The organism is Stenotrophomonas sp. FW305-C-20-S1 (assembly GCF_058783335.1).
In genome coordinates this window covers 15,220-65,325 of sequence record NZ_JBYTEK010000023.1, presented here as the reverse complement: position 1 = coordinate 65,325, position 50,106 = coordinate 15,220, and the positions used below count along the sequence as shown (strand labels likewise).

Annotated in this window: 49 protein-coding genes, 1 other RNA gene and 1 riboswitch; of the genes, 29 read left to right on the top strand and 21 right to left on the bottom strand. The window is 66.5% G+C overall.

Annotated elements, in window-relative coordinates; all coding sequences use genetic code 11:
* Positions 1 to 160 precede the first annotated feature (160 nt).
* Positions 161 to 1,738, bottom strand: coding sequence for a BCCT family transporter (locus tag AC3WTC_RS13605; protein ID WP_080149882.1), 1,578 nt, complete (start codon positions 1,736 to 1,738; stop codon positions 161 to 163).
* 247 nt (positions 1,739 to 1,985) lie between these two features.
* Positions 1,986 to 2,087: riboswitch (TPP riboswitch) on the top strand.
* A gap of 93 nt (positions 2,088 to 2,180) precedes the next feature.
* On the opposite strand from AC3WTC_RS13605, the gene thiC reads away from it, so the two are divergent.
* The 5 genes from thiC to AC3WTC_RS13580 all read left to right on the top strand — a co-directional run bounded on the left by thiC (position 2,181) and on the right by AC3WTC_RS13580 (position 11,335).
* Entirely contained in the window at positions 2,181 to 4,025 is a 1,845-nt protein-coding gene (gene thiC, locus AC3WTC_RS13600; RefSeq protein ID WP_025874155.1) for a phosphomethylpyrimidine synthase ThiC, read from the top strand.
* Positions 4,026 to 4,126: 101 nt separating this feature from the next.
* Positions 4,127 to 4,798 (top strand): ion channel, encoded by a 672-nt coding sequence (locus tag AC3WTC_RS13595; protein WP_032976761.1) that lies wholly within the window; start codon positions 4,127 to 4,129, stop codon positions 4,796 to 4,798.
* A gap of 259 nt (positions 4,799 to 5,057) precedes the next feature.
* Positions 5,058 to 7,382, top strand: coding sequence for a winged helix-turn-helix domain-containing protein (locus tag AC3WTC_RS13590; protein ID WP_025874157.1), 2,325 nt, complete (start codon positions 5,058 to 5,060; stop codon positions 7,380 to 7,382).
* 115 nt (positions 7,383 to 7,497) lie between these two features.
* Entirely contained in the window at positions 7,498 to 8,397 is a 900-nt protein-coding gene (locus AC3WTC_RS13585; RefSeq protein ID WP_025874158.1) for a helix-turn-helix transcriptional regulator, read from the top strand.
* 49 nt (positions 8,398 to 8,446) lie between these two features.
* Positions 8,447 to 11,335 (top strand): TonB-dependent receptor domain-containing protein, encoded by a 2,889-nt coding sequence (locus tag AC3WTC_RS13580; RefSeq protein WP_059065027.1) that lies wholly within the window; start codon positions 8,447 to 8,449, stop codon positions 11,333 to 11,335.
* Positions 11,336 to 11,570: 235 nt separating this feature from the next.
* Here AC3WTC_RS13580 and AC3WTC_RS13575 read toward each other — a convergent pair whose 3' ends face one another.
* On the bottom strand, positions 11,571 to 12,692 hold the full coding sequence (locus AC3WTC_RS13575) for an HDOD domain-containing protein (protein ID WP_025874160.1): 1,122 nt from the start codon (positions 12,690 to 12,692) through the stop codon (positions 11,571 to 11,573).
* Positions 12,693 to 12,843: 151 nt separating this feature from the next.
* Positions 12,844 to 13,380, bottom strand: a complete 537-nt coding sequence (gene ppa, locus AC3WTC_RS13570; protein WP_005410935.1) for an inorganic diphosphatase — start codon at positions 13,378 to 13,380, stop codon at positions 12,844 to 12,846.
* 182 nt (positions 13,381 to 13,562) lie between these two features.
* Here ppa and AC3WTC_RS13565 point away from each other — a divergent pair, with 182 nt between their 5' ends.
* From AC3WTC_RS13565 to AC3WTC_RS13545, 5 genes are all read left to right on the top strand, one after another.
* Entirely contained in the window at positions 13,563 to 14,054 is a 492-nt protein-coding gene (locus AC3WTC_RS13565; protein ID WP_025874162.1) for a hypothetical protein, read from the top strand.
* The gene (locus AC3WTC_RS13560) at positions 14,054 to 14,530 is read left to right on the top strand and encodes a hypothetical protein (RefSeq protein WP_080149884.1); all 477 of its coding nucleotides are present in this window, start codon (positions 14,054 to 14,056) and stop codon (positions 14,528 to 14,530) included. Before AC3WTC_RS13565 ends, AC3WTC_RS13560 begins: the two co-directional genes overlap by 1 nt.
* 86 nt (positions 14,531 to 14,616) lie before the next feature.
* On the top strand, positions 14,617 to 15,117 hold the full coding sequence (locus AC3WTC_RS13555; protein ID WP_025874164.1) for an RNA polymerase sigma factor: 501 nt from the start codon (positions 14,617 to 14,619) through the stop codon (positions 15,115 to 15,117).
* A gap of 103 nt (positions 15,118 to 15,220) precedes the next feature.
* Entirely contained in the window at positions 15,221 to 16,162 is a 942-nt protein-coding gene (locus AC3WTC_RS13550) for a FecR family protein (protein WP_080149885.1), read from the top strand.
* A 168-nt stretch (positions 16,163 to 16,330) separates the two neighbouring features.
* On the top strand, positions 16,331 to 19,246 hold the full coding sequence (locus AC3WTC_RS13545) for a TonB-dependent receptor (RefSeq protein ID WP_080149886.1): 2,916 nt from the start codon (positions 16,331 to 16,333) through the stop codon (positions 19,244 to 19,246).
* A gap of 142 nt (positions 19,247 to 19,388) precedes the next feature.
* On the opposite strand, the gene AC3WTC_RS13540 is transcribed toward AC3WTC_RS13545, so the two are convergent.
* On the bottom strand, positions 19,389 to 19,646 hold the full coding sequence (locus tag AC3WTC_RS13540; protein WP_032976752.1) for a DUF2789 domain-containing protein: 258 nt from the start codon (positions 19,644 to 19,646) through the stop codon (positions 19,389 to 19,391).
* Positions 19,647 to 19,753: 107 nt separating this feature from the next.
* Here AC3WTC_RS13540 and AC3WTC_RS13535 point away from each other — a divergent pair, with 107 nt between their 5' ends.
* The 5 genes from AC3WTC_RS13535 to AC3WTC_RS13515 are packed head-to-tail and all read left to right on the top strand — an operon-like array spanning position 19,754 to position 22,705.
* Positions 19,754 to 20,341 (top strand): biliverdin-producing heme oxygenase, encoded by a 588-nt coding sequence (locus tag AC3WTC_RS13535; RefSeq protein WP_025874168.1) that lies wholly within the window; start codon positions 19,754 to 19,756, stop codon positions 20,339 to 20,341.
* Positions 20,342 to 20,372: 31 nt separating this feature from the next.
* Positions 20,373 to 20,840: a YbaN family protein gene (locus AC3WTC_RS13530; RefSeq protein ID WP_080149887.1), complete on the top strand. Its 468-nt coding sequence runs from the start codon at positions 20,373 to 20,375 to the stop codon at positions 20,838 to 20,840.
* Positions 20,827 to 21,555 (top strand): tonB-system energizer ExbB, encoded by a 729-nt coding sequence (exbB, locus tag AC3WTC_RS13525; RefSeq protein ID WP_032976748.1) that lies wholly within the window; start codon positions 20,827 to 20,829, stop codon positions 21,553 to 21,555. The genes AC3WTC_RS13530 and exbB overlap by 14 nt, the downstream gene beginning before the upstream one ends.
* An 8-nt stretch (positions 21,556 to 21,563) precedes the next feature.
* The gene (exbD, locus tag AC3WTC_RS13520) at positions 21,564 to 21,989 is read left to right on the top strand and encodes a TonB system transport protein ExbD (protein WP_032976747.1); all 426 of its coding nucleotides are present in this window, start codon (positions 21,564 to 21,566) and stop codon (positions 21,987 to 21,989) included.
* Positions 21,986 to 22,705 carry an energy transducer TonB gene (locus tag AC3WTC_RS13515; RefSeq protein WP_080149888.1) on the top strand — a complete coding sequence of 240 codons (720 nt, stop codon included), beginning with the start codon at positions 21,986 to 21,988 and terminating at the stop codon, positions 22,703 to 22,705. Before exbD ends, AC3WTC_RS13515 begins: the two co-directional genes overlap by 4 nt.
* 93 nt (positions 22,706 to 22,798) lie before the next feature.
* On the opposite strand, the gene AC3WTC_RS13510 is transcribed toward AC3WTC_RS13515, so the two are convergent.
* The gene (locus tag AC3WTC_RS13510) at positions 22,799 to 24,826 is read right to left on the bottom strand and encodes a sodium-translocating pyrophosphatase (protein ID WP_080149889.1); all 2,028 of its coding nucleotides are present in this window, start codon (positions 24,824 to 24,826) and stop codon (positions 22,799 to 22,801) included.
* A 306-nt stretch (positions 24,827 to 25,132) separates the two neighbouring features.
* Here AC3WTC_RS13510 and AC3WTC_RS13505 point away from each other — a divergent pair, with 306 nt between their 5' ends.
* The gene (locus tag AC3WTC_RS13505; RefSeq protein ID WP_080149890.1) at positions 25,133 to 25,636 is read left to right on the top strand and encodes a hypothetical protein; all 504 of its coding nucleotides are present in this window, start codon (positions 25,133 to 25,135) and stop codon (positions 25,634 to 25,636) included.
* A gap of 207 nt (positions 25,637 to 25,843) precedes the next feature.
* Here the strand turns inward: AC3WTC_RS13505 and AC3WTC_RS13500 are convergent, their stop codons facing one another.
* Positions 25,844 to 26,233: a DUF488 domain-containing protein gene (locus AC3WTC_RS13500; RefSeq protein ID WP_492711641.1), complete on the bottom strand. Its 390-nt coding sequence runs from the start codon at positions 26,231 to 26,233 to the stop codon at positions 25,844 to 25,846.
* A gap of 31 nt (positions 26,234 to 26,264) precedes the next feature.
* Positions 26,265 to 27,521 carry a 6-phosphofructokinase gene (locus tag AC3WTC_RS13495; protein WP_025874176.1) on the bottom strand — a complete coding sequence of 419 codons (1,257 nt, stop codon included), beginning with the start codon at positions 27,519 to 27,521 and terminating at the stop codon, positions 26,265 to 26,267.
* 136 nt (positions 27,522 to 27,657) lie between these two features.
* On the opposite strand from AC3WTC_RS13495, the gene AC3WTC_RS13490 reads away from it, so the two are divergent.
* The 3 genes from AC3WTC_RS13490 to AC3WTC_RS13480 all read left to right on the top strand — a co-directional run bounded on the left by AC3WTC_RS13490 (position 27,658) and on the right by AC3WTC_RS13480 (position 30,488).
* The gene (locus AC3WTC_RS13490; RefSeq protein ID WP_025874177.1) at positions 27,658 to 28,221 is read left to right on the top strand and encodes an adenylate kinase; all 564 of its coding nucleotides are present in this window, start codon (positions 27,658 to 27,660) and stop codon (positions 28,219 to 28,221) included.
* 327 nt (positions 28,222 to 28,548) lie between these two features.
* Complete coding sequence (mpl, locus tag AC3WTC_RS13485) at positions 28,549 to 29,913, top strand: UDP-N-acetylmuramate:L-alanyl-gamma-D-glutamyl-meso-diaminopimelate ligase (protein ID WP_059065014.1); 1,365 nt, start codon at positions 28,549 to 28,551, stop codon at positions 29,911 to 29,913.
* Complete coding sequence (locus tag AC3WTC_RS13480) at positions 29,910 to 30,488, top strand: LON peptidase substrate-binding domain-containing protein (RefSeq protein WP_032976742.1); 579 nt, start codon at positions 29,910 to 29,912, stop codon at positions 30,486 to 30,488. The genes mpl and AC3WTC_RS13480 overlap by 4 nt, the downstream gene beginning before the upstream one ends.
* A gap of 144 nt (positions 30,489 to 30,632) precedes the next feature.
* Here AC3WTC_RS13480 and AC3WTC_RS13475 read toward each other — a convergent pair whose 3' ends face one another.
* Complete coding sequence (locus tag AC3WTC_RS13475) at positions 30,633 to 32,630, bottom strand: bifunctional DedA family/phosphatase PAP2 family protein (RefSeq protein WP_033831936.1); 1,998 nt, start codon at positions 32,628 to 32,630, stop codon at positions 30,633 to 30,635.
* A gap of 85 nt (positions 32,631 to 32,715) precedes the next feature.
* Here AC3WTC_RS13475 and AC3WTC_RS13470 point away from each other — a divergent pair, with 85 nt between their 5' ends.
* Positions 32,716 to 33,378: a serine/threonine-protein kinase gene (locus tag AC3WTC_RS13470; protein ID WP_025874181.1), complete on the top strand. Its 663-nt coding sequence runs from the start codon at positions 32,716 to 32,718 to the stop codon at positions 33,376 to 33,378.
* Positions 33,375 to 33,863, top strand: coding sequence for a DUF2867 domain-containing protein (locus AC3WTC_RS13465; protein ID WP_223496426.1), 489 nt, complete (start codon positions 33,375 to 33,377; stop codon positions 33,861 to 33,863). Before AC3WTC_RS13470 ends, AC3WTC_RS13465 begins: the two co-directional genes overlap by 4 nt.
* Before the next feature lie 47 nt (positions 33,864 to 33,910).
* Here AC3WTC_RS13465 and AC3WTC_RS13460 read toward each other — a convergent pair whose 3' ends face one another.
* Entirely contained in the window at positions 33,911 to 34,594 is a 684-nt protein-coding gene (locus AC3WTC_RS13460) for a hypothetical protein (RefSeq protein ID WP_025874183.1), read from the bottom strand.
* Between the two features lie 107 nt (positions 34,595 to 34,701).
* On the opposite strand from AC3WTC_RS13460, the gene AC3WTC_RS13455 reads away from it, so the two are divergent.
* The 3 genes from AC3WTC_RS13455 (at position 34,702) to AC3WTC_RS13445 (ending at position 37,710) form a co-directional block, all read left to right on the top strand.
* Entirely contained in the window at positions 34,702 to 35,520 is an 819-nt protein-coding gene (locus AC3WTC_RS13455; protein ID WP_492711639.1) for an SDR family oxidoreductase, read from the top strand.
* A gap of 92 nt (positions 35,521 to 35,612) precedes the next feature.
* Entirely contained in the window at positions 35,613 to 36,605 is a 993-nt protein-coding gene (locus AC3WTC_RS13450; RefSeq protein WP_140227633.1) for a YiiG family protein, read from the top strand.
* 190 nt (positions 36,606 to 36,795) lie between these two features.
* Complete coding sequence (locus AC3WTC_RS13445) at positions 36,796 to 37,710, top strand: YiiG family protein (protein WP_492711645.1); 915 nt, start codon at positions 36,796 to 36,798, stop codon at positions 37,708 to 37,710.
* A gap of 187 nt (positions 37,711 to 37,897) precedes the next feature.
* Here AC3WTC_RS13445 and AC3WTC_RS13440 read toward each other — a convergent pair whose 3' ends face one another.
* Positions 37,898 to 38,770 carry an ion transporter gene (locus AC3WTC_RS13440; RefSeq protein WP_025874187.1) on the bottom strand — a complete coding sequence of 291 codons (873 nt, stop codon included), beginning with the start codon at positions 38,768 to 38,770 and terminating at the stop codon, positions 37,898 to 37,900.
* 63 nt (positions 38,771 to 38,833) lie between these two features.
* On the opposite strand from AC3WTC_RS13440, the gene AC3WTC_RS13435 reads away from it, so the two are divergent.
* Positions 38,834 to 40,060 carry an acetylornithine transaminase gene (locus tag AC3WTC_RS13435; protein WP_025874188.1) on the top strand — a complete coding sequence of 409 codons (1,227 nt, stop codon included), beginning with the start codon at positions 38,834 to 38,836 and terminating at the stop codon, positions 40,058 to 40,060.
* 72 nt (positions 40,061 to 40,132) lie between these two features.
* Here the strand turns inward: AC3WTC_RS13435 and AC3WTC_RS13430 are convergent, their stop codons facing one another.
* Entirely contained in the window at positions 40,133 to 40,735 is a 603-nt protein-coding gene (locus AC3WTC_RS13430) for an HAD-IA family hydrolase (RefSeq protein WP_492711637.1), read from the bottom strand.
* Between the two features lie 122 nt (positions 40,736 to 40,857).
* On the opposite strand from AC3WTC_RS13430, the gene azu reads away from it, so the two are divergent.
* The gene (gene azu / locus AC3WTC_RS13425; RefSeq protein WP_033831930.1) at positions 40,858 to 41,307 is read left to right on the top strand and encodes an azurin; all 450 of its coding nucleotides are present in this window, start codon (positions 40,858 to 40,860) and stop codon (positions 41,305 to 41,307) included.
* A 157-nt stretch (positions 41,308 to 41,464) separates the two neighbouring features.
* Here azu and hemL read toward each other — a convergent pair whose 3' ends face one another.
* Together hemL and thiE are read right to left on the bottom strand one after the other, a co-directional pair.
* The gene (gene hemL, locus AC3WTC_RS13420; RefSeq protein WP_025874191.1) at positions 41,465 to 42,754 is read right to left on the bottom strand and encodes a glutamate-1-semialdehyde 2,1-aminomutase; all 1,290 of its coding nucleotides are present in this window, start codon (positions 42,752 to 42,754) and stop codon (positions 41,465 to 41,467) included.
* A 15-nt stretch (positions 42,755 to 42,769) separates the two neighbouring features.
* Positions 42,770 to 43,405 (bottom strand): thiamine phosphate synthase, encoded by a 636-nt coding sequence (gene thiE, locus AC3WTC_RS13415; protein WP_223483240.1) that lies wholly within the window; start codon positions 43,403 to 43,405, stop codon positions 42,770 to 42,772.
* A 34-nt stretch (positions 43,406 to 43,439) separates the two neighbouring features.
* On the opposite strand from thiE, the gene AC3WTC_RS13410 reads away from it, so the two are divergent.
* Positions 43,440 to 43,664, top strand: a complete 225-nt coding sequence (locus AC3WTC_RS13410; RefSeq protein ID WP_025874193.1) for a rubredoxin — start codon at positions 43,440 to 43,442, stop codon at positions 43,662 to 43,664.
* A 91-nt stretch (positions 43,665 to 43,755) separates the two neighbouring features.
* Here the strand turns inward: AC3WTC_RS13410 and AC3WTC_RS13405 are convergent, their stop codons facing one another.
* The 8 genes from AC3WTC_RS13405 to AC3WTC_RS13370 form a co-directional block, all read right to left on the bottom strand.
* Positions 43,756 to 44,601, bottom strand: a complete 846-nt coding sequence (locus AC3WTC_RS13405) for a SirB1 family protein (RefSeq protein WP_025874194.1) — start codon at positions 44,599 to 44,601, stop codon at positions 43,756 to 43,758.
* Positions 44,602 to 44,918: 317 nt separating this feature from the next.
* Positions 44,919 to 45,365, bottom strand: coding sequence for a DUF192 domain-containing protein (locus tag AC3WTC_RS13400; protein WP_025874195.1), 447 nt, complete (start codon positions 45,363 to 45,365; stop codon positions 44,919 to 44,921).
* A 21-nt stretch (positions 45,366 to 45,386) separates the two neighbouring features.
* Entirely contained in the window at positions 45,387 to 46,034 is a 648-nt protein-coding gene (gene rpiA, locus AC3WTC_RS13395; RefSeq protein WP_032976728.1) for a ribose-5-phosphate isomerase RpiA, read from the bottom strand.
* Between the two features lie 24 nt (positions 46,035 to 46,058).
* Entirely contained in the window at positions 46,059 to 46,538 is a 480-nt protein-coding gene (locus AC3WTC_RS13390; protein WP_025874197.1) for an EVE domain-containing protein, read from the bottom strand.
* Positions 46,535 to 47,128, bottom strand: a complete 594-nt coding sequence (locus AC3WTC_RS13385) for a 5-formyltetrahydrofolate cyclo-ligase (RefSeq protein WP_492711636.1) — start codon at positions 47,126 to 47,128, stop codon at positions 46,535 to 46,537. Before AC3WTC_RS13385 ends, AC3WTC_RS13390 begins: the two co-directional genes overlap by 4 nt.
* Positions 47,129 to 47,211: 83 nt before the next feature.
* A non-coding RNA gene (ssrS, locus tag AC3WTC_RS13380) (6S RNA) lies at positions 47,212 to 47,397 on the bottom strand.
* A 97-nt stretch (positions 47,398 to 47,494) separates the two neighbouring features.
* On the bottom strand, positions 47,495 to 47,791 hold the full coding sequence (locus AC3WTC_RS13375; protein ID WP_025874199.1) for a cell division protein ZapA: 297 nt from the start codon (positions 47,789 to 47,791) through the stop codon (positions 47,495 to 47,497).
* Positions 47,788 to 48,009: a TIGR02449 family protein gene (locus AC3WTC_RS13370; RefSeq protein ID WP_025874200.1), complete on the bottom strand. Its 222-nt coding sequence runs from the start codon at positions 48,007 to 48,009 to the stop codon at positions 47,788 to 47,790. The genes AC3WTC_RS13375 and AC3WTC_RS13370 overlap by 4 nt, the downstream gene beginning before the upstream one ends.
* Positions 48,010 to 48,162: 153 nt before the next feature.
* On the opposite strand from AC3WTC_RS13370, the gene AC3WTC_RS13365 reads away from it, so the two are divergent.
* Together AC3WTC_RS13365 and AC3WTC_RS13360 are read left to right on the top strand one after the other, a co-directional pair.
* The gene (locus AC3WTC_RS13365) at positions 48,163 to 48,711 is read left to right on the top strand and encodes a UPF0149 family protein (protein WP_025874201.1); all 549 of its coding nucleotides are present in this window, start codon (positions 48,163 to 48,165) and stop codon (positions 48,709 to 48,711) included.
* A 5-nt stretch (positions 48,712 to 48,716) separates the two neighbouring features.
* Positions 48,717 to 50,039, top strand: coding sequence for an aminopeptidase P N-terminal domain-containing protein (locus AC3WTC_RS13360; RefSeq protein WP_088101068.1), 1,323 nt, complete (start codon positions 48,717 to 48,719; stop codon positions 50,037 to 50,039).
* Positions 50,040 to 50,106: the final 67 nt, after the last annotated feature.

Sequence of the window (50,106 nt, the reverse complement as noted above, 5' to 3'; positions counted from 1 at the left end):
TGGCGCCATGGATGGCGCCATCGAGCCCCCAGGGATGGGTTTACGGCGTGTCCTGCCCACCCACACCGCCCCGCCAACCAAGCAACAACCCAGAGCCGCCTTGGCTTCGGCCGTTGCCTTTGCCTGAAAAAAGCGGTGCAGCCGCAGGCTGCAAAACACCTCAATCCTGATCCTGCGCGCGTGCCGCCTCCGCCTGGGTCTCTTCCTGCGCCGCCATCTCGCGTGCGATCCACGCATCAATCATGCGTCGCTGGCGCTGCGCCTGCCGCCGCTCCCGCGTGTACTCCTGGTCCAGCACCCGGTACAGCGACACCATCACCAGCACCATCAGCAGCGCGAATGGCAACGCCGCAATCGTGATCATGCCCTGCAACGCCTCCAGACCACCCGCCAGCAGCAATGCGCCCGCGATCAGTGCGATGCCCACACCCCACGCAATCTTGTGCCTGCGCGATGGCTCACCCGCATCGTCGGTGGACATCGTGGCCAGTACCAGTACCGCCGAATCGGCCGAGGTCACGAAGAAGATCATCAACAATACCAGTGCGATGCTCGACAGCAGCAACGGCAGTGGCAGGCTGTCGAACAGGGTGAACAGCACCGTCTCATAGCCGTTGCCCAGTGCCTGCACCAGGTCGGCGTGGCCGAAGATCTGCGACCAGATTGCGGTGCCACCGAAGACCGAGAACCAGAAGAAGCCCAACAGGGTTGGCGCAAGCACCACACCCACCACGAACTCGCGCACGCTGCGCCCGCGCGAGATGCGCGCGATGAAGGAACCGACAAACGGTGCCCAGGAAATCCACCACGCCCAGTAGAAGATCGTCCAGTCCGCCACCCAGGTGCTGGACGAGAACGGCGACATGCGCAGGCTCATGGTCACCAGCTGGTTGAGGTAGGAGCCCAGCGTGGTGGTGAAGGTGTTGAAGATGGCGCCGGTCGGGCCGAGCACCAGCACCAGTGCCAGCAGCAATGCCGCCAACGCCAGATTGACGTTGGACAACCACTTCATGCCGCGGCCCACGCCACTCAGCGAGGAGGCCATGTACAGCACGAACGCCACTGCGATGATGGTCAGCTGCAGCGGTATGCCTGCGTGCAACCCGAACACCCGTTCTACGCCGGCGGCGATCTGCACCGTACCGAAACCCAGTGCCGTGGCTACGCCGACCGCGGTGGCGACCACGGCGGAGATGTTGACCACCTTTCCGATCCAACCGCGATGGTGGCGGCCGATGATCGGCTGCAGCATGTCGCTGATCTGGCCACCGCCGTTGCGGTTGAACTGGAACCAGGCCATCGCCAGACCGATCAGCGCATAGATCGCCCACGGATGCAGGCCCCAGTGGAAGAACACGTAGCGCATGGCGGCACGCGCGGCATCCATGCTCTGTGGCGCAATGCCTTCCGGTGGCTTGGTGAAGTGTGAGATCGGCTCGGCCGCGCCCCAGAACACCAGGCCGATGCCCATGCCGGCGGCGAACAGCATCGACATCCAGCTGGCGCGCGAAAATTCGGGTTCGGCGTCTTCGCCACCGATGCGCAGGTTGCCGAAGCGGCCGAAGGCCAGGTACATCAGGAACACCAGCGCCAGGAACACCACCAGCAGGTACAGCCAACCGACGCTGCGGATGACATCAGCCAGCGCCGCCTGCACGACGGTATTGAAGGGGCCGGGCGCGAGGCCGGCCAGCAGCACCAGGACAAGCACCAGTGCGATGGAAATGCGAAACACCATGAAGGAGCTTCTCCGATCAAGGGAATGAGGGGAGCGAGCGAAAGCTTGCAGGGAGTAGGCCGGCGACAGTGTGCGCGCACCGGACAGGCACCGCGATGGCGGCAGGGAAAGCGCCACGTGCAACGGTGCGGCGCGCGTGCACGTTACTGAATGCGACGTCACGGTTCTGTTAACGCGGGTGCGGCAGATCTGCGCCCTGCGTGGATGAACGGGCAGAAGGTCGAGTGGTTTCTATGCTCTAATGCCCACCAAGAAGCGGGGGTACCGCGGCCTTGTGGCCACGGTTGAGATAGTCCCTTGGAACCTGATCCGGCTCATACCGGCGTAGGGAAGCTTTGCAATGCAGCCGTACCCGGAACCTGCCCAAGGAGCGCCTTGGTGCCGTCCGTGCGCGGGTGCAGTGCGCCGCCGCTTCGTCCCTGACCTTCCTGGACGATGCCCGATGAACGCACAGCTCTCCGCCCTGCAGCAACAGGCCCAGCAACTCTCAGAATCCGTGACCCGGCCGATACCCGGCTCGCGCAAGATCCACGTGCCTGGCTCGCGCCCGGACCTGCAGGTGCCGATGCGCGAGATCGCGCTGACCCGCACGCCGACCGTGTTCGGTGGCGAAGAGAACGCACCGGTCACCGTCTACGACACCTCCGGCCCGTACACCGATCCGGACGTGCGCATCGATCTGTCTGCGGGCCTGCCGGCACTGCGCCGTGGCTGGGTGGAGGAGCGCAACGACACCGAACAGCTCGACGGCCTCAGCTCCTCGTTCGGCCGCGCGCGCGAGCATGATCCGAAGCTGGACCCGGTGCGTTTTCCCGCGCGCAGCCTGCCACGTCGCGCGCGGGCCGGCGCCAACGTCACCCAGATGCACTATGCGCGCCGCGGCATCATCACCCCGGAAATGGAATTCGTGGCAATCCGCGAGAACCAGCGGCTGGAAGCCATCCGCGATGCCGCACTGCTGCAGCAGCATCCTGGCGAGGCATTCGGTGCGTCGATCCAGCAGATCATCACCCCGGAATTCGTGCGCGAGGAAATCGCCCGCGGCCGTGCGGTGCTGCCCAACAACATCAATCACCCGGAAAGCGAGCCGATGATCATCGGCCGCAACTTCCTGACCAAGATCAACGCCAACATCGGCAACAGCGCGGTGTCCTCGGGCATTGCCGAGGAAGTGGAAAAGCTGGTGTGGGCGATCCGCTGGGGCGGCGACACGGTGATGGACCTGTCCACCGGCAAGCACATCCATGAAACGCGCGAATGGATCATCCGCAATTCGCCGGTGGCGATCGGTACGGTGCCGATCTACCAGGCGCTGGAGAAGGTCGACGGCCGCGCCGAAGCGCTGACCTGGGAGATTTTCCGCGACACCCTGATCGAACAGGCAGAGCAGGGCGTGGACTACTTCACCATCCATGCCGGGGTACTGCTGCGCTATGTGCCACTCACCGCCAGGCGTGTTACCGGCATCGTCAGCCGCGGCGGTTCGATCATGGCCAAGTGGTGCCTGGCCCACCACAAGGAAAACTTCCTCTACACGCATTTCGAAGACATCTGCGAAATCATGAAGGCCTACGACGTAACCTTCTCGCTGGGTGATGGCCTGCGTCCTGGCTGCATCGCCGATGCCAACGATGCGGCGCAGTTCGGCGAGCTGGAGACGCTGGGCGAGTTGACGAAGATTGCATGGAAGCACGACGTGCAGACCATGATCGAAGGCCCCGGCCATGTGCCGATGCAGCTGATCAAGGAGAACATGGACAAGCAGCTGCGCGAGTGTGGCGAGGCACCGTTCTACACGCTCGGTCCGCTGACCACCGACATCGCACCGGGCTACGACCACATCACCAGCGCGATCGGTGCGGCGATGATCGGCTGGTTCGGCACTGCCATGCTCTGCTACGTCACGCCGAAGGAGCATCTGGGCCTGCCCAACCGGCAGGACGTGCGCGACGGCATCATGGCCTATCGCATCGCCGCCCATGCTGCTGACCTGGCCAAGGGGCATCCGGGGGCGCAGGTGCGTGACAACGCGCTGAGCAAGGCACGTTTCGAATTCCGCTGGGAAGACCAGTTCCACCTCGGCCTGGACCCGGAGAAGGCCAAGGAATTCCACGACGAGACCCTGCCCAAGGACGCGCACAAGCTGGCCCACTTCTGTTCGATGTGCGGCCCGCATTTCTGTTCGATGAAGATCACCCAGGACGTGCGCGAGTACGCCGAGAAGGGCATGCAGGAAAAGTCCGAGCAGTTCCGGGCGGCCGGCGCCGAGGTGTACCAGCAGGGCTGATCGCAGATGGGCAGTGCCGGGTCATGCCCGGCACCGTCCAGTCACCCAACTCACCGACATGCCGCTATCCTCGCCCCATCGTTCCCCGGGGACACGGAACCATGCCCATTGCCGTCACCACCCGCTGGCTGGCCATCGCCCGCCGTCATCCCTCTGCCTGGCTGCTCGGCGCACAGCTGCTGTCGGTACTGCTGTACCCGGCATTGGACGAAACCGCTGCCGGGCGCGCGGCAGTAGGCGTATTCGGCATGGCCGTGCTCGGCCTGGCACTGTGGGTGGTGCAGCGCAGCCCGCTGGGGACATGGCTGGCGTTGGTGCTGGCCATCCCGGCGGTGGTGTTTTCCCTTTCGGCGGCCCTGCTCGACCGGCCTGCACTGGGCATCACCGCGCAGCTGCTGGAAAGCCTGCTGTATTTCTACACCGCCGGTGCGCTGATCGCTTACATGCTGCAGGACCACAAAGTGACGCGCGACGAGCTGTTCGCCGCCGGTGCCACGTTCACTCTGCTGGCATGGGCATTCGCTTTTACCTTTGCCGTATGTCAGCAGTGGTATCCGGGCAGTTTCCAGGGCGCCAGTGGCGGCGCGCAGCGCACATGGATGGAGCTGCTTTATCTGAGCTTCAGCTTATTGTCGGGGGTAGGTCTCAGCGACGTCGTGCCACTGCATCCGCAGGCCCGCGCGCTGGTAATGCTGGAGCAGTTTTCCGGCGTCATGTACGTAGCGCTGGTGGTTTCGCGGCTGGTTGGCCTGACCATGCTGAAACGCTTCTGAAAATGAACGCCAGATAAAAATATCGCGCCCAAAAGGGCGCGAATGATGATGCGTATTATGTGAATGCGTCGGCGAGAGAGAGCCTGATGTCGACCACGCGATAGGCGAGGTAACTCGCATAGGCTAATATCCGGAGGCTTCGTTTTTTTTGCGGTATGCGCCGATGCTTTGTGCGGAATCTGGCTTCTTGCTGTGCCAAGGATGGGAAGGGATCGATGGTGAACAGTGTTTGCGGCCTGTTTCAGCCCCATAGCAACGAATGATCAACAGCGAAATCCAGTCGCCTGAATCCGACCGCGTCCGCGTCGGTGAGTGCATCGTTACTTTGTCCTCGCGTGAGGTCGAAGTCGCCGGTGCCCGCCGTACACGCCGTTTGACGCCCAAGTCGCTGGGCGTGCTGCGCATGTTGATGCGGCAGCCGGGGCGGGTGGTGACCCGTGACGAGCTGTTCGCCGAAGTGTGGCCGGACACGCTGCCGACCAACGATGTGCTGACCCAGGCCGTGACCCAGCTGCGCAAGGCGTTCAGCGTCGACGACGACAACGGCCAGGCGTACATCGAAACCATCGCCAAGACCGGCTACCGCCTGCTTGTGCCGGTGCAACCGCTGGCGGACCACGAGACCGATGCGATCGCCGTTGTAGAGGACTCGACCGCATCACAGCCGCCTGCGCCGGATGCCGTGGCCGCCGCCGGCGTGCCGGTGGTTGAACGCGGAAGCCGCCGCTGGCGCCGTCTGCGCCGTCGCTTGCTGCTGGCGCTGGGCGTGGTGATGCTGCTTGCGCTGGTGGTGTTGAGCGTACTGCTGCTGCGCCGCCCGGCGCCGGTGAATTCTCCGGTGGATGCGGCAGTGGAGAACGGCACGCGGGTGATCGGAAGCCCTGAGCGGCCGTATCGATTGATTACCGCGACGGCCGGTTTTGAGACCTATCCCACACTTTCTCCTGATGGATCGCAGGTCGCCTACGAAGGCGCCAACGACGATGGCACCGGCGGCAACGCTATCAAGGTGCAGACCTCCGGCAATGCCCCCGCGCGCCAGCTGCTGTCGCCACCGGCAGGTGCCAGCGACCGCTTCCCGAACTGGTCGCCCGATGGCCGCGAAATCGCCTTCGCCCGCTTTGGTGCCGATGCCAGCTGCCAGGTGCTGATCGCCAGCGCCACCGGCGGCGCCGTGCGCCAGGCCACGCGCTGCGACGGCACCGAGCTGCTCAGTTTCGACTGGACGCCCGATGGTCGTGGCCTGGTCTTCGGCAGCATGGTCGGTCGCTATGCCCATCGCGGCATCCGCGTGCTCGATCTGGCCACCGGCCAATGGCGTGCGCTGGAGTACGCTGTCGACGAGGATGATTTCGACTACGCCCCGCGCTATTCCCCGGATGGCCGATGGCTGGTGTTTGTCCGCAACCCCCAGCTGGGCGACCTGTGGCGGATGCCTGCCAGCGGCGGCACGCCCGAGCAGTTGACCACCGAATCGGCCGAACTGCGTGGTTGGGCGTGGCTGGGCGACGGTCGGCATATCGTGTTCGGTCGCCGCGTGGACAGCGAAGCACGCCTGTACTACCTCGACGTCGAGCGCCGCACGCTGCGCGACGCCGGGCTCGACGATGCGCAATGGCCGGCAGTGTCCCGCCGCGGCGACATGCTTGCGTTCGTGCATCGGCGCGCGCAGTTCGGGGTGTTCAGGATGCCCGCGCAGGGCGGTGCCGGTGAGCGCCTGTTCGCCTCCAGTGGCCGCGACGGGCAACCGATGGTGGCACCGGATGGGCGGCAACTGGTGTTCAGTTCCGATCGTTCCGGCAGCTTCGCCCTGTGGTGGGCCGACATGCAGCGGCCGGAGTCGCTGCGGCCGATCGAGGGGCTGAAGCCCGAGGCACGGCAGGCGCCCGACTGGTCGGCCGACAGCCGGCATCTGCTGGTGGTGGGCCGCGATGAGCATGGCGAAGCGGTTGTCTACGAGATCGCACCGCGCGATGAACAACTGCATCGCCTTCCGGTTCCCGCCGAGCAGCCATTGCAGGCGTTGTACGGCGCAGACGCGGAGCAGCTGCTGGTGGTCGAACGTGATGCCGACCAGCACACCCGCTTGAGCCTGTTCGACCGCAGCGCGCAGCCATGGCGGCGGTTGGCCAGCCTGGAAGGCGTATCGCAGGCGCGTTTCGACCGCAGTACCGGGCGGGTGCTGTTCACCCGGCTGGCAGCCGGTGGGCTGTGGTCGGTGGACGCAGCGTTGACTCCTGCCAGCGTGCAGCAGGTCAGTGAGGACCGGCCCAGCCGCTGGCGCTACCGGACCTGGACGGTGGCCGGCAACGGCAGCATCGACTACCTCGGCAGCAGTGCCAGCTGTGGCACGACCCTGGTCCGTATCCAGTCCGGACGCGAAGAAGCCGAGCGTTGCCTGGACGCCCAGCGGCTGAGCGCGGGCAATGGACTGAGCGCCAGTGCCGACGGAAACAGCCTGTACCTGGCCCTGGCCATCAGCGATGGTGCCGACATCGGTGTGATGCGACTGCCCGAACAACCGCCCGCACTGTTCCCGGCATTCTCCAAATTATTGATCTTGAACGAGAAAGGGCCTTCGTAATTTCTTCGTGACGATCTCGCCGCGAATTCGTGGCGATCTCGGCAGTCTTTCCTGACGCGCTGTCACCTCATTTGGCAAAACGGAGGCCTGTACTTGGCAAATCCGTGGTGCCCCTATGCGTCAACTCTCGCTGGCCGACCGTGGCCAAACCGTATCCCTGGACAAGGCGATCGACGATGTCGCGCCGACCTGCATGGGGGTTGCCCGCCTCGGCAGCCTGCAGACCGCCGGCACCAGTTTCAGCGTCTGGATGCAGGTGCGCGGCACCTCGTGGGTGGAAGCCAAGGAAGGGCGGTTCCGGCTTCGCCAGGGCGAGTGGATCGCGTTCGAGAAGGAGTCCAGGCCGCTGGTCCAGGCCGGACGCAACGGCTTGTGCGTGGGCATGAACCTGAACGTGGAAGCGCTGCGCGTGCTGACCGAAATGGCCGACTGCGGCCTGTACGCCGGTCGTGGCCAGATGAACCGCGCTGATGCGCGGGTGGCGCTGCGCCTGTGGCGTGACGCCCTCGCCAGCGGGCAGCCGGCGCAGGCACTGCGTCCGTTGCTGCTGCATCTGGCCGGTCTGCAGCGCAGCCTGGCCGACAACGTACAGCGTTGCCCGGGCCGCTCGCGCAGCCGCAAGCGCCAGGTGTTTGGTCGCATGCAGCGCGCGCGCCTGTATCTGGAAGGCAACAGCCACCGTGTGGTGCGCATCGGCGAACTGGCCGAGCTGACCAACTTCTCCAGCTGGTATCTCTCCAAGACGTTCCAGAGCCTGTACGAGGAAAGCCCGCAGTCGCTTTCGGCACGGTTGCGCCTCGAACGTGCGGCCGATCTGCTGCGCGATACCGACATGATGGTCGGCGAAGTCGCTGCCGCCAGCGGTTTCGACAACTGCTGCAGCTTCGCGCGTGCCTTCCGCGCCCGCTACGGCCAGTCCGCCTCGCGCTTCCGCGAGAATGACGGACAGCTTCCGCCACACTCCGCAAAGTCTCCGGTTGTGTCGCGCAAATACAGCGCTGCAACGCAATCGTAACGTGCTACGGCGTTTTAACACGCTACTAACACGTACCTTGGAGAGATTGATGAACGTTCGTATTCCTGCAGTGCGGCTCGGCTTGTTGCCGGCCGGCATTGCGCTTGCCTTGGCACCGTCCTTCGCTTCGGCGCAGGACGCAGCTGCCGGCGGCACGACCGACCTGGACCGCATTTCGGTCACCGGTTCGCGCATCCGCCAGGCGAGCATGGAAACCGCGCAGCCGGTGATCGCGCTGCAGCGCGCCGACATTGAAAAGCAGGGCTTCACCAGCGTTGCCGACATCGTCCAGAACCTGTCGGCGACCGGTTCGCCGGCGATCAGCCGCGCCGATGCCCTGAGCTCCGGCGAAGAAGTCGGCGGCCAGTACGTCGACCTGCGCAACCTCGGCCCGGAGCGCACCCTGGTGCTGCTGGACGGCAAGCGCATGGGCACCAGCACCGGCGGCTACACCGACCTGGCCTCGATCCCGACCTCGGTCGTGGAACGCATCGAAGTGCTGACCGACGGTGCATCGGCCATCTATGGTTCCGACGCCATCGCCGGCGTGGTCAACATCATCACCCGCAAGAACTTCGACGGCCTGGAAGCCAGCGTCTACGGTGGCCAGTACGGCCAGGGCGACGGCCAGAAGCAGGTCTACAACTTCGTCTACGGCCAGACCGGTGAGCGCGGTTCGATCACCTTCGGCGCCGAATACAGCAAGGAAGATGAGGTCCAGGCCAAGGATCGTTCCTTCAGCCGCTACCCGAACGGCCGCTTCCACCCGTTCCCGACCGACGACGATGCCAATGGCTGGTCGCCGGCGTCGAACCAGGGCGTGCTGATCGACGACATGGGTACCCCGAAGGACGCCAACGACGATATCTGGTACACCCGTGCCAATACCGGTGCCGGCAACGGCATGGGCGACTTCCGTGAGTTCGGCACCGCCGACTACACCAATGCCAGCCAGGAAATGTGGCTGCAGAACAAGCTGACCCGTCGCTCGGTCTTTGCCAACGGCAACTACGACCTGACCGACAACATCCGCGCCACCGCGAACGTGCTGTACACCAAGCGCACCGCGACCTCGCAGATTGCCGGCTACCCGTACCAGTCCGAGGTCTATGGCACCCCGCTGTCGGCCGACAGCATCTACAACCCGCTGGGCAAGGACGCGAACTTCATCCGTCGCACCTCCGAGTTCCCGCGCCAGACCGAATCCGAGCAGGAAACCTTCCGCTTCTCGGCCGGCCTGGAAGGTTCGTTCGAGTTCGCCGACAAGTTCTGGGACTGGGACGTGGGCTACGTCTACAACCAGAACAAGGGCGTCAAGACCGGCACCGGCAACCTGTTCATCCCGAACGTGCAGAACGCCGTCGGCCCGTCCTTCATGGACGGCGACGTTGCCCGTTGCGGCACCCCGGGCAAGGTGATCGCCGGTTGCACCCCGTGGAACCCGCTCGCACCGTACGGCTCCACCGGCAACGGTTCGCTGGCTGACCCGGCACTGCAGGCCTACCTGTTCCTGCCGAGCCACGACACCTACACCAACACCACCAAGGCCTACAGCGCCAACATCTCCGGTTCGCTGTTCACGCTGCCGGCCGGTGACCTGGCCATCGCTGCCGGTTACGAGCACCGCCAGGAAAGCGGTGAGTACAACCCGGATGCACTGCTGCAGTCGGGCCTGAGCACCGACCTGGCCGGCGCACCGACCAAGGGCAGCTACAAGCTCGACGAGTTCTACGTCGAACTGAACGTGCCGGTGCTGGCCGACATGCCGTTCGCCAAGGAACTGTCGCTCGACATGGCCGGTCGCTATTCGGACTACAACACCTTCGGCGACACGATCAACAGCAAGTTCGGCCTGAAGTGGAAGCCGATCGACGACCTGCTGGTGCGTGCGACCTATTCGACGGGCTTCCGCGCGCCGAATATCGCCAACATGTACGGCGGCACCTCGCAGACCTTCGACGCCTACACCGATCCGTGCGACAGCAGCTTCGGCTCGGCTTCGCGCAATCCGTCGGTTGCCGCGGCCTGCGGCGCACGTGGCGTTCCGGCGAACTTCCGCCAGATCACCTCCGGTGGCGCACAGTCGACCGGCCCGGGCACCCAGTCCTACAGCGCCTTCGAGTCGGGTTCCAACCCGGAACTGCAGCCGGAAACCTCCAAGACCTGGACTGCTGGCCTGGTCTACAGCCCGAACTTCGTGCAGGGCCTGGACGTCAGCCTGGACTGGTGGAAGATCCGCATCAACAACGTGATCGCCGCCGAGTCGGTGACCTCGATCCTCAACCAGTGCTACGTGCTGGGCGTGGCGTCGGCGTGTGACCGCTTCAGCCGCGGTACCGAAGGCCGCACCGTCAACCAGGTGGTCGACGTTACCCGTACCCTGATCAACGGTGGCTACCAGGAAACCGCAGGTTACGACCTGGGCATCAAGTACCGCCTGCCGGAGTTCTCCTTCGGCAAGATCGTGGTTGACTGGAAGACCACCTACGTCGATTACCTCGAGTACAAGCGCGACAACGAAGCCGAGACTCCGGTCGAGCAGCACACCAGCTGGGCAACCGGCGACTGGGGTGCGAACTTCCGCGTCCGCTCGAACCTGAATGTCGATTGGAGCCTGGGCAACCTGGGCGTCAACTGGGCCGTGCGTTACTACTCGAGCATGAAGGAGCCGTGCTCCTACGACACCGAGTGCAACCTGCCTGACTTCAACTCGGCCTACACCCTGGGCCAGCCGACCCGCAAGGTTGGTTCGAACACCTTCCACGATGTGCAGGTGCGTTACACCCTGCCGTGGCAGGCTACGGTCTCGGTCGGTGCCAACAACGTGTTCAACCACGAAGGCCCGGTCATGTACAGCCAGCCGAACTCGAGCTTCTCCTACTACGGTGGCTTCGACATCGGTCGCTACTACTACATGAAGTACACCCAGCGCTTCTGATCCATCGAAGCGTGACAGCAGAAAGAGGGGGGCGGGCCGCAAGGTCCGCCCTTCTTGTTTGTGCGGTCGAGCAACGCGGCTGTCCACGCCGCGCGCGCCGAACCCCCGGTCACCGACGGTTGATCCACGTCTCCAGTAGATCCACGCCATGCGTGGATGAACGTCCGGCACAACGAAAAAAGGCAGGCCACACGGCCTGCCTTTCGTCCCCTTCGTACCCGCCTGCCGCTGTGCCTCAGGCCTCGCTCGGCACCAGCCCCATCAGGCTGTTGGCGTGCTCGCGCCACTGCGGCAGCTTGTTCAGCACACCGGCGCGCTGCAGATATTCTTCATCCACCGGGTCGCCGTTGACCAGCGCCAGTGCCACGTGCACCGCACCGGTCACCCAGAAGCTGCGTGTATTGGCGCGCTGCGGCTGCAGATGGAACGCCACCGCCTCGATGATCGGCATCGGCAGGCCCCACAGGCCCAGCAGATAGGCGCCGGCTTCGGCATGCCCGGGGCGATCATCATCGGCCGGCTCCGGTTCGCTGCGCTCGTTGCGTACACCCGGCAGCAGCAGGCCGATGTCGGCCAGCAGGGCGGCGGTGGCACCGAGTTCGGCGCTGGAGTCGGGCAGCAGGCGTGCGGCCAATCGCGAGGCCATCAAGGCACGCTGCTGCAGCGAGTTGCGTTCGGCCCCGGACAAGGTAGGCGCGGAGAACACCTCACTGGCCAGCACCAGGTCACGCAGCGTGGCCAGGCCCAGCCGGGTCACGGCGGTGCGCAGGTCGGCGATGGTGCGGCCCTGGCTGAAGAACGCCGAATTGGAAAGCTGCAGCACCTTGGCCGCGATCGCCGGGTCGGCGGCCACCAGCTTGGCGACATCGGCGCTGTCGGCGTCGTCGTCATGTTCCAGTGCCTGGGTCAGGCTCAGGTACAGGTGCGGCGGCGAAGGCAGCTTCTCGATGCGGCCGATGGCATCGCGCAGGCGCGGGCTGTCCAGCACTTCGCGCAGCTCTTCCAGGCTGGTCAATGCTTCCAGCAGTACTTCTGGTGCCAGCGGCAATGGCAGGAAGCGATGGGCGACCCCGATCAGGCGCGCCGGCGGCGGCCGGTTGCCATGCTGTGCATCGACCAGCGCGATGCGGATGGTCTCCGGGCGCAAGGTGCGGATCTGTCCCAGCAACGTGGTCGCGTTGAGATCAGGCAACTGCGGGCAGACGATCACCGCGTCCACGCCCTGGGTGGCGACCGCGGTCATCGCGGCATGGCCATCGGTGGCGGTCAACGGCTGCCAGTCTTCCCCAAGATCGGCAATGAATTCGGTCAGCTCAGCCGGCAGGCTGGCTGTATCCCCAACAAGCAGAATACGCACGACACATTCCCCTGGCTGTCTCGACGGTCGATGTCGACGACGTGTGAAGTGACGCAATTTACCTAATACGGCGGCAAAGGTGATGTGCCGCCGTCATGAAACGTGACCCGCATCGCTCCGACGCCGTGCGCCGGAGCAATGCTGTTCAGTCTCAGGCCTTGCTGTCGAGGTGGCGCTGGTGCGCCTCGATCAGGATCTGCTTGGCCTCGGCCGCGCCGCCCCAACCGTCCAGCTTGACCCACTTGCCCTTCTCCAGGTCCTTGTAGTGCTCGAAGAAGTGGCCGATGCGCTCCAGCCAGTGGCTGGACACCTGGGCGATGTCCTCGACGTGGGCATAGCCGCTGAAGATCTTCGAAACCGGCACGGCCAGGATCTTCTCGTCGCTGCCTGCCTCATCGCTCATCTTCAGCACGCCGACCGGACGGCAGCGCACCACCGAACCCGGGACCAGCGGCAGCGGCAGCACCACCAGCACGTCGGCCGGATCGCCGTCGCCGCACAGGGTGCTCGGCACGTAGCCGTAGTTGCAGGGGTAGCGCATCGGGGTGGAGAGGATGCGGTCGACGAAGATCGCGCCGGTTTCCTTGTCCACTTCGTACTTCACCGGCTCGGAATCCTTCGGGATCTCGATGATGACGTTGATTTCTTCCGGCGGGTTCTTGCCGGGCGAGACGAGTTCCAGACCCATGGTGTGCTCCAGGTGGGGGATGTAGACGGATAGCCCTCCATTTTATGCCTTTGCCGGTCGCTGTGCAGGGTGGGGCGCCGACGGGCCGTCGCGGTAGCCGACGACCGGCCAGGCCGGGGTTTCCCGATGGGGCCGGCCGGGTGGCCGGGGCAGGCTGGAACCCTGAACCGAGGAGACCTGCCATGAACTGGAATCGTTGGCGCTGCGGCGTCCTGCTGTTGCTTGCTCCGTTGGCCGCGCTCGCGCGCGGGACGCATGTCGACCTGATCCACTACCCGACCCGGGAGGCCGGGTGGGACAGGGCCTACGCGCTTGAGGGAGCGCTTGCACAGGCGTTCGACCGTGTGTGCGCCGATACCTTCTGCGAAGGCGATTACAGCAACTACCGGGTGATGGAGTTCCGTTGTGCGGTGCTGGCCCATCGGGGCACGGTGCAGCGATGTGTGTGGGTGCTGGCGGCCAGCGAACTGGTGGTGCAGGGTGACACCGGCCAGGTGCAGGTCGACAACGGTCGCTGGACCTGCCCGGTGGAGATGCGGCCCGGGGTGCCGGTTGAAGCCTTCTTTGCCGCGCTGGAGGCGCCGGATGGGCTGATGGCACCGCTGCCCGGGCTCGATCATGGGCTGTTCGACGGGCTTGCCGACTGCCTGCGGGCGCAGGGGAGGGACGCCTGATGCGCACTTTCCCGGCACGATGGCTGCTCTGCGGTCTGATGGTGGTTGGCGCTGCGCAGGCCGCGCCGGCGTTCGTGGACGCCCGTGACTATCCCGATCCAGCGACCGGCCGGGAGCGGTTCCTGGCCGCCGAACGGATGCTGGTGCGCGGGTTCGATGATGTCTGTGGCGACACGTTCTGCGAGGGGCAGTACTACAACCTGTGGGCCATGCGCCTGCGCTGTTCGGTGGAGCGAGCGACAGGTGTGGTCGGCAGCTGTATCTGGACCTTCGCCGGCAGCGATACCTGGGTGCGGAAGGAAGGACGGATCGATGTCGATCTTGGCAGCTATGCATGCGTGCTGCCGCTGGCATCTGGAACCCGGTTGGAGCAGCTCCTGCAGGTCTGGCAGGTGGGTTCCGGGGATGAGGCGATCCACGCGCCCTTGCCCGGTACGACCACGAGCGTCTATGACGGGCTGACAGACTGTCTTTGACGTCGATGCATTGCGAATGCAAACGTGATTTATTCGCATTAACGGAGTAGCATGCGCGCCGCCCTGTCCGTCCCTTGGCTCCGCGCATGTCCTCCAATGCCCTCACCCTGACCGAACTGCTGATCCGCGAACGACCGGCACTGCTGCGACGCGTGCAGCGCATCCTCGGCGGCGACAGCGGGGCCGAAGACGTGATCCAGGCGGTCTGGTTCAAGGCGCGTGGGGTAGACAGCAGCCAGGGCATCGACAATCCGCGCGCCTATCTCTATCGATTGGCCATCAACCTCGCCACCGACCACGGCCGCGAATCGACGCGCCGCAACCGCCTGCTGGCCGAGCACTACCTGTGGCAGGAGGACGAGCAGATCTCCACCGAGGAACAGGTGATGGCGCAGGATGAACTGCAGCGTGTGCTTGATGCCGCCGGCCACCTGCCCGAGCCGACGCGCACCATCTTTCATCTCAATCGCCTGCAGGGCCTTACCCAGGCTGACATCGCCCGGCGCCTCGGTGTGTCGGTGACCACGGTGGAGAACCACGTACGCACCGCGCTGCAGCGGCTTGCCTGGGCGCGCAGTGGCCGATGAACGATCCGGCTTGGGGGCGCACACCCGTCATGCGTCTTGATTCGCAGGCCCCCCATGCGCTCTAGTCCGTCCGCCCACCTCTGACCGTGTCCCCTGCCAGCCGATGAGCCCGCCCCCGACACCCCGCAGCACCGCCGATGATGCCGTGGCCGAACAGGCCAGGGACTGGATTGTGTGCCTGGCGTCCGGCGATATCAGCGATGCACGCATGGACGCGTTCGAGCAGTGGCTGGCCGAGCCCGCGAATCGGCGTTCGTTCGAGCATGAGCGCATGCTGTGGCGCAGTGTGGGCCCGCGCCCGGCCGCCACCGAACGCAGGCAGGCAGCGCGCCGTCCGCGGCGGCTGCGCTGGGCCATGGCCACGGCCGCTGCGCTGGCGGTGCTGGTGGCCTGGCCCGATGCCTGGTTGCGCCTGCAGGCGGATCATCGCAGCGGCCACCGGGTGCAGGATGTGCACCTGCCCGATGGCAGCCGCGCCGTGCTCGATGCCGACAGCGCGATCGCCGTGCACTTCGATGACCAGCGCCGTCGCGTTGAACTGCTGCGTGGCCGCGCCTGGTTCGACGTGGCGCCCGATGCGCAGAGGCGATTCAGCGTTGCTGCTGGCAACGGTGTAGTGGAAGACATCTCCACAGCTTTCACCGTCGCCCACGTTGCGGCCGGGGTGGAGACCGAAGTCGGGCAGGGCCGGGTACGCGTGGCCAGTCCTGTCGATGGCGGCTGGACCTATCTGCAGGTGGGGCAACGTGCCAGCTATGGCGAGCACCGAAGCGTGCAGCGCCTGGCTGACGTTGCTGCGGATGGCGTCGGCGCCTGGCGCCAGGGCGAACTGCTGCTGGAGCAGGCCAGTGTGGCCGACGCCGTGCACGCGGTCGGCCGCTATCGCGCAGGGCCGACCTTCGTGCGCGGCGATCTTTCCACGATTCCAGCCGTGAGCGCGGCGCTGCGCGTCGATCATCCGGAGCAGGCACTGGATGCACTGGCGGCCACCGCCGGCCTGCAGGTCACCCGCCTGCCGCTGGGCGTGGCGATCGTGTACCGGTAGTACCGCGCCAGGCGCGGATGCAGCGGATGCAACGCATCGGTCTTGGGGAAAGCGCGCCGCCACTCGTCTCATCCACGAACGTACCCGCCGCCGCCACGTACGTCGTTGGGTCCGCGCATGCGCGGATGATGCCGCGCCCGCGGCCACGCTTCTCTGACAGGTTCCCCCATGTACGAATTCCGCCGCCCGGGCCGCGCACCGCGCCCGTCCCGTCTGTGCATCGCGTTGCTGGCCGCCGGCCTGGCAACCGCCGCCCCCGCCGTGATGGCGCAGTCCAGCAGCGCTGCTCCGGCAGCGGCACAGCACTTTGATATTCCCGACCAACCGCTGGACGATGCACTGCGCGCCTACATGCGCCAGTCCGGTGTGCAGGTGGTCTATCCGAGCACGCTGGCCAAGGGCGTGATCTCGCAACCGGTCAGTGGCACGCTGTCAGCCGACGAGGCCCTCGCCCGCCTGCTGCGCGGCAGCGGCCTGAGCGTGCGCCGGGTAAGCGCCGATGCGGTCACGCTGGAGGTCGCTGCGGCGGGACAGACGGGCGGCGTGATCGTCACCGATACCCTCAGCGTGGCCGGAGACCGCGTGCAGGGCGGTGCGGTCAGCGATGAAGCGCGCCTGCTCGACAGCTACCGCAGCGTGGGGTCGACCACCACCATCGGCCGCGTCGCGCTGGAGCGTTTCCGCGGCACGTCCAACGGCGACATCGTCAAGGGCGTGGCCGGTGTCACTGCGGGCGATCCGCGCGTGGGCAACGGCTTCGACGTCAACATCCGCGGCATCCAGGGCCAGAGCCGGGTGCCGGTCATCATCGACGGTGGCCAGTCCAGCATGGACACCTACCGTGGCTATGCCGGCCAGTCGCAGCGCACCTATCTCGACCCGGACCTGATCTCGCGCCTGACCATCACCAAGGGCCCGAGCCTGCAGGCCAATGCCTCCGGCGGCATCGGTGGCGTGGTCGAAATGGAAACGCTGAATGTCGATGACGTGCTGCGCGAGGGGCGTGATGTCGGCGTGCGCGTGCGCGGTGGGCTGGCCAACGGCAGCGCCAACAACCTGCCCGGCTACGAGGCCGCGCCGCGCAGCGATCGTAGTGCCACCGGCAGCCAGTTCTTCAACGTGGCCGCTGCCGGTCACTGGGACCGCTTCGACCTGGTGGCCGCCTATGCATACCGCGACAACGGCAACTACTTCTCCGGCAAGCACGGCTATGACGACTTTCCGCAGACCCGTCGCACGCTGGCGCCGCTGAATCCGCCGCGCACCGAAGTGTTCAACACTTCCTCGCGCTCGAAGTCGACCCTGCTCAAGGGCACCTGGCGCATCGACGACGCGCAGACGCTGGAAGCGGGCTATCGTCGTTACGAAGGTACTGCGGGCGAGATCATGGCGTCGCAGATCATCCGCGTCGACCGCGACCGCGTGCCGCAGTGGGATCCGGGCCATGTGGACATGGACAGCTACAGCCTGCGCTACCGGTTCAACCCGGACAGCGAGCTGATCGACCTGCGCGTCAACGCGTGGTACACCGACGCCGACAGCGTGATGTACAACAGCCTGACCGGCATCACCCCCTGGTACTTCGATCGCCGCACCGAGTGGTACGACGCACCCAGCTTCAGTGGCAATCCCGGCTACAAGGATGCCTATCGCAACCCGTTGCGGCAGAAGCGCTTCGGCCTGGACGCCAGCAACACCTCGGTGTTCGACGGCAGTGCCGGCCGCTTCACCCTCGATTACGGCCTGTCCTACAGCGACGAGGACATCGCCCCGGGCAGCTCCGGGCCGATCATGCACGACGACCTGGTCAACAACCGCTTCCTGCGCAATGCCGAGCGCAAGGAATACAGTGCGGTGGCATCGCTGAAGTGGGCACCGGACGAACACTGGGAGATGCTGCTGGGTGGGCGCTGGAACCGCGTGGACGTGCATGACCGCAACCGCCTGGCCACGCCGGACGGATACGAAGTGCAGGGTCAATACCGCTACACCGAACTGCTCAACGGCAATCCCAAGCTGCCGTCGTGGCGGGCCAAGCGCATCGCCCTGTTGAACTGGTATCCGGACGCCAACGGCAACTTCACCCAGGAGTCGCTGCTGGCCTCCCCGTACAAGAAGGGTACCGTCGGTGACATCGGTGGCTGGAACTTCCATGACGCTGACGCCGCGGAGGACCTGAAGGTACCGGTGAGCTGGACCTGGTCGCAGCCGATCCGACGTCGTGACAGCGCGTTCTCGCCGACCGCCAGTGTGGCCTTCCGTTTCAGCGAAGACAGCATGGTCTACCTGAAGTACGCAGAAGGCACCAAGCTGCCGAGTCTGTTCGAAACCACGCTCGGCCTGTTCACCGCGGCCAAGCCGGTGGATGAACTCAAGCCCGAGCGTGCGCACAGCTGGGAACTGGGCGCGAGCACGATCCAGCACGACCTGTTCACTGCCGGTGACCGCCTGGCGCTGAAGCTGGCCTACTTCGATACCCGCATCGATGACCTGATCACCCGCGACTACCGCACCTTGTCGGCCGGACTGATCCGCAACGTCGACCGCTTCAAGGTGTCGGGCATGGAGTTCCAGTCCAGCTATGACAGCGGCAAGGTGTTTGCCGATCTGTCGGCGCACTACTACTTCAAGGCCAAGACCTGCGCACCGGACATCGCGGCCGAACGCCGCGCCTACGGTGTCCAGCGCAGGATCGAGGAACTGGTCGGCACGCCGGACTGCGTTGATGGTGGTTTCGAAGGCTCCTACAGCAACACCCAGAACCCGCCGCGCTACATGGTTAACCTGACCCTGGGCTCGCGCCTGTTCGACGAGCGGCTGACCTTCGGCACCCGCGTGGTCCACAACGCTGGCCCGATCAGCAAGCTGGACAAGGAATGGAACGTCGGCCTGTCGGCGATCCAGCAGCTGTACCGGCCGACCACGCTGGTGGATCTGTTTGCGAGCTGGAGCTTCAACGACCAGCTGTCGGTGGAAGCGAACGTGGACAACGTGACCGACCGCTACTACCTGGATCCGCTGGCGCTGGGCGTGATGCCCGCACCTGGGCGGACTGCGCGACTGGCCTTTACCTGGCGGTATTGATCAACCCTCCACGCTTGCACCGGTGGAGGGGTCGGATCCCTTTCCCACGGAAAGGGATCTGGCCCCATCGGGTCCGGTCATCCACGCATGGCGTGGATCTACTGGGGGGCGCCGGGCCATGCCCGGCGCTGCCGCCAGGCGCTTACAGCCCGGTCGCGGCCTTCACCGCCGCTTCGTGCAGGGCTTCATTCAGCTCGTCCACCACGGTGGTCCACGCCGCATCGGCCTGCAGCGATTCGGCCAGGAACTGGCGCTGGGCCTCGTTCCAGTACGGGGCATCGGCCACTTCCACGCCGGCGGCCAGCTGATGGTCGGCGATGAACCGGGCAATGCCCTCGGCACTGGCATCCAGGCCCAGCTGCAGGAACAGGTTGGTCATGCGCGGTTCGGTGGTGATCATCGGTGGTGCCCTGGCAATGGAAAGGAACCTGCATTATCGACGCAAGCAGGGTTGGGGGAACCCTCGCCAGGATCGTCTACAGGGGGACGCTTTCCCTGGCACTCCCGATGACCGTTCAGACATCCCTCGAAGACAGCCGCAGCGTGCGGCTGAAGGCCGCCACCCGTGACAGCCATGGCGCCCTCGACAAGCGCATCATGGCCGGCGACATCTTCGCCGACCGCCGCAATTTCGCTCGCTTCCTGCGCGTGCAGTACCGCTTCCACCGCAGCATCGACGCGTTGTACGCAAGCCCTGCGCTGGACGCATTGCTGCCGGACCTGGCGGAGCGTCGCCGCCTGCAGCAGGTGCGCTGCGACCTGCAGGACCTGGAGCAGGCGCTGCCGGGCGAGGACATCGCGGCCCTCCGCGACGACCTGCCGCTGCCGACCGCGTTGGGCTGGTTGTATGTTGCCGAAGGTTCCAACCTGGGCGGCACCGTGCTCTACAAGATGGCCGCTGCACTCGGCCTGGATCGGAGCTTTGGTGCTCGTCACCTGGCGGCACATCCCGATGGGGCCGCGCGGCATTGGCGCGAATTCACTGCTGCTCTCGATGCAGTGGTGCTGTCGCCGGCACAGGAACAGGAAGTGATCGATGCCGCCGATGCCGCGTTCCGCAGCGTGCACGGCCATGTCGAAGTGGAGTTCTCCTGATGTCCCTGCACCGCCCGCCGGCGCGCGATTGATGCGCTGGCTCTGGTTCGCGCTCGGCTGGTTGATGGTCGCGCTGGGGGTGATCGGCGCACTGCTGCCGGTCATGCCGACCACCATTTTCCTGATCCTGGCGGTGGCCTGCTTTGCACGCAGTTCGCCCAGGTTCGAACAGCGGCTGCTTTCCCATCCGCGCTACGGTCCGTCGCTGCGCCTGTGGCGTGAGCAGGGCGCGGTATCGCGCAAAGGCAAGGCGTTTGCCAGCGCCGGCATGGCGGTGGGATTCGCGATGTTCTGCTGGGGCGCACACCCGTCCTGGCGTCTGCTGCTGGGCGTGGGCCTGTTCTTTGCGGTCAGTGCCGGTTATGTCCTGAGTCGACCGGCGCCCCGTTTCGATCCAGCGCCGCTGGTGGGCGTGGACGACGCCACCGATCCGCGCGCTGCCCGCCGTCGCACTACTTCTACCGATTCCAATGGAACCTCCGACGATGCTGCCTGCTGATCTGGCTCCCATGGCCGCCCCCGCACTGACCCCCTGGGGCATGTACCTGGCCGCCGATGTGGTGGTGAAGGGCGTGATGATCGCCTTGGCCGTGGCCTCGCTGGCCACCTGGACCGTGCTGCTGGCCAAGGGCTGGGAACTGGCCCGGCAGGCACGCGCGTTGCGCCTGGCGCGAAGCGTGCTGCTGTCGGCACCCAGCCTGCCGGTCGCAGGCGGCGAGCCCGCATTGCAGCAGAACATCGCCGCAGCCATGCTGGATGCCGCGCGCACCGAACTGCATCTGTCGCAGGAACTTGATCACCGCGAGGGGATCAAGGAGCGGGTGGCATCACGACTGGAGCGCCTGGAACTGGAGACCGCACGCAACCAGCGTCGTGGCATCGGCGTGCTTGCCAGCATTGGCGCGGTGGCGCCGTTCGTAGGTCTGTTCGGCACCGTGTGGGGCATCATGAACAGCTTCATCGGCATCGCCCACAGCAATACCACCAACCTTGCCGTGGTGGCGCCAGGTATTGCCGAGGCGCTGCTGGCTACAGCGCTCGGTCTGGTCGCGGCGATCCCGGCGGTACTGGTCTACAACCACTTCACTCGGGTGCTGGCAGGCCTGCGCGGCCTGCTGGGCGATCTTTCCGCGGCTGTGCAGCAGCTGGTGTCGCGTGATCTGGATCGGGCTGCACGCCGGGCGCCGACAGGCACGCTGCGTGCAGTGAACTGAGGCACGCCATGGCGATCAGGACCGCATCCACACGCGATGACACCCCGGAAGAAGCTCACGAGATCAATGTCACGCCCTTCATCGACGTGATGCTGGTGCTGCTGATCATCTTCATGGTGGCCGCGCCGCTGGCCACGGTGTCGGTGCCGGTGCAGCTTCCTGCCAGCAGTGCGCAGGCGGCGCCGGCAGAAAATGCGCCGGTGTATGTGACCGTGCAGGCCGATCTGTCGCTGCGGGTGGGCGAGGCGCCGGTGGCACGCGATGGCCTCGCCTCTGCGCTGCGCTCGGCAACGCACGGCGATACGTCGCAGCGCCTCTATCTGCGTGCCGATCAGCGGGTCTCCTATGGAGACCTGATGGCGACGCTGGATGCGTTGCGCAGTGCCGGTTACCTGAAGGTCGCCCTGGTCGGGTTGGAGCAGGGCGCACGATGAGCGGGCTGCAGCGCTGGGCAACCAGCCTGGCGATCGTGCTGCTGGCCCATGCGGTGCTGATCGCTACGGCGTGGTGGTGGGCATCGCGTACGCCGCCGGTCGTGGCAGCGGCACCTCCTGCCGCTTTGATGCTGGAACTGGCTCCCGCCGCACAGGCCCCACCGGTACCGCCGCGCGCGCTGCCGGCCGGACCGCTGCAGCAGGAGCAGCAGCGGCGCGTGACCGTGCCCAAGCAACAAGAACGGATCAAGGCGCCGGCGCTGCCCCAAGGCGAACTGGCGGCCCCGGCCGAGCCACCTGCGAAACCGGCAGAGGAAGCGGCGGACAGCAACATCGATCGCACGCTGGCGCCGCCGGACGTTCCTGCCCAGGCCGCAGCGAGCTACGCCGCACCCCGTACCACGGCCGGCGAACGCAGCAGTGCCAACGCCACCTGGCAGGGGGTGCTGCTGGGACACCTGCAACAGCATCGGCGCTATCCACGCCAGTCCGAACGGTTGCGCCAGCAGGGCGTGGCCTATGTGCGCTTTGCCGTTGCCCGCGACGGCCGCGTATCGGCGCCGCGTATCGAGCGCAGCAGCGGCTTCGCACTGCTCGACCAGGAGACGCTGGACACGGTGCAGCGCGCCAGCCCGGTGCCGGCGCCGCCGGCCGATGTGGCCGGCGACCCGGTGGAGGTGATGGTGCCCGTCGCGTTCTTCCTGCGCGGGCGGTGATCGTCGGCGGGGTCGGATCCCTTTCCACAGGAAAGGGCTCTGACCCCATCGGAGGCGACCCCATCGGAGCCGCCATCCACGCATGGCGTGGATCTACAGCAACGGCACCAGCAGCAGCGCCACGATGTTGATGATCTTGATCAGCGGGTTGATCGCCGGGCCGGCGGTGTCCTTGTACGGGTCACCGACGGTGTCGCCGGTCACCGCTGCCTTGTGTGCCTCGCTGCCCTTGCCGCCGAAGTGGCCATCCTCGATGTACTTCTTGGCGTTGTCCCAGGCACCGCCGCCGGTGGTCATCGAAATGGCCACGAACAGCCCGGTGACGATCGTGCCGATCAGCAGCCCACCCAGCGCGCGTGGCCCCAGCAGCAGACCGACCACCACCGGCACGGCCACCGGCAGCAGCGACGGTACGATCATTTCGCGGATTGCCGAGCGGGTCAGCATGTCCACCGCCTTGTCGTACTGCGGCTTGGCGGTGCCCTGCATGATGCCGGGAATCTCGCGGAACTGCCGCCGCACTTCCTCCACGACCGCGCCGGCCGCGCGACCGACGGCTTCCATCGCCATCGCACCGAACAGGTACGGAATCAGGCCACCGATCAGCAGGCCGATGATCACCGTGTGGTCGCTGAGGTCGAAGCGGAACTCCTGACCGGGATTGGCCGCCTGCAGGTTGTGCGTGTAGTCGGCGAACAACACCAGCGCGGCCAGTGCTGCCGAACCGATGGCATAGCCCTTGGTGACCGCCTTGGTGGTGTTGCCCACCGCATCCAGCGGATCGGTGATGTCGCGGATCTCCGAAGGCAGCTCTGCCATCTCGGCGATGCCACCAGCGTTGTCGGTGATCGGCCCGTAGGCATCGAGTGCGACGATCATGCCCGCCATCGACAGCATTGCGGTGGCGGCGATGGCGATGCCGTACAACCCGGCCAGCGCGTGCGCGCCCCAGATCGCCGCGCAGACGGCAATCACCGGCAGGGCGGTGGACTTCATCGAGATGCCGAGACCGGCGATGATGTTGGTGCCATGGCCGGTGGTCGAGGCCTGTGCCACATGCTGCACCGGCTTGTACTGGGTACCGGTGTAGTACTCGGTGATCCACACGATCAGGCCGGTCAATACCAGGCCGATCAGCGCACAGCCATACAGCGCCATCGGCCCGTGCACGTTGTCCGCCATCAGTCCTGTGGTGATCGGATAGAACGCGATCGCTGCCAGCACACCGGAGACAATCACGCCCTTGTACAGCGCGCCCATGATCGAGCCACCGGGCTTCACCTTCACAAACAGCGCGCCGATGATCGAAGCGATGATCGAAACACCGCCCAGCACCAGCGGATACAGCACCGCATTGGCGCCGGCCTCGGCCAGCATCAGGCTGCCCAGCAGCATGGTGGCGATCACGGTGACCGCATAGGTTTCAAACAGATCGGCGGCCATGCCGGCGCAGTCGCCCACGTTGTCGCCGACGTTGTCGGCGATCACCGCCGGATTGCGCGGGTCGTCTTCGGGAATGCCTGCTTCGACCTTGCCGACCAGATCGGCGCCGACATCGGCCCCCTTGGTGAAGATGCCGCCGCCCAGGCGCGCGAAGATCGAGATCAGCGATGAGCCGAAGGCCAGGCCGACCAGTGCATGCAGTGCCTGTTCCATCGGCAGGCCCATGCGCAGCAGCAACGCGTAGTAGCCGGCCACGCCGAGCAGGCCCAGGCCGACCACCAGCATGCCGGTGATCGCACCGCCGCGGAAGGCCACGTCCATTGCCGCGCTGATGCCGTGGCGCGCCGCCTCTGCGGTGCGTACGTTGGCGCGCACCGACACGTTCATGCCGATGTAGCCCGCCGCACCGGACAGCACCGCACCGACCGCGAAGCCGATCGCGGTGTACCAGCTCAGGAAGATGCCGACCAGCACGAACAGCACCACGCCGGCGATGCCGATGGTCAGGTACTGGCGGTTGAGGTAGGCGCGCGCGCCTTCCTGGATGGCCGTGGCGATGGCGACCATGCGTTCATTGCCGGTGGGTTGGCGCAGGATCCAGCGCGCCGAGACGATTCCGTACAGGATCGCGAGAATGGCGCAGCCCAGCGCCAATGACAGCCCGTGACGTTCCAGCATTAGACCCCTCCGCAGAATGGATGGACAAGCATCCAGTGGCGATGAACGGCACCACGAGGGGGACGACGGGCTGCAGCCTGGAACCAACCCGTACCGACCTTGGTGGTCGTCCGACGTATGGCGGTGTTCAGCATTCCCTGGTGTCCGCAGTATGCGTGCACCCGCGCCCGGATGGTAGCGCCGGGCCGCGCCCGGCGAGCGCAGCGGTTGCTGCACCGATGCGATATCCGTCGTCCCCATCGCCACCTTTGCACCCCGTTAAGCCAACCTCTGCAAGCCTGCGCGCAGTCCCGTCGGAGAATCCCCATGCGCCTGTCCCTGTTGATGCTTGCCGTTCTGGCCCCGGCCCTGCCTGCCTTCGCGGCGGAAGCACCGGAACTGCAGCGCGCGGTGGGTGCACCACAAGCGGTCGGCGCGGTGCACACGCTGCGGCAGATTCCCGAAGCCTGTGCCCGCCTGGAAGGCGCGTTCACCGGCCAGGCGGCGGAGCCCTATCGTTTCTCGGCGGTGCGCACCAGCGAGCAGTGCCAGCCGCGTGCCCGCTTTGTCGACTACAGCAAGGCGCAACCGAGTGCGGACAAGGGCTGGAAACTCAATGATGTGATCCGTGTTCCGAATGCCGCCTGCCCGGCGCAGCACGCGGTGGTGCGCGTGTGGCGTCTGCCGGTGAACAACGCCCAGGCGCTGGATGGGCAGGGACAGTCGCGCATCTATCTGGAGGAAGCCAAGAAGCAGGCCGCTGCCGGCAAGATCCCGCAGGTGACGATGTTCGCCGCGCAGCTGCAGATGGAAGGCAAAGCCTGCAATTGAGGCCGAGCATCCACGCATGGCGTGGATCTACTGGGAGGGAGACTTGGGCAAAGCCTGCAATTGAGGCCAAGCATCCACGCATGGCGTGGATCTACTGGGAGGGAGGCCTGGGCAAAGCCTGCAATTGAGGCCGAGCATCCACGCATGGCGTGGATCTACTGGGTGTGAGACCTGGGTAGTGCCGGCCGCTGGCCGGCAACCCCGCGATCAATCCGCAAGCCTCGCTCCACGCGCCATCAGCAGATCGCGCAGTGCCGACCGGTGGTAATGCGCCTCGTCCTCGCAATAGCAGCCCACCGCGATATCGCTGTGCTGCGACAGCGCTGCGAGCAGGTCCAGCGCATGCGCTGCATCGGGCGCCTTCATTTCGGCGTTGTAGTGACGGAAGAACGCCGTCCAGTCGGCGGCGCTCTTCGCCTCATGCGCCTGTTTCACCAGCTCCGCGCTGGGTGACAGCGTCGGGAACCACACGTCGTACCAGTCCTGCCGGGCAAATTCGCTGCGCGGCACACCGCGCGGCGGGCGCCGCACGGTGCCGATGCGCAGGCCTTCACCGGGCGCGCGCGCTGAGCCAAGTCGAACAACACGCAACGCCATGGCATTCCTCGCAAAAAGGGGACGGAGGGGGTCAGCCTTCGAACGCAGGCAGCTTCTGCTTCACCGCCACGTTCTTCAGCGTCACGTACTTGGGCAGGCCATCGCTACCGTAGGGCAACGGTGCTTCGCCCTTGATCAACGGCTGCAGGTAGGCGCGCGCCTTGGCCGTGATGCCGAATCCATCGCGACGGATGAAGCTGGCCGGCATCTTCTTCTCGTGGTTGGCAATCTTCGACAGCGGTGCGGCTTCGATCTTCCAGCGATACGGTGCATCGCTGCTGCGCACGATCACCGGCATCACCCCGTTCTGGCCCTTCAGCGCCAGCTGCACCGCGGCCTTGCCGACCGCCTGGGCCTGTTCCCAGTCGGTTTTGCTGGCCAGGTGGCGGGCTGAGCGCTGCAGGTAGTCGGGCAGGGCCCAGTGCACCTTCAGCCCCAACTGGTCCTTGACCCGCCCGGCCAGATGCGCGGCCACGCCGCCCAGCTGCGAATGGCCGAAGGAGTCCTTGCCGCCGCCGGCGTCGGCGACGAAGCGGCCATCGGCGGTGGCGATGCCTTCCGACGCCACCACCACGCAGTAGCCCACGCGCGCGACCACGGCCTTGACCTTGGCCAGGAACGCGGCCTCGTCATAGGCGCGCTCGGGCAGCAGGATGATGTGCGGGGCGTCGTCCTCGCCGGTGCCGGCCAGGCCGGCGGCCGCGGCCAGCCAGCCGGCGTGGCGGCCCATCGCCTCGTAGATGAAGACGCGGGTGGAGGTCTCGGCCATCGCGGCCACGTCCAACGCCGCTTCGCGCACGGACACGGCCGTGTACTTGGCCGCCGAGCCGAAGCCGGGGCAGGTGTCGGTCACCGCCAGATCGTTGTCGATGGTCTTGGGCACGCCGATGCAGGTCAGGTCGTAGCCGGAGCTTTTTGCCAGCTGCGACACCTTCAGTGCGGTGTCGGCCGAGTCGTTGCCGCCGTTGTAGAGGAACCAGCGCACGTCATGGGCGCGCAGGACCTCCAGCAGGCGGTCGTAACGCGCACGGTCGGCCTCCAGCGATTTCAGCTTGACCCGGCACGAGCCGAACGCGCCGCCGGGGGTGTGGGCCAGGGCGCGGATGGCCGCAGCACTCTCCTTGCTGGTGTCGATCAGCTCCTCGCGCAGGGCGCCGAGGATGCCGTTGCGCGCAGCCAGGACCTTGATTCCCTTGGCGCGGGCCTGTTCGATCACCGCCGCGGCAGTGGCGTTGATGACGGCGGTGACGCCGCCGGACTGGGCGTAAAGGAGGGTGCCGTTGCGCATGCTTCTACCTGTTCGGGGGAGGGGACATTGCAGGGACATTACCCGGATGCGCTAAAGTGGCGCTATTGCGGTGCAGCGATACCGGACCGTCCGGGGCGCGAACCTTCTTTATTTTCAACACGTTGGAGTCAGGTCAATGCGATTGGTTCTGTTGGGACCGCCCGGTTCGGGCAAGGGGACACAGGCGACGCGCCTGAAGGAAAAGCTCGAGATCGCCCACATTTCCACCGGCGACATGCTGCGCGCTGAAATTGCCGCCGGCTCGGAGCTGGGCAAGCAGGCCAAGTCGGTGATGGATGCCGGCAACCTGGTGTCCGATGAGATCCTGCTGGGCATGCTGAAGTCGCGCCTGGCCCAGGCCGATGTCGCCAAGGGCTTCATCCTTGACGGCTATCCGCGCAATGTGGCCCAGGCCAACGCGCTGGACGGCATGCTGGCCGAGATCGGCCAGCCGCTGGATGCCGTGGTGCAGCTGGACGTGGCCACCGAACTGCTGGTCGAGCGCATCGCCGGCCGTGCGCAGGAGCAGGGCCGCGCCGACGACAATCCGGAATCGGTGCGCAAGCGCCTGCAGGTCTACACCGAGCAGACTGCTCCGGTGGTGGACTTCTACGCCGGCCGGGGCACCCTGGCCCGCGTCGATGGCGTCGGCGAACTGGACGAGATCGAAGCCCGCATCCTGGCGGCGATCAAGCGCTGACCCTCGTGGCCGGTTGATGCCGGCCACCGCAAGCGCAAAAAAACAGGCCTGATCCGCGAGGATCAGGCCTGTTTCGTTTCATAGGTGCCAGCAAAGGGCTTGCTCAGGGCCCCCACAGCATGAGCTCCCTTGGGGATGGCCTCTTGGGGAGTAGGACCGGTTCGGGTACTGCGGCTGGCATCCTGAATTGTGTCCGGGTTCACAGAACATCGCTATCAGGAATTCCCTGACATGTGGCTGGAGTTTTCTCACAGCAGCTGTAGGGGTTCTCTTACCCCGGTGCTGACAATGGCCCTATACAGCCGTGATCGGTCACAATCCCCGGTCATGAGCAGCGTACATATCCTTGCAATCGCCGGCACCTTCATGGGTGGCGTGGCCGCCCTGGCGCGGGAACTGGGCCATACGGTCAGTGGCAGCGACCAGGCCATCTATCCGCCGATGTCGACCCAGCTCGAGCAGCTGGGCATCACCCTGGACCAGGGCTACCGCGCCGACAGCGTGCCGGAGGGCACCGGGCAGGTGGTGATCGGCAACGCGCTGTCGCGCGGCAATCCTGCCGTCGAAGCCGTCCTGGACGCCGGCCAGCGCTACATTTCCGGCGCCCAGTGGCTGTCCGAGCAGGTCCTGCCGGGCCGTGACACCCTGGCCGTGGCCGGTACCCATGGCAAGACCACCACCACCACCATCCTGACCTGGCTGCTGGAGAATGCCGGTCGCTCCCCCGGCTTCCTTATCGGCGGCGTGGCCGAGGACTTCGGCGTGTCCGCCCGCTTGGGCCAAGGCCGCGAGTTCGTTGTCGAAGCCGACGAGTACGACACCGCGTTCTTCGACAAGCGCAGCAAGTTCGTGCACTACCGGCCGCTGGTGGCGATCCTCAACAACCTTGAATACGACCACGCCGACATCTTCCCCGACGTGGCGGCGATCCAGCGCCAGTTCCACCACCTGGTGCGTACCGTGCCGGCGCGCGGCCGCCTGATCGTCAATGGCGAAGACGCGCACCTGGCCGAAGTGCTGGCGATGGGCTGCTGGACCCCGGTCGAACGCTTCGGCTTCGACCCCGCGCTGGAATGGCATGCCGAGCTGTTGGCCGCCGATGGCAGCGCGTTCCGCGTCCATCATCGCGGGCAGGCGCTGGGTGATGTGCACTGGTCGCTGCTGGGCCGGCACAATGTGCTCAATGGCCTGGCTGCATTGGCCGCTGCGCACGCCGTGGGTGTCGCGCCGGCCGAGGTGATCCCGGCGTTGGCGCGCTTCCGCAGCGTCAAGCGGCGCATGGAAGTGATCGGCAACCACGATGGCATCACCGTCTACGACGACTTCGCCCATCACCCGACCGCGATTGCGACCACGCTCGAAGGCCTGCGTGCCAAGGTCGGTGATGCCCGCATCGTGGTGGCGATGGAGCCGCGCAGCAATTCGATGCGGTTGGGCGCTCACGCACAAGCACTGGCACCGTCCTTGGCACTCGCCGATGAGGTGGTGTTCCTGCACCGCCCGGAGCTGGCCTGGGATGCGGCAGCGGTGATCGCGGCGGTGCGCGGACAGGCGCATGCCGTGGCCGACACCGATGCGCTGTTGGCGCAGCTGCAGGCCGACGTGCGCAGCGGCGACCATGTGGTGTTCATGTCCAACGGCGGCTTCGACGGCGCGCCGCGCCGCTTCCTTGCAGGGCTGCAGGCACGATGAGCAGTGAGGGTTCGCTGCCGCTGTTCCCGCTGCATACGACGCTGCTGCCGGGCGCGGCCATCGGCCTGCGTGTCTTCGAGCCACGCTACCTGGATCTGGTGCGCGAAACCGGCCGCAGCGGCGAAGGTTTCGGTGTCTGCCTGATCCTGGAAGGAAACGAAGTGGGAGCGCCTGCAACGCCGGCCGCCTTCGGCGTGCAGGTGAAGATCGAGGATTTCGATGTCGGCGCCGATGGCGTGCTGCAGCTGCGATTGCGCGGCACCCGTCGTTTCCACGTCGAGCGAACGCGCGTGCGCGACAACGGGCTGGTGGTTGCCGATGTGCGCTGGTGCGATGAGGATCCCGATGACGAACTGCGTCCGCAGCATGCGTTGCTGGCGACGGTACTGGACCACATCATCGAGCAGGCGGGCACGGCGTTCGCACCGGCCTCGCCGGCCTTGATGGACCAGGCCAGCTGGGTCAGCTGGCGGCTGGCCGAGCTGCTGCCGCTGAGCGAACAGCAGCGCCTGCAACTGCTGCAGCTGGACGACCCGCACCAGCGCCTGCAGCAACTGCTGGGCTGGATGCCGTAAGAGCCCGGCCGCGGTGCTCGCCGGGCATGGCCCGGCGTCGTCGGTAGATGCCAACCTTGGTTGGCAGCCTTTCCCGAAAGCGCCAACCAAGGTTGGCAACTACCAGAGCGGGACGGTAGCGCCGGGCCATGCCCGGCGGCTTCGTTACGGAGTGGCGGTCTTCAACCGCAGTACCGGCAGCCCGGTCTCCGGCTGCACATCCTCGCGCTGCGGCAACGACTGCACCGCTTCCTTGACCGCATTCAACGCCGGGTCAATGCCTCGCACCGGGTGCCACATGCCGATCCACTGGAAGTGGCGCTCGTAGCGCAGGGTCTGTGCGCTGCCCAGCCACAACGGGGTGTCGCCCGGCTGCAGCTGCGCCGGCGCCTGCCACAAGCGCAGTACGTAACGCTCGTCGGCCTGCGCGCCCTGGCGCACCATCAGCAGCGCTTCAACGCGCGTATCCAGTGTCGCCGGCAGTACCGGCAGTTCATTGGCGCCGGTGTTCTTGTCCAGCATCAGCAGCGCTTCCTGCCAGCCGGCCTGGGCCTGTACCTGCCAGCCGCGCGCTTCCAGCTGCGCTTGCAGCGGCGCCAACGGACCGGCCACCTGCACGTCCAGTGGCCAGCGCTGGTCATCGTCGAATTCGTTGCGACGCGCCGGCAGCTTCGCCCAGTCGTGCTGCCACCAGGCCTGCGCGTCCATCGCCAGCGGCGCCGGCAGGGTCGGCTCGAAGCGTTCCAGCTTGATGGCGATGTTGCGCGGCGCGTACCACATCGCCGCCACCACGAAGACGCCGTAGAACAGCCATGCCACCGGCTTGACCCAGAACGAGCGGTTGAAGCGGCGGCGGTAGGCGATGCCCAGCACCAGCAGCCAGAAGGTGCCGAACAACATGCCGCCGATGACATCGCTCAGCCAGTGCGCACCCAGGTACAGGCGCGCAAAGCCGATCAGGCTGACCACGATGCCCGACACCAGGTAGGGCCAGACGCGCGTGCGGCCGGGCATTTCGCGGGCGATCAGCACCGCGAAGAAGCCGAAGGTGATGGTGGCCATGGTCACCGACACCGACGGGAAGCCGAAGCCGCTGCTGGCATCGATCGGGCGCACCACATCGACGGTGGCGCCGAGCAGTTTGGTCAGGGCCAGGCCGAAGGCCAATGCGGCCAGCCAATGGGCGGCCGCCATCCAGCGCCGGCGCCAGACCAGATAGCCCATCGCGGCAGCGGTTGCCGGCAGCAGCACCTGCCATGCGCCGAGCGAGGCCAACGCGGCCATCGGGTAGTCGGCCAGCGGATTGCGCAGGGCCAGCATCGCCTGGTGCACCAGCAGGTCCACCGCCAACGGCTCGCCATGGGCGACCACCACCGTCAGCAGCGCGAACCAGCCCCAGCCCAACAACAGCAGCATCAGCGCCAGCATCGCCAGCGGCACCGATTCGCGGCGCTTCGGGTCGAGCACGCCCACCGTGTAGCGGCCCAGCGTCGGGTGCCGGTTGGACCAGTCGAGCAGCCGCGCCAGCCAGCTGTCCATGCGCGCGGCCGACCAGCGATAGCCGTACAGCACGATGGCCCAGACCAGGCTGAGGATCACTGCCAACAAGCCCACCACCACCACCAGCCGGCCGGCAACGGCAGCGACGGCATCATAGGCTTCGCCAAGAATCCAGCCCGGTGCCAGGAACAGCACAGCCCAGGAAATACTGGCGATGCCACTGGCCTGCACGTAACGGCTGGCGGGCATTTTCATCATGCCGGCAATGGCGGGCACGAACGGCCGGATGGCACCGACATAGCGGGCGATCAGGATGCTCTTGAACGCATTGCGGCGGAACAGGTTCTCGCCCCGGTCAAGCAGCTGCGGGTAGCGGCTGAACGGCCAGACGCCACGCAGGCGGTCGCCCCAGCGCCGGCCTATCCAGTAGCTGATGCCATCACCGGCGAACGCACCCAGCGCCGCGGCGGCAACCGCATACGGCCCGGAGATCTGGCCCAGGCCGATGAACACGCCAACGGCGAACAGCAACGGCAGCGCCGGCACGATGGCGCCAAGAATGATGACCGCATCGCAGAAGGCGATCAGAAAGATGACCGCACCCGCCAACACGGGATGAGCGGCAATCCACGCGAGGGTGGCGTCGATCCATGAAGAGTCCATTGCCCGATTATAGGGGCGTGAAGGTGACTGGTTCCCAGCCGCTTGGTGACCGTTTGCAACCGGCGCCATCGCCTAGAATGTCGCCATGCCTGTATCCAATGACGCGCCAACGCATGCACTGAAGGCCGACAGTTTCGGCCGGATCCTCCTCGTGCAGGGGCCTGAAGGCCCCTTCGTGCGCCGCGATCTGGGGGCCACGCCGCTGTGGCTGCGGTTGCCAGCGTGGTGGTTGGCGCGACGCGAAGCGCGTGCATTGCGCCACATCCATGGCATGGCCGACGTGCCGCAACTGCTGGACTGGGATGGCCGCCACCTCGACCGCAGCTTCATGGCCGGCGACGCGATGTACCAGCGCCCGCCGCGTGGTGACGTGGCCTGGTTCCGCGCCGCACGCCGTCTGCTGCAGCAGCTGCATCGGCGCGGTGTGGCCCACAACGACCTGGCCAAGGAAGCCAACTGGCTGGTGACCGAGGACGGTCGACCGGCCCTGATCGACTTCCAGCTGGCAGTGATCGGCGACCCGCGCTCGCGCTGGATGCGCCTGTTGGCGCGCGAGGACCTGCGCCACCTGCTCAAGCACAAGCGCATGTACTGCCGGGAGTCGCTGACGCCGGTGGAGAAGCGCGTGCTCAAGCGCACGTCGTGGGTACGCGATCTCTGGTTCGCCACCGGCAAGCCGGTCTACCGCTTCGTCACCCGCCGCATCCTGCATTGGGAAGACAACGAAGGGCAGGGCCCCAAGCCGTGAGCGCCCAGCTGAGCGAAGGCAGCGTGCTGCGTTCGCAACTGCCGGGTGCCGATTTCGTCCATGCCTGCCAAGAGGCGGCGCCGCGCAACGGCCGTTCGGCGCTGCAGGCCTACCGCGATATGGCCGCGACGGTGCCCGGCTGGTTCGATGGACTGATGGCGCTGCGCAACAGGGGCATGCGGCTGCTGGGCATGAAGGATCTCGGCTCGCTGCGCGGAGTGCAGCAGACCGCCGACCCGCAGCCCGGGCAACGCCTCGGCATCTTCACCCTGCAGGCGCTGGGCGAGGATGCCATCGTGCTGGAAGACAACGACCGCCATCTGCGCGTGCAGCTGGCGCTGCAATGGCACGGCGATATGTTGGAAGTGGCGACGGTGGTGCACACCCACAACGCGTTCGGCCGCCTGTACATGCTGCCGGTGGCACCGGTGCATCGATGGATCGCGCCGCACCTGCTGAGCAAGCAGGTGCGCGGATATCAGTAGATCCACGCCATGCGTGGATGCGCGTTGCCGCATGGCGCGGCAAACCCCTACGGCGTCACCGGCACCACCTGCTGGCCGATGAAGTTGCGCTTGCCATCGAAGTCATAGCCGATCTGCAGCTGGCCCACGTCCGGGCACGCATGGCAGTCGCGCAGCGGCGTGCGGTACAGCAGGCGGATGCCGCCCCCATCCAGCGCCGCGGTACCCGCGGCCTGCGCCGGCGCGAACGGCGTGGCCTGCGGATGCGCCTTGAGCACCTCCTGCACGCCGGGATCGGCGCGCAGCGTGTCGTCCAGCTGCACCGCATCCACGTCGATACGCTTGCCTGCGGCATCGACCAGGCGCGTGCCTTCATTGGTATTGGCGCGGAACGGATACTCGACGGTGGCCACGCCCAGGCCGTCGTGTTCATGCCAGGCGGTCACGTAGGCCAGTTCGCCACCGGTGGACAGCTGCTCGGCCGCAGTGACCGCATCGGCACTGGCCCCACCGGACCGCATCGCATCGCGCAGGCAATCGCGGGTGGCCGCGCTGTCGCCCTGGCGGCAGGCGTTGAGGTCACCATCCCAGACAACGGCCTCGCTCCAGCGCAGCTTGCCATCACCGGTGGCCTTGTCGACGCTGGCGGCGTCATCCTTGGCCGGCGCGCTGCCGGGTTCGGGCGAGCGGCCCTGGCAGGCGGTGAGCAGGGCCAGGCCCAGGGCAGGCAACAACAGGCGGGAACAGCGCATGGCATGGACCTCGTGCAGTGACCGGGGCGCCAGTATCGTCAACGTGCGGTGAACTCCGCGTCGGCGCGGCATACTAGCGGCTCATTGCATACGCTGGAGTGTGGAACGTGGGCAGTCTGCAGGGCAAAACCCTTTTCATCACCGGTGCCTCGCGTGGCATCGGCCTGGCGATCGCGTTGCGCGCCGCGCGTGACGGCGCCAACGTCGCCATTGCCGCCAAGTCGTCGGTGCCCAATCCGAAGCTGCCGGGCACCATCCACAGTGCTGCCGAGGTCGTCACTGCAGCCGGTGGCCAGGGCCTTGCGCTGAAGTGCGACATCCGCGAAGAAGACCAGGTGCAGGCGGCCGTTGCTGCCGCCGTGGACACCTTCGGTGGCATCGACATCCTGGTCAACAACGCCAGCGCCATCTGGTTGCGCGGCACCCTGGACACGCCGATGAAGCGCTTCGACCTGATGCAGCAGGTCAATTCGCGCGGCAGCTTCCTGTGCGCGCAGGCCTGCCTGCCGTACCTGCTGCAGGCGCCGAACCCGCATATCCTGACCCTCGCGCCGCCGCCGAGCCTCGAGCCCAAGTGGTGGGGCGCGCATACCGGCTACACACTGGCGAAGATGGGCATGAGTTTTGTCACCCTCGGCCTGGCCGCCGAGTTCGGCCCGCAGGGCGTGGCGGTCAATGCGCTGTGGCCGCGCACGGTCATTGCGACCGATGCGATCAACATGATTCCCGGCGTGGACGTCGGTGGCTGCCGCACGCCGCAGATCATGGCCGACGCGGCACACGCGGTGCTGGTGCGCGAGGCGGCCGGTTTCCACGGCCGTTTCCTGATCGATGACGAGGTGCTGGCCGAAGCCGGCGTGACCGATCTTTCCGGGTATGCGGTGGATGCGTCGCGGCCGCTGCTGCCGGATCTGTTCCTGGATTGATCCTGCCGGTGGGAAAAGGCCGATGGCTGCCGCCTTCGGCCGGCTGCGCTAGAATGCGCGGCTGTAATCGTTTTCAACAGGGATGTGAGCCCATGTCACGTACTCTTTCCATCGCGGCGCTGGCCGCTTCGCTGTCGCTTCTTCTGGCTGCCTGTGGTGGCAAGGCGCCCGCAACCGGAGCCGACGCGGGTTCCGCCGGCAAGCCGGAGGCCAGCGCGGCGCCGGCCGACGCCCAACAGCAGTTGACCGCAAAGCTCAACGCCTACATTGGCTGCTTCAACGCGCTTGATTCGAAAACGCACGGCAGCATCCAGTCCTACACGCGCTGGATCAAGGACGTGGATGCCGGCCCGAGCGGGCGCGAGACGAACGTGTACGGACCGTTCGAGATCGGCGATTACGACATGAAGCAATGCGACGCCCCCGTGACCGAGGCGATCGCTGCCAAGCCGGCGCTTGCCGATCTCGATGCCGCTGCCGGCCACTACCAGCAGGCGCTGAAGGCGCTGGTGCCGATCAGCAAGGAAGCCCACGACTACTACGAGCGTCAGGACTTCGAAGACGACAAGTTTGCCAAGGGCAAGCAGCTGCACGCGCCGTTGATGACCGCCTTCAAGGATTTCGTGGTTGCCAGTGAAACATTCAACACCGAACTGGAGCGCCAGAACGACGCTGCCCAGCGCGAACAGCTCAAGGCGCTGGAGCAGGCCGAAGGACGCACCCGCGAGTACTACCGACTGGCGATGATGCTGGAAGCGAAAGCGATCATGGAGATGATGGGCGAGGACGACTTCGACGTGGCCCGGGCACGGGAGCGGCTGGACGCCTTCAACCGCATTTCCGACGAAGCGCATGCCAAGGTGGCCGATCAGGAGCCGGGCAAGCTGGACTGGAACAGCTTCGAACGCGAGGCCGAGAACTTCCGCCGCGAAGGCAAGGAGCGCCTGCAGCGCGTCAGCGCGAACACGCCCTACACCGACTTCGAACGACGCATGCTTGATTCGCCCTCGATGGCGCCGAGCGGCTCGGCCGGGCGACTGCTGCACATCTACAACGCACTGGTGTTCCAGAGCAACCGCCAGTAATCCGGGGCGCTGCCCCCACTTCTGTCGCATTCGAGCAGGCTGATTGCGACGTGAAGGATGGGGTGCCCCGTCGTCTCGATGGCATCGGCGTCCGCATATGCGGGCTGTTCCACCGCGCGCGCGAATGTGCGCCGTCTCATATCTGCAAGGAACCGGTTTGAATTCTTCCGCGCGTGTACTTTCTCTGCTTATGCTCGGCGCTGCCGCCGCCCTCTCTGGTTGCAACGGATCGGCAGGACTGCCGGTGGCCGATCCGGGCCTGCAGAAGATCAACGCCTACATCGAGTGCTACAACGGCGTCGAACAGCCCATCCACGAGGGCTTCCAGACCTATACCGGCTGGATCAAGGATCCCGAAGCGGGGCCGACGGGCAAGGAAGCGCAGCCGCGCTCGCCGGGCAAGGTGCTGTCGCATCGTGTCGAGTACTGCGGCCAACCGCTGACCGATGCGTTGGCCCGGACGCCGGCCACGCCGCTGGATGAGCCGGTGCGGCAGTACCAGACGGCCTTCCAGTCGTTGTATGCGCTGATCGAACGCGCTGATGGCTATTTCACCCGTGAGGACTATCGGCGCGACAACGGCGAAGGGATGCGCGCCCAGCATGCGCCGCTGATGCAGGCCTACGCTGACTTCTTCAAGGCCAGCGAGGCCCTGGACGCGGCGCTGGAGAAGAACGAGGAGGAACGCCGTGCCGCGCAGCTCAAGCAGATCGAAGCGGACGAAGGTCGTTCGCTGGCGTACTACCACCTGCGCATCATCGGTGACGGCAAGCGCTTGGCACTGTCGCTGCAGGGAGAGGCGCCGGACCTGCAGGTGGCGCGCACACAGCTGGCCGATTACCAAGCGCTGGTCAAGGAAATGCAGGATGCAGGCGTGGGCAAGGACAACCCGCTGTGGGCGCATGTACAGCGGTCGACGGACGTACTGATCCGGGATGCCGGCCGCCGCGTCGACCGCCTTGCGTCAGGTAAGGCATTCACCGAACGTGAGCGCGAGGAAGAACGGGCATCCAGTGGCCGTGTCGGATCGGCGCCTGCGGGCTCGGAGGCGGCAGTGATGGCCGCCTACAACGATCTGGTGACCACCAGCAATCGCATGAATTGAGCCAGTGGGTCGACTGCGATGGATGGATGCGGGATGCCGCATTCGTCCATCGCGCGGATCTGCTGTGTGCCTTTGGTGGGTGCGGACCTTGGTTCGCACCGCGATGGCTCCGGTGGGGCTTCATCCACGCATGGCGTGGATCTACTCCGCTGGCTTCGGTGGGGCCGGCCGTCGGCCGGGCTCATCGTCAGTGGCTGAACGTATCCGGCAGCGGTCCGCCACACTTGCGGCAGTGCCGCGCATCCGGCTCGTGGCCCTCCAGCCCGCAGTGCGGGCAGCCACGTGCATCGCGGCGCGCGGCCAGCTCGGCATCGCGCATGGTGCTGGCCAGTTCGGCGGTGTAGATGCCGGTGGGCACGGCGATGATGCTGTAACCGATCAGGATCAGCACCGAGGTGACGAAGCGGCCGAGCACGGTCTGCGGCACGATGTCGCCGAAGCCGACCGTGGCCATCGTCACCACTGCCCAGTACATGCTGCTGGGAATGCTGGTGAAGCCATGGTTCGGTCCCTCGATCACGTACATCAGCGTGCCGGCGATGATGGTGATGGTGACCACCGTGAACAGGAACAGCAGGATCTTGCGCCGGCTGCGCCACAGCGACTGCATCAGCACGCCGCTTTCTTCGATGTAGCGGGTCAGCTTGAGGATGCGGAACACGCGCAGGATGCGCAGTGCGCGCACCACCAGCAGGCTCTGCGCACCGGGAATGAACAGCGACAGGTAGGTCGGCAGGATCGAGGCCAAGTCGATGATGCCCCAGATGCTCACCGCGTAGCGCAGCGGGCGCTTGACCACCACCAGCCGCAGCACGTATTCGGCGGTGAACAGGATGGTGAAGCCCCATTCCAGCACGTACAGCCAGTCGGCATGGGCGATGTGGAAGCGCTGCACGCTGTCGAACATCACCACCAGCACGCTGGCGATGATCGCGTACACCAGCAGCAGGTCAAAATTGCGCGAGGGCCGGCTGTCGTGGCGGTAGATGATGTCGAACCACCGGCGGCGCCAGCCGGTCTCGGTGGCGGGGTTCAGCTGGGGGGCGGAAAACGGTCGCATGCGTGCATTGTGCCGCACGGGTTCCAGCGCGAGAATGGGCATTCCTGAACCCTGCTGACCGCCATGACCGCCGCTACCGATCCGCTGATCTCCCTGTCGCACTACTACCTGCCGGTGTACAAGCCCCGCCAGGTGGTGCTGGAGCGAGGCCAGGGCGCCCGCGTGTGGGACAGCCAGGGCCGTGAGTTCATCGATCTGGCCGCGGGCATCGCCGTGTGCGGCCTGGGCCACAACGACCCGGACCTGGTCGCCGCGCTGGTCGAACAGGCCGGCAAGCTGTGGCACACCAGCAACGTGTTCTACAGCGCGCCGCCGCTGCACCTGGCCGAGGAACTGGTGAAGGCCAGCCGCTTCGCCGAGCGCGTATTCCTGTGCAACTCCGGCGCCGAAGCCAACGAAGTGGCGATCAAGATGGTCCGCAAGTGGGCCTCCAGTCAGGGCCGCCCGGCCGACAAGCGCGTGATCATCACCTTCCGCGGCAGCTTCCACGGCCGCACCATGGGCGCGGTGACCGCCACCGCGCAGCCGAAGTACCAGGAAGGCTACGAGCCGCTGCCGGGGGGCTTCCGCTACATCGACTTCAACGATGAAGTGCAGCTGGAAACGGCGATGGCCGCTGGCGACGTGGCGGCGGTGATGCTGGAGCCGATCCAGGGCGAGGGCGGGGTGATGCCGGCCAAGTCCGGGTTCCTCAAGCGCGTGCGCGAACTGTGCGACCAGCACAACGCACTGCTGGTGCTGGACGAGATCCAGGCCGGCATGGGCCGTACCGGTACCTTGTTCGCGCATTGGCAGGATGACGTGGTGCCGGACATGGTGACCCTGGCCAAGGCACTGGGCGGTGGTTTCCCGATCGGCGCGATGCTGGCCGGCCCGAAGGTGGCCGAGACCATGCAGTTCGGTGCCCACGGCACCACCTTCGGCGGCAATCCGCTGGCCGCGGCCGTCGCCCGCGTGGCGCTGCGCAAGCTGGCCTCGGCCGAGATCGCGGCCAATGTCAGCCGCCAGTCGAAGGCGCTGCGCGATGGCTTTGCCCGCATCAACGATGAGTTCAAGGTGTTCAGCGAGGTGCGCGGTCGCGGCCTGATGCTGGGTGCGGTGCTGAGCAAGGCGTTCGCTGGCCAGGCCGGTGCCATCCTCGACCACGCTGCGGAGCAGGGCCTGTTGACCCTGCAGGCTGGCCCGGACGTGCTGCGCTTCGTGCCGTCGCTGAACATCACCGACGAAGAAGTGGCGGAAGGCCTCAAGCGCCTGCGCGCGGCGATCGCCGCGTTCGTCGCCGCGCGCTGATCATTGACCAAGGTAGCGCCGGGCCATGCCCGGCGTTGCTTTTGCGCTGCGCTCGTCGGGCATGGCCCGGCGCTACCGCACCCCGTAGCGCTTCAGCACCTTCCCCAGTCCGCGTCCGTCCTGCACGGTTTCCGCGTGCAGGCCCGCTGCGCGTGCACCGCGCACGTTGACGAACAGGTCATCGACGAACAGCGTGTGCGCCGGTGCCACCTCGAGGGCTGCGAGCGTGCGCAGGAACACCTCCGGCGCTGGCTTGCGCAGGCCGAAGTCCGCGCTGCAGAACACCCGGCCGTGCAGCTTGGGAAACAGCTCCGGCAGCAGCGTCGGCAGCGCCTGCGTCATCAAGGCACCATTGTTGGTCAGCACCGCCATCGGCACCTGCAGGGCATGCAGCCGTTGCAGCACGGCGTGCTGCGGGTGGCTGGCCGCGTGCCGGGCGGCGATCCAGGTGTGCAGCGTTACCGTTGTGCCGAGCCGTTCGCCCAGCTGGGCCAGATAGCGCGCGCCATCCAGCGTACCGCTGTCGTGTGCGGCTTCGAGCCCGCTGTCGTACAGCGCGGCCTGCACGTGCGCGGTCGGCACGCCCAGCGTCTGCGCCAGATGCAGCACGCGCTGTGCGCGCTGGTAGTGCAGCAGCACGCCATCAACATCGAGCAGGAGAAGATCGATCCGCATCGGTCGAGCATGCCATTGCCGTATCCGCACGCAAACCCTGGACCACCACTGCGACACACGGTCGCAGCCGGGTGGCCAGGTGTCTGCCTAGAATGACCACCGAACCTGCAGGAGACGCGACGATGAAGGCTTGGATGGTAGCGGTGGGGCTGGGTGCGCTGATGCTGGCGCCATCGGCGATGGCGCGCGTATGTGCGGTGAGCATCGACAGCACCGACCAGATGAGCTTCAGCAGCCGGGAGATCAAGGTGGCTGCCGATTGCAGCGAAATCGACCTGACCCTGCGGCACACCGGCAGGCTGGCCGCCACCGCGATGGGCCACAACTGGGTGCTGACCCGCACCGCCGACTACCAGCCGGTGGCGATGGCGGGCATGCGCATGACCCTGGCCGACAGCTACCTGCCGAAGGCCGACAAGCGCGTGCTGGCCCACACCAAAGTGATCGGTGGTGGCGAGACCGCCCGCGTGCGTTTTTCCACGAAGGGCATGCAGAAGGGCGGCGATTACACCTTCTTCTGCTCGTTCCCCGGCCACTTCGCGATGATGAAGGGCAAGTTCGTCTTCGGTTGAGTGCGCAGCAGCCACGCATGGCGTGGCTCTACTCCAGAGACGCAGCTCAGTAGATCCACGCCATGCGTGGATGAAGCACATCGATCCAGTAGATCCACGCCATGCGTGGATGAGGGCAGGCAGTGCCGACCACGGTCGGCACCTACCAGGCCGGGGTTCAGCCCTTGGCCGCCTTGAACGCCACGCGTGCCGCTGCCAGCGTGGCCTCGATCACGTCATCGTCGTGTGCGCTGGACAGGAAGCCGGCCTCGTACGCCGACGGTGCCAGGAACACACCCTGGTCCAGCATCGCGTGGAAGAAGCGGTTGAACGCCGGGATGTCGCAGGCCGTGGCCTGGGCGTAGGTCTCCACCTTCTCAGCGGTGAAGAACAGCCCGAACATCGCGCCCACTTGGGTGGTGGTCACCGCTACGCCTGCATCGGCGGCGGCGGCTTCCAGCCCCGCGCACAGGCGTGCGGCGCGCGCGCTCAGATCGTCGTGGAAACCCGGCTGCTGGATCAGCTCCAGCATGGCCAGGCCGGCGGCCATCGCCACCGGGTTGCCGCTGAGCGTGCCGGCCTGGTAGATCGGGCCAGCGGGCGCGATCTGCTGCATCAGCTCGCGGCGGCCGCCGTAGGCGCCCACCGGCATGCCGCCGCCGATGATCTTGCCGAAGGTGGTCAGGTCCGGGCTGATACCGTAGTGCGCCTGCGCACCGCCAAGGGCAACGCGGAAACCGGTCATCACTTCGTCGAAGATCAGCAGCGCGCCATGCTGCGTGCACAGCGCGCGCAGGTGCTGCAGGTAGCCTTCGCGGGGCGGAATGCAGTTGGCGTTGCCCACCACCGGCTCGATGATCAGGCCGGCGATCTCGCTGCCGCGTGCGTCGAACAGGGCGGTGGCCGCCTCGAAGTCGTTGTAGGGCAGGGTCAGGGTCAGTTCGCTCAGGCCGGCCGGCACGCCGGGCGAGGTCGGCACGCCCAGGGTCAGCATGCCGCTGCCGGCCTTGACCAGGAACGAGTCGCCGTGGCCGTGGTAGCAGCCTTCGAACTTGACGATGCAGCTGCGGCCGGTGGCACCGCGCGCCAGGCGGATCGCCGACAGGGTGGCTTCGGTACCGGAGTTGACCATGCGCACCATCTCGCACGACGGCACCAGCCGGGTGATGGTCTCGGCCATGGTCACTTCCGCTGCGCACGGCGCACCGAAGGACAGGCCGTTGTCGATCGCCTTCTTCACCGCCTGGCGTACGGCGGTGTGGTTGTGGCCGACGATCATCGGGCCCCACGATCCCACGTAGTCGATGTAGCGGTTGCCGTCGACGTCGTACAGGTAGGCGCCGTCAGCGCGCTCGACGAAGAAGGGTTCGCCGCCGACCGACTTGAACGCGCGCACCGGTGAGTTGACGCCGCCAGGCAGCAATTCCTGGGCGCGGGAGAACAGGGCGTGGGACTGGTCGTGGTTCATGGGGTTTCCTGGGGGTCACTGCTGCGTATCGAATCGGGCGAGGTAGGCGCGCTGGGTCGCGACCGGGTCCTGCGCGGCGTAGATGCCGCTGACCACGGCCAGCAGGTCGGCGCCGGCATCGATGATGGGACCGACATTGTCCGGGCTCAGGCCACCAATCGCCACCCGCGGCACGCCCAATGCGGCGCTTTGCCGCAGCAGGTCGGGGTGGGCGCGGCTGCTGGTGACCTTGGTGGTGGTGGGGAAGAACGCGCCGAAGGCCACGTAGCTGGCGCCGGCCGCCACGGCACGCTCGGCGTTGGCCAGCTGGTCGTAGCAGGAGGCGCCGATGATGGCGTCCGGGCCGAGCAGGCTGCGTGCGGCGCCGATGTCACCGTCGGTGCCGCCCAGGTGCACGCCCGCCGCGCCGACGGCCTGGGCAAGCTCGGGGTCGTCGTTGACGATCAGCGGCACGCCGTGGGCAGCGCACAAGGCCTGCAGCGCCGTGGCCTGTTCCCGTCGCAGGGCATCGCTGGCGGTCTTGTTGCGGTACTGCAGCCAGGTGGCGCCGGCGGCGAGCAGCGGCGCGGTGCGCGCCAGCAGGCGGGCGGTATCGGGTTCATCCGGGGTGATCAGGTAGACGCCGCGGGGCGCCGGGGAAGCAGAAGTCATCGATGGCTACCGGTGAGTGGACCGCGATGGGACAATGGCGGCCCGTGAATCCAGCCCTGATTATCCGATGAGCGAAGCCACCCCCACCACCCTGCGTACCTGGATGTGCGTGGTCTGCGGATTCCTGTACCGCGAAGCGGATGGGCTGCCGGAAGAGGGCATCGCCCCGGGCACGCGCTGGGAAGACATTCCCGAGACCTGGACCTGCCCGGATTGCGGCGTGACCAAGGACGATTTCGAGATGGTCGAGATCGATTGATCGCAATCGCCGCCGGGCATGGCCCGGCGCTACCGGTGGGTGCGCACCGTTGGTTGTGGGTGCGGACCGTTGGTCCGCACACCGGACAACCTCAATGCAGCCGCGGTACCGGTCCGCCCAGGTCGATCAGCTTCTCGCGCAGCCATTGCGCGTCGCTGGCCTCGGGGTTGCGCTTGAGGTACAGGCCCAGGTCGTTGCGCGCGCCGGCCAGGTAGTCCAGCTGCAGGTAGGCCAGGCCGCGATCACGCAGGGCATCGTCCTGTTCGGGGGCAAGCTTGAGCAGGCGGTCGGCACTGCGCGCGGCACGATCCCACTCGCTGGCCTCGGCATAGACCCCATGCAGGTTGCGCAGCATGCGGATCAGGATCGCGCGGCTCGGTGCAGGATCGAGGATCTGCGCCAGCACCTGGTCGTCGGGCATCTGCCCGCCCAGGTGCGATTTGGCGCGTTCGCGCAGTTCGTCCACGTCCAGCGGTCGGCCCCCATTGAACGGGTCCATCACCAGTACGCCATCGTCAACCGGCAGGCGCACCAGGAAATGACCGGGGAATGACACGCCGTCCAACGGAATGCCCAGCCGTCGCGCCACCTCCATCTGCACCAGTGCCAGCGAGATCGGATTGCCCAGACGGCGCTCGAAGACCTGGTTGAGGTAGCTGTTGCGCGGGTCGTAGTACTCCTGGTGGTCGCCGCTGTAGCCCAGCTCATCGAACAGATGCCGGTTGATGGCCGCCATCTTCAGCGGGCTGTGCTCGATGCTGTCCACCTCGGCGCGCAGGTGCTCTACGTGGCTCTGCACCAGCGCATCGTAGGTCGACGGCTGCAGATCGGGATATTCATCGCGCGCGATCAGCAGCGCGGTCGGCAGCAGTGGCAGCGCCTCGTCGTCGAAGTCGGCCAGTGCATCCCAGTCGGGGAGTGTGATCCGGTCCTGCATGTCCACAGACTGGCGGCAATCGCAGGCGGTTTCAAGCAGCGTGGCGTGAATTCATCATCCCCACGTGTCCCGATCCACGCATGGCGTGGATCTACCGTGTCGACCAAGGTCGACACCCACCAACAGCGGCAGGAAGCTGTCAGAGGTGGGGCGGTGTGGGCTTGCAGGACCGCAGGCGCCATGGATGGCGCCTACGAGCCCCCAGGGATGGGTTTACGGCGTGTCATGCAAGCCCACACCGCCCCACCATGCCTCGATAACCCAGCTCTTGCTTTTGATGTTGATTCGGCGGGTGCCGGGCGCAGCCCGGCCGCCCCCTACTTCTCGATGCCCGGGCCGAAGATCAGCTCGGTGCCATCCTTCAGCTTGAGCTTCTCCGCCTGGCCGGCATTGAGTTCCAGCACGAAGCGTGCCGGGCCACCGCTGGGGTAGGGCGGGCACATGTCACCGGCCGAGCACGGCGGCACGTCGCGCTGCTGGCTCACCAGCCGCCGCTCGCTGTCGAAGTACAGGATGTCCAGCGCGATCTTGGTGTTCTTCATCCAGTACGCCTGCATTTCCTCGCGGTCATGCACGAACAGCATGCCGTGGTCCTCGGCCATCTGGTCGCGGAACATCAACCCGCGCGCACGGGTTTCATCGTTGGTGGCCAGTTCAACGTCATAGCGCGCACCGTCAAGTTCCACCCAGTGGCGGGCAGCATCGGTGGCGCAGCCGGTCAGGGCCAGCAGCGGGAGCATCAGCAGTGAGCGCAGCAACGACATCGTCAGGGTCCTTCGAAAGGGTCAGAGCACGATCGGCGGCTCGCCGCCGACGATCACCACATCGGCACGGCGCCGTGCGAACAGGCCGACGCAGACCACGCCCGGCAGCTGGTTGAGCTCACGCTCGAGCTTTTCCGGATCGGTGATCTGCAGGTTGTGGATGTCCAGGATCTGGTTGCCGTTGTCGGTAACCACGCCCTCGCGCCAGGTCGGCTGGCCGCCGGTCATGTCGCGGATCTGGCGGGCAACCAGGCTGCGTGCCATCGGGATCACTTCCACCGGCAGCGGGAACCTGCCCAGCACCGGTACCTGCTTGCTCGGGTCGACGATGCAGACGAAGCGCTCGCTGGCCTCGGCGATGATCTTCTCGCGGGTCAGCGCAGCGCCGCCGCCCTTGATCAGGCACTTGCCGGGATCGCACTCGTCGGCGCCATCCACGTACAGCGACAGGGTGCCGGTGTGGTTCAGCTCGATCACCTCGATGCCATGCTGCTTCAGGCGCGCGGTGCTCTGTTCGGAACTGGACACCGCACCCTTGATGCGATGCTGGATGCGGGCCAGCGCATCGATGAAATAGGCGACGGTGGAACCGGTGCCGACACCGACGATCATGCCGTCTTCGACGTACTCGATGGCCTTTTCGGCGGCCAGGCGCTTGGCTTCAGACATTGCGGAGAGCTCTCAGGCAGGGAATCAGGATTTCTTTTCCAGCGACAGCAGCAGCTTCCACTGCGCAGCGGTCACCGGGAACACCGACAGGCGGTTGCCCTTGGCAACCAGCGGGAAGCCTTCGCCGAGTTCCTCGGCATGCAGCTTGATCTCGTCCAGCGCGATCACCTGCTTCAGCTTGCGGTCGAAGGCCACGTCCACCAGCATCCAGCGCGGGTTCTCGCGCGTGCTCTTGGGATCGTGGTAGTCGGATTTCGGGTCGAACTGGGTGTCGTCCGGGTAGGCCGCGCTGGCCACCGTGGCCAGGCCGACGATGCCGGGCACCTTGGTATTGGAGTGGTAGAAAAGGATGCCGTCACCGACCTGCATGCCATCGCGCATGAAATTGCGCGCCTGGTAGTTGCGCACGCCGTTCCAGGGTTCAACCTTGACCTTGGCCAGGTCATCGATGGAAAAGGCGTCCGGTTCGGACTTCATCAGCCAGTAGCGCTTGCGGGCGGTCATGCGTTCACGGGGGCAGCGGAAGGGAGCAGGGTGCCGGCTTCAGTGCAGATCGCATCCACCGGCACGTCCCAGGACGCCACCGGCAAGGACTCGACCTGCTGCACCGAGAATGCCGCGCCGACCAGCCAGGGTGGCGCCGGCCGATCATGGCGGAAGGCGAAGCTGCGATCATACCAGCCACCTCCCATGCCCAGCCGCCGGCACCGTGCGTCGAAGCCCACCAGCGGCGTCACCACCAGGGCCATCTGCGCCGGTTCCAGCGTGTCTTCGAGGGCGATGTCCGGTTCGGGAATGCCGTAGCGGTTGCTGGTCAACGGTTGGCCGGGGCGCCAGGGCGCGAAGCGCAGCACGTCGCCGTGCAGCACCGGCAGGCAGTAGGTCAAGCGATCGGGCAGCTGCAGTTGCCAGCGGTGCAGGGCGATTTCGCCATCCAGCGCCCAGTAGCCGGCCACGGCGCCTTCGCGCGGGGCGAACGGCAGCGCCAGCAGCGCATCGGCCAGCGATTCGGCAGCGGCGATACGGGCGGGGGCGGAAAGGTCGCGGCGGCGTTGCCGCAGCTCGTGGCGCAGGGCCTGTCGCGGGTCGGTCATGGCAGCGTGCGGCAAGGATCAGCCGTCATTGTGCCGGAAAGAACAAGGGCGACGCCCGAAGACGCCGCCCTTGCTGGAATATTGCATTCTCCGCAATGTCGATGCATGCGAAACGACCTTGAACCCGGGGGCTCAAGTGGGAACGCTGGAGAACCATCGGGCTTCCCGCTGCAAGGCGGACCTGCACTCCCGGCGCTGTCGCGCTCCCGGTGTCGTTCTTAAGGGACAAGGCGAATGTTTGCACATGCCGTCGAGTACCGCAGAGAACGCGTGGCCATTATAGCTACCGCGCGTGATCTGGATAGGCCGTTCGTCGGCAACAGTGCGTGCCAATTCAGAAAAGAGAAGGCGCATTCCGCGCCTATCTCAGGTGCTGCTGTCGATCGCCCGGTCCAGGCGCCGGTTCAGGTCGGCCAGGGTCTGTTGCAGGGCGACCGCCTGGCGGGCGTTCTCATCGCGCAGCAGCTGCAGTTCGTGTGCCAGGTTGAGTGCCGCCAGCACCGCGATGCGGTCCACCGCGGCCATCCGGTTGCTGCCGCGGATCTCGCGCATGCGCGCATCCAGCAGGCGGGCGGCCGCCATCAGGCTGTCGCGTTCATCGCCACCAACGCCGACCGTGTATTCGCGGTCTAGGATTCGGACGCTGACCGGTTCGGCACTCATGTGTGCTGCTCCAGGGATTTGAGCCGGGTGATCATCGCTTCCACCCGCGAACGCGCCTGCTCGTTCTTGGCCAGCAGCGTCGAGCGCTCGGCCACCAGCTGTTCCTGCTGGTGGCGCAGGCTGCGGTTCTCCTCGGCCAGCCGCTGGTTGCGGTCGAGCAACGCCTCCACACGGGCGGCGAAGGCCTGCAGCTGGGCAAGGGGATCGGCGGGTTCCATGCCCGCACGATAGGCAAGCCGGGTCAGGGCGGTCAAGCACTGTCGCAGCAGGGCCCGGCGGCTACGGAGAGCAGGCGGACACATTGCTACACTACCGGGCTCACGGGCGCGCGCGTGCGCGCTCCGCAGTTTCCCTTCCGAACGAGCCGCACGATGACCGAACTTCCCTCCGTCGACGACGTTACCCGCGCCAGCCAGGAACTGGGCCTGGGCGCCACTGCTGCCGAGCTGCATGGCGGGCTGTGCGGCTGGCTGGCCGCTGGCGGTGCTCCCGGCAATGATTGGCCGGCGCGCGTACTGGCCGACGACAATCTGCCGCAGGCAGCTGCCGACAGTGCGCTGGCGCAGTTGCTGGAGGCCACCATCAAGCAGCTGGAAGACCGGGACTTCGCCTTCGAGCTGCTGTTGACCGACAGCAGCGACGTGGCCGCACAGGCGGACGCCATGTTCAGCTGGACCCGTTCCTTCCTGGGCGGCTTCGGCCTGGGCAGTGGCGGCCACCGGCCGGCCCTGTCCGAAGAAGGCGAGGAGGCGCTGAACGACCTGGCCAGCCTGGCCCGCGCCTCGAGCGAGGATTTTGAAGCCGGTGGTGATGATGACGACGAAGCCCTGTCGGAGATCGAGGAGTTCATCCGCGTGGCGGTGCTGCTGCTGCACGGTGACGTGGTGCTGGCCGCGCGCCATCGGCAGCGCCTGAACTGATGGATATCAAGCAGCGCACCGGCATCGCTGCCGGCGAGTACAAGCGTCGTCGCCGGCAGTTGATGGACATGGCGGGCGAAGACGCGATCCTGGTGCTGCCGGCGGCATCTGAGAAGGTGCGCAGCCTTGATACCCATTATCCGTACCGGCAGGATTCGGATTTCCAGTACCTGAGCGGCTTCCCGGAGCCGGAAGCGGTGCTGGTGCTGATTCCCGGCCGTCGCCACGGCGAAGCGATCCTGTTCTGCCGCGAGCGCGATCCCGAGCGCGAAGCCTGGGATGGCGGTCGCGCCGGCCAGGAAGGCGCCGTGGCGCAGTTCGCGATGGACGATGCCTATCCGATCACCGACCTGGACGACATCCTGCCGGGGCTGCTGGAAGGGCGTTCGCGGGTGTACTACCACTTCGGCCGCGATGCGGATTTCGACCTGAAGCTGATCGGCTGGGTGAACCGCGTACGTTCGCAGGTGCGTCATGGCGCACAGCCACCGCATGAGTTCCTGGAACTGGGCCATCTGCTGCACGAGCAGCGGTTGTTCAAGTCCGGTGCCGAGGTGGCGTTGATGCAGCGTGCGGCCGACATCAGTGTGCTGGCGCATCGCGCGGCCATGCAGGGTGCGAAGGCGGGCATCCACGAGTACGAACTGCAGGCCGAACTGGAGCGGGTGTTCCGTGCCAACGACGCGGTGCCTGCGTACTGCAGCATCGTCGGCGCCGGCCGCAACGCCTGCATCCTGCATTACCGCGACAACAACGCGCGTTCGCGCGACGGCGAACTGGTGTTGATCGATGCCGGCGCCGAGTACCGCGGCTACGCCAGTGACATCACCCGTACGTTCCCGGTCAATGGTCGTTTCAGCGCCGAGCAGCGCGCGCTGCATGATCTGGTGGGTGCCGCGCAGGCGGCGGCGCTTGCCCAGGCCAAACCGGGCGTGGCGTACGAAATGGGCCATCTGGCGGCGGTGCAGACCCTCACCGAAGGGTTGCTGCAACTGGGCCTGTTGAAGGGCACGCTGGAAAAGAATCTCACCGAAGGCTTGTACCAGCGCTTCTACCGGCACAAGACCGGGCACTGGATCGGGCTGGATGTGCACGACGTAGGTGACTACCGCCTGGCCGGCGATTCGCGCCTGCTGGAGCCGGGCATGGCCTTCACCATCGAGCCGGGGCTGTACATCGGCGTGGACGACACGACGGTGGAACCGCGTTGGCGCGGCATCGGCATCCGTACCGAAGATGACGTGCTGATCACCGACGACGGGCATCGGGTGTTGACCGAAGGGCTGGAGCGCAGCGCCGACGAGATCGAAGCGTTGATGGCGGGGTAAGGGTGTTTCTGCAGGGCTTGCAGCCCTGCACCCGCTACAAGCCAGAGCAACAGCAACAGCAACAGCA

Coding starts and splice junctions, on each gene's coding strand:
- AC3WTC_RS13370 (WP_025874200.1), bottom strand. CDS start 48,009: ATGGAACCCGCCGATCCCCTTGCCCAGCTGCAGGCCTTCGCCGCCCGT.
- AC3WTC_RS13530 (WP_080149887.1), top strand. CDS start 20,373: ATGCGCTGGCTCTGGTTCGCGCTCGGCTGGTTGATGGTCGCGCTGGGG.
- AC3WTC_RS13515 (WP_080149888.1), top strand. CDS start 21,986: ATGAGCGGGCTGCAGCGCTGGGCAACCAGCCTGGCGATCGTGCTGCTG.
- AC3WTC_RS13390 (WP_025874197.1), bottom strand. CDS start 46,538: ATGACCGCCCGCAAGCGCTACTGGCTGATGAAGTCCGAACCGGACGCC.
- AC3WTC_RS13435 (WP_025874188.1), top strand. CDS start 38,834: ATGACCGCCGCTACCGATCCGCTGATCTCCCTGTCGCACTACTACCTG.
- AC3WTC_RS13585 (WP_025874158.1), top strand. CDS start 7,498: ATGCGTCAACTCTCGCTGGCCGACCGTGGCCAAACCGTATCCCTGGAC.
- hemL (WP_025874191.1), bottom strand. CDS start 42,754: ATGAACCACGACCAGTCCCACGCCCTGTTCTCCCGCGCCCAGGAATTG.
- AC3WTC_RS13590 (WP_025874157.1), top strand. CDS start 5,058: ATGATCAACAGCGAAATCCAGTCGCCTGAATCCGACCGCGTCCGCGTC.
- AC3WTC_RS13540 (WP_032976752.1), bottom strand. CDS start 19,646: ATGATCACCACCGAACCGCGCATGACCAACCTGTTCCTGCAGCTGGGC.
- AC3WTC_RS13385 (WP_492711636.1), bottom strand. CDS start 47,128: ATGACCGACCCGCGACAGGCCCTGCGCCACGAGCTGCGGCAACGCCGC.
- AC3WTC_RS13535 (WP_025874168.1), top strand. CDS start 19,754: ATGACCGTTCAGACATCCCTCGAAGACAGCCGCAGCGTGCGGCTGAAG.
- AC3WTC_RS13495 (WP_025874176.1), bottom strand. CDS start 27,521: ATGCGCAACGGCACCCTCCTTTACGCCCAGTCCGGCGGCGTCACCGCC.
- AC3WTC_RS13580 (WP_059065027.1), top strand. CDS start 8,447: ATGAACGTTCGTATTCCTGCAGTGCGGCTCGGCTTGTTGCCGGCCGGC.
- mpl (WP_059065014.1), top strand. CDS start 28,549: ATGAGCAGCGTACATATCCTTGCAATCGCCGGCACCTTCATGGGTGGC.
- thiC (WP_025874155.1), top strand. CDS start 2,181: ATGAACGCACAGCTCTCCGCCCTGCAGCAACAGGCCCAGCAACTCTCA.
- AC3WTC_RS13445 (WP_492711645.1), top strand. CDS start 36,796: ATGCTCGGCGCTGCCGCCGCCCTCTCTGGTTGCAACGGATCGGCAGGA.
- exbB (WP_032976748.1), top strand. CDS start 20,827: ATGCTGCCTGCTGATCTGGCTCCCATGGCCGCCCCCGCACTGACCCCC.
- AC3WTC_RS13375 (WP_025874199.1), bottom strand. CDS start 47,791: ATGAGTGCCGAACCGGTCAGCGTCCGAATCCTAGACCGCGAATACACG.
- thiE (WP_223483240.1), bottom strand. CDS start 43,405: ATGACTTCTGCTTCCCCGGCGCCCCGCGGCGTCTACCTGATCACCCCG.
- AC3WTC_RS13365 (WP_025874201.1), top strand. CDS start 48,163: ATGACCGAACTTCCCTCCGTCGACGACGTTACCCGCGCCAGCCAGGAA.
- ppa (WP_005410935.1), bottom strand. CDS start 13,380: ATGGGTCTGGAACTCGTCTCGCCCGGCAAGAACCCGCCGGAAGAAATC.
- AC3WTC_RS13470 (WP_025874181.1), top strand. CDS start 32,716: ATGCCTGTATCCAATGACGCGCCAACGCATGCACTGAAGGCCGACAGT.
- AC3WTC_RS13565 (WP_025874162.1), top strand. CDS start 13,563: ATGAACTGGAATCGTTGGCGCTGCGGCGTCCTGCTGTTGCTTGCTCCG.
- azu (WP_033831930.1), top strand. CDS start 40,858: ATGAAGGCTTGGATGGTAGCGGTGGGGCTGGGTGCGCTGATGCTGGCG.
- AC3WTC_RS13510 (WP_080149889.1), bottom strand. CDS start 24,826: ATGCTGGAACGTCACGGGCTGTCATTGGCGCTGGGCTGCGCCATTCTC.
- AC3WTC_RS13550 (WP_080149885.1), top strand. CDS start 15,221: ATGAGCCCGCCCCCGACACCCCGCAGCACCGCCGATGATGCCGTGGCC.
- AC3WTC_RS13460 (WP_025874183.1), bottom strand. CDS start 34,594: ATGCGCTGTTCCCGCCTGTTGTTGCCTGCCCTGGGCCTGGCCCTGCTC.
- AC3WTC_RS13480 (WP_032976742.1), top strand. CDS start 29,910: ATGAGCAGTGAGGGTTCGCTGCCGCTGTTCCCGCTGCATACGACGCTG.
- AC3WTC_RS13560 (WP_080149884.1), top strand. CDS start 14,054: ATGCGCACTTTCCCGGCACGATGGCTGCTCTGCGGTCTGATGGTGGTT.
- exbD (WP_032976747.1), top strand. CDS start 21,564: ATGGCGATCAGGACCGCATCCACACGCGATGACACCCCGGAAGAAGCT.
- AC3WTC_RS13400 (WP_025874195.1), bottom strand. CDS start 45,365: ATGTCGTTGCTGCGCTCACTGCTGATGCTCCCGCTGCTGGCCCTGACC.
- AC3WTC_RS13545 (WP_080149886.1), top strand. CDS start 16,331: ATGTACGAATTCCGCCGCCCGGGCCGCGCACCGCGCCCGTCCCGTCTG.
- AC3WTC_RS13450 (WP_140227633.1), top strand. CDS start 35,613: ATGTCACGTACTCTTTCCATCGCGGCGCTGGCCGCTTCGCTGTCGCTT.
- AC3WTC_RS13500 (WP_492711641.1), bottom strand. CDS start 26,233: ATGGCGTTGCGTGTTGTTCGACTTGGCTCAGCGCGCGCGCCCGGTGAA.
- AC3WTC_RS13490 (WP_025874177.1), top strand. CDS start 27,658: ATGCGATTGGTTCTGTTGGGACCGCCCGGTTCGGGCAAGGGGACACAG.
- AC3WTC_RS13440 (WP_025874187.1), bottom strand. CDS start 38,770: ATGCGACCGTTTTCCGCCCCCCAGCTGAACCCCGCCACCGAGACCGGC.
- AC3WTC_RS13555 (WP_025874164.1), top strand. CDS start 14,617: ATGTCCTCCAATGCCCTCACCCTGACCGAACTGCTGATCCGCGAACGA.
- AC3WTC_RS13475 (WP_033831936.1), bottom strand. CDS start 32,630: ATGGACTCTTCATGGATCGACGCCACCCTCGCGTGGATTGCCGCTCAT.
- AC3WTC_RS13605 (WP_080149882.1), bottom strand. CDS start 1,738: ATGGTGTTTCGCATTTCCATCGCACTGGTGCTTGTCCTGGTGCTGCTG.
- rpiA (WP_032976728.1), bottom strand. CDS start 46,034: ATGTCTGAAGCCAAGCGCCTGGCCGCCGAAAAGGCCATCGAGTACGTC.
- AC3WTC_RS13405 (WP_025874194.1), bottom strand. CDS start 44,601: ATGCAGGACCGGATCACACTCCCCGACTGGGATGCACTGGCCGACTTC.
- AC3WTC_RS13410 (WP_025874193.1), top strand. CDS start 43,440: ATGGCGGCCCGTGAATCCAGCCCTGATTATCCGATGAGCGAAGCCACC.
- AC3WTC_RS13595 (WP_032976761.1), top strand. CDS start 4,127: ATGCCCATTGCCGTCACCACCCGCTGGCTGGCCATCGCCCGCCGTCAT.
- AC3WTC_RS13505 (WP_080149890.1), top strand. CDS start 25,133: ATGCGCCTGTCCCTGTTGATGCTTGCCGTTCTGGCCCCGGCCCTGCCT.
- AC3WTC_RS13430 (WP_492711637.1), bottom strand. CDS start 40,735: ATGCGGATCGATCTTCTCCTGCTCGATGTTGATGGCGTGCTGCTGCAC.